The sequence below is a fragment of the Aminobacter sp. J41 genome (assembly GCF_000526635.1).
Lineage (GTDB): Bacteria > Pseudomonadota > Alphaproteobacteria > Rhizobiales > Rhizobiaceae > Aerobium.
Genome location: NZ_JAGL01000022.1, coordinates 1 through 55,113, shown reverse-complemented (window position 1 = coordinate 55,113; position 55,113 = coordinate 1). Strand labels below are relative to the sequence as shown.

General features: G+C 63.3%; 61 protein-coding genes (1 of these 61 only partly in view). 32 read left to right on the top strand and 29 right to left on the bottom strand.

All coding sequences use genetic code 11. The annotated features are described in order from the left end of the window. Positions 1–853 carry the 5' portion of a LysR family transcriptional regulator gene (locus L630_RS0114840; RefSeq protein WP_024849033.1) on the bottom strand. Its footprint begins 44 nt before the window's first position, so the window shows 853 of its 897 coding nt (coding positions 1–853); the start codon lies at positions 851–853; its stop codon lies off the left edge, out of view. Positions 854–885: 32 nt separating this feature from the next. After that, the gene (gene trxB / locus L630_RS0114835; protein WP_024849032.1) at positions 886–1,860 is read right to left on the bottom strand and encodes a thioredoxin-disulfide reductase; all 975 of its coding nucleotides are present in this window, start codon (positions 1,858–1,860) and stop codon (positions 886–888) included. A 252-nt stretch (positions 1,861–2,112) separates the two neighbouring features. On the opposite strand from trxB, the gene L630_RS0114830 reads away from it, so the two are divergent. Beyond that, complete coding sequence (locus tag L630_RS0114830; RefSeq protein WP_024849031.1) at positions 2,113–2,586, top strand: Lrp/AsnC family transcriptional regulator; 474 nt, start codon at positions 2,113–2,115, stop codon at positions 2,584–2,586. 12 nt (positions 2,587–2,598) lie between these two features. Here L630_RS0114830 and L630_RS0114825 read toward each other — a convergent pair whose 3' ends face one another. The 3 genes from L630_RS0114825 to L630_RS0114815 all read right to left on the bottom strand — a co-directional run bounded on the left by L630_RS0114825 (position 2,599) and on the right by L630_RS0114815 (position 4,703). Then, positions 2,599–3,681: a glycosyltransferase family 4 protein gene (locus tag L630_RS0114825; protein ID WP_024849030.1), complete on the bottom strand. Its 1,083-nt coding sequence runs from the start codon at positions 3,679–3,681 to the stop codon at positions 2,599–2,601. Between the two features lie 6 nt (positions 3,682–3,687). Then, positions 3,688–4,161: a transcription elongation factor GreA gene (gene greA, locus L630_RS0114820; RefSeq protein ID WP_024849029.1), complete on the bottom strand. Its 474-nt coding sequence runs from the start codon at positions 4,159–4,161 to the stop codon at positions 3,688–3,690. A gap of 191 nt (positions 4,162–4,352) precedes the next feature. Further along, positions 4,353–4,703: a DMT family protein gene (locus tag L630_RS0114815; protein ID WP_024849028.1), complete on the bottom strand. Its 351-nt coding sequence runs from the start codon at positions 4,701–4,703 to the stop codon at positions 4,353–4,355. A gap of 184 nt (positions 4,704–4,887) precedes the next feature. Here L630_RS0114815 and L630_RS0114805 point away from each other — a divergent pair, with 184 nt between their 5' ends. Next, a complete protein-coding gene (locus tag L630_RS0114805) occupies positions 4,888–5,580 on the top strand; it encodes an extensin family protein (protein WP_084466064.1) in 693 nt (230 codons plus the stop codon). 171 nt (positions 5,581–5,751) lie between these two features. Further along, the gene (locus L630_RS0114800; RefSeq protein WP_024849026.1) at positions 5,752–7,062 is read left to right on the top strand and encodes a hemolysin family protein; all 1,311 of its coding nucleotides are present in this window, start codon (positions 5,752–5,754) and stop codon (positions 7,060–7,062) included. A 76-nt stretch (positions 7,063–7,138) separates the two neighbouring features. On the opposite strand, the gene L630_RS0114795 is transcribed toward L630_RS0114800, so the two are convergent. Further along, complete coding sequence (locus L630_RS0114795; RefSeq protein WP_024849025.1) at positions 7,139–7,741, bottom strand: NAD(P)H-dependent oxidoreductase; 603 nt, start codon at positions 7,739–7,741, stop codon at positions 7,139–7,141. 89 nt (positions 7,742–7,830) lie between these two features. Between L630_RS0114795 and L630_RS0114790 the strand changes: the two genes are divergently transcribed. Beyond that, positions 7,831–8,193: a helix-turn-helix domain-containing protein gene (locus L630_RS0114790; RefSeq protein ID WP_024849024.1), complete on the top strand. Its 363-nt coding sequence runs from the start codon at positions 7,831–7,833 to the stop codon at positions 8,191–8,193. Positions 8,194–8,199: 6 nt separating this feature from the next. Here the strand turns inward: L630_RS0114790 and L630_RS0114785 are convergent, their stop codons facing one another. Beyond that, positions 8,200–8,592 carry an acyl-CoA thioesterase gene (locus L630_RS0114785; RefSeq protein ID WP_024849023.1) on the bottom strand — a complete coding sequence of 131 codons (393 nt, stop codon included), beginning with the start codon at positions 8,590–8,592 and terminating at the stop codon, positions 8,200–8,202. Between the two features lie 202 nt (positions 8,593–8,794). Between L630_RS0114785 and L630_RS0114780 the strand changes: the two genes are divergently transcribed. Then, positions 8,795–9,022 carry a hypothetical protein gene (locus tag L630_RS0114780; protein ID WP_024849022.1) on the top strand — a complete coding sequence of 76 codons (228 nt, stop codon included), beginning with the start codon at positions 8,795–8,797 and terminating at the stop codon, positions 9,020–9,022. A 3-nt stretch (positions 9,023–9,025) separates the two neighbouring features. Here L630_RS0114780 and L630_RS0114775 read toward each other — a convergent pair whose 3' ends face one another. The 4 genes from L630_RS0114775 to L630_RS0114760 all read right to left on the bottom strand — a co-directional run bounded on the left by L630_RS0114775 (position 9,026) and on the right by L630_RS0114760 (position 13,236). Beyond that, the gene (locus tag L630_RS0114775; protein ID WP_024849021.1) at positions 9,026–9,376 is read right to left on the bottom strand and encodes a DUF1428 family protein; all 351 of its coding nucleotides are present in this window, start codon (positions 9,374–9,376) and stop codon (positions 9,026–9,028) included. Between the two features lie 22 nt (positions 9,377–9,398). Then, complete coding sequence (locus tag L630_RS0114770) at positions 9,399–9,818, bottom strand: VOC family protein (RefSeq protein WP_024849020.1); 420 nt, start codon at positions 9,816–9,818, stop codon at positions 9,399–9,401. Between the two features lie 117 nt (positions 9,819–9,935). After that, complete coding sequence (gene uvrB / locus L630_RS0114765) at positions 9,936–12,863, bottom strand: excinuclease ABC subunit UvrB (RefSeq protein WP_024849019.1); 2,928 nt, start codon at positions 12,861–12,863, stop codon at positions 9,936–9,938. 160 nt (positions 12,864–13,023) lie between these two features. Beyond that, positions 13,024–13,236 (bottom strand): cold-shock protein, encoded by a 213-nt coding sequence (locus L630_RS0114760; protein ID WP_024849018.1) that lies wholly within the window; start codon positions 13,234–13,236, stop codon positions 13,024–13,026. A gap of 615 nt (positions 13,237–13,851) precedes the next feature. Between L630_RS0114760 and L630_RS0114755 the strand changes: the two genes are divergently transcribed. Beyond that, complete coding sequence (locus L630_RS0114755; protein ID WP_024849017.1) at positions 13,852–14,064, top strand: cold-shock protein; 213 nt, start codon at positions 13,852–13,854, stop codon at positions 14,062–14,064. A 110-nt stretch (positions 14,065–14,174) separates the two neighbouring features. Here L630_RS0114755 and L630_RS0114750 read toward each other — a convergent pair whose 3' ends face one another. The 3 genes from L630_RS0114750 to L630_RS0114740 all read right to left on the bottom strand — a co-directional run bounded on the left by L630_RS0114750 (position 14,175) and on the right by L630_RS0114740 (position 16,301). Further along, entirely contained in the window at positions 14,175–14,813 is a 639-nt protein-coding gene (locus tag L630_RS0114750; RefSeq protein ID WP_024849016.1) for an MBL fold metallo-hydrolase, read from the bottom strand. A 161-nt stretch (positions 14,814–14,974) separates the two neighbouring features. Beyond that, on the bottom strand, positions 14,975–15,259 hold the full coding sequence (locus L630_RS0114745) for a hypothetical protein (protein ID WP_024849015.1): 285 nt from the start codon (positions 15,257–15,259) through the stop codon (positions 14,975–14,977). 148 nt (positions 15,260–15,407) lie between these two features. Further along, the gene (locus tag L630_RS0114740; protein WP_024849014.1) at positions 15,408–16,301 is read right to left on the bottom strand and encodes a branched-chain amino acid aminotransferase; all 894 of its coding nucleotides are present in this window, start codon (positions 16,299–16,301) and stop codon (positions 15,408–15,410) included. A gap of 247 nt (positions 16,302–16,548) precedes the next feature. Here L630_RS0114740 and L630_RS0114735 point away from each other — a divergent pair, with 247 nt between their 5' ends. The 3 genes from L630_RS0114735 to L630_RS0114725 are packed head-to-tail and all read left to right on the top strand — an operon-like array spanning position 16,549 to position 19,289. Further along, the gene (locus L630_RS0114735; RefSeq protein ID WP_024849013.1) at positions 16,549–17,079 is read left to right on the top strand and encodes a MarR family transcriptional regulator; all 531 of its coding nucleotides are present in this window, start codon (positions 16,549–16,551) and stop codon (positions 17,077–17,079) included. Between the two features lie 56 nt (positions 17,080–17,135). After that, on the top strand, positions 17,136–17,840 hold the full coding sequence (locus L630_RS0114730; RefSeq protein WP_024849012.1) for a response regulator transcription factor: 705 nt from the start codon (positions 17,136–17,138) through the stop codon (positions 17,838–17,840). A 33-nt stretch (positions 17,841–17,873) separates the two neighbouring features. Next, positions 17,874–19,289: an ATP-binding protein gene (locus L630_RS0114725; protein WP_024849011.1), complete on the top strand. Its 1,416-nt coding sequence runs from the start codon at positions 17,874–17,876 to the stop codon at positions 19,287–19,289. Positions 19,290–19,313: 24 nt separating this feature from the next. Here L630_RS0114725 and L630_RS0114720 read toward each other — a convergent pair whose 3' ends face one another. From L630_RS0114720 to L630_RS0114710, 3 genes are all read right to left on the bottom strand, one after another. Then, entirely contained in the window at positions 19,314–19,673 is a 360-nt protein-coding gene (locus L630_RS0114720) for a tRNA-binding protein (protein WP_024849010.1), read from the bottom strand. A 4-nt stretch (positions 19,674–19,677) separates the two neighbouring features. Continuing rightward, positions 19,678–20,178: a YbjN domain-containing protein gene (locus L630_RS0114715; RefSeq protein WP_024849009.1), complete on the bottom strand. Its 501-nt coding sequence runs from the start codon at positions 20,176–20,178 to the stop codon at positions 19,678–19,680. A 341-nt stretch (positions 20,179–20,519) separates the two neighbouring features. Then, positions 20,520–20,828: an accessory factor UbiK family protein gene (locus L630_RS0114710; RefSeq protein ID WP_024849008.1), complete on the bottom strand. Its 309-nt coding sequence runs from the start codon at positions 20,826–20,828 to the stop codon at positions 20,520–20,522. 141 nt (positions 20,829–20,969) lie between these two features. On the opposite strand from L630_RS0114710, the gene lgt reads away from it, so the two are divergent. From lgt to L630_RS0114680, 6 genes are all read left to right on the top strand, one after another. Next, positions 20,970–21,809 (top strand): prolipoprotein diacylglyceryl transferase, encoded by an 840-nt coding sequence (gene lgt, locus L630_RS0114705; RefSeq protein ID WP_024849007.1) that lies wholly within the window; start codon positions 20,970–20,972, stop codon positions 21,807–21,809. Then, on the top strand, positions 21,806–22,894 hold the full coding sequence (locus L630_RS0114700) for a class I SAM-dependent methyltransferase (protein WP_024849006.1): 1,089 nt from the start codon (positions 21,806–21,808) through the stop codon (positions 22,892–22,894). Before lgt ends, L630_RS0114700 begins: the two co-directional genes overlap by 4 nt. A gap of 98 nt (positions 22,895–22,992) precedes the next feature. Then, a complete protein-coding gene (gene pgeF / locus L630_RS0114695; RefSeq protein WP_024849005.1) occupies positions 22,993–23,787 on the top strand; it encodes a peptidoglycan editing factor PgeF in 795 nt (264 codons plus the stop codon). Then, positions 23,787–24,938 (top strand): Xaa-Pro peptidase family protein, encoded by a 1,152-nt coding sequence (locus tag L630_RS0114690; protein WP_024849004.1) that lies wholly within the window; start codon positions 23,787–23,789, stop codon positions 24,936–24,938. Before pgeF ends, L630_RS0114690 begins: the two co-directional genes overlap by 1 nt. 67 nt (positions 24,939–25,005) lie before the next feature. Beyond that, the gene (locus tag L630_RS0114685) at positions 25,006–25,560 is read left to right on the top strand and encodes a hypothetical protein (RefSeq protein WP_024849003.1); all 555 of its coding nucleotides are present in this window, start codon (positions 25,006–25,008) and stop codon (positions 25,558–25,560) included. Positions 25,561–25,707: 147 nt separating this feature from the next. Continuing rightward, positions 25,708–26,640, top strand: a complete 933-nt coding sequence (locus L630_RS0114680) for a ribose-phosphate pyrophosphokinase (protein WP_024849002.1) — start codon at positions 25,708–25,710, stop codon at positions 26,638–26,640. On the opposite strand, the gene L630_RS0114675 is transcribed toward L630_RS0114680, so the two are convergent. Further along, a complete protein-coding gene (locus L630_RS0114675) occupies positions 26,637–27,482 on the bottom strand; it encodes a helix-turn-helix transcriptional regulator (protein ID WP_024849001.1) in 846 nt (281 codons plus the stop codon). The two genes, L630_RS0114680 and L630_RS0114675, sit on opposite strands and share 4 nt — an antisense overlap. Positions 27,483–27,584: 102 nt before the next feature. Between L630_RS0114675 and L630_RS0114670 the strand changes: the two genes are divergently transcribed. The 8 genes from L630_RS0114670 (at position 27,585) to L630_RS0114635 (ending at position 33,807) form a co-directional block, all read left to right on the top strand. After that, positions 27,585–28,805 (top strand): MFS transporter, encoded by a 1,221-nt coding sequence (locus L630_RS0114670; RefSeq protein ID WP_024849000.1) that lies wholly within the window; start codon positions 27,585–27,587, stop codon positions 28,803–28,805. Between the two features lie 158 nt (positions 28,806–28,963). Further along, positions 28,964–29,581: a 50S ribosomal protein L25/general stress protein Ctc gene (locus L630_RS0114665; RefSeq protein WP_024848999.1), complete on the top strand. Its 618-nt coding sequence runs from the start codon at positions 28,964–28,966 to the stop codon at positions 29,579–29,581. Between the two features lie 24 nt (positions 29,582–29,605). Beyond that, positions 29,606–30,325 carry an aminoacyl-tRNA hydrolase gene (gene pth, locus L630_RS0114660; RefSeq protein WP_024848998.1) on the top strand — a complete coding sequence of 240 codons (720 nt, stop codon included), beginning with the start codon at positions 29,606–29,608 and terminating at the stop codon, positions 30,323–30,325. 8 nt (positions 30,326–30,333) lie between these two features. Next, positions 30,334–30,870 (top strand): dihydrofolate reductase family protein, encoded by a 537-nt coding sequence (locus L630_RS0114655; protein ID WP_024848997.1) that lies wholly within the window; start codon positions 30,334–30,336, stop codon positions 30,868–30,870. A gap of 38 nt (positions 30,871–30,908) precedes the next feature. Then, positions 30,909–31,499: an exopolysaccharide biosynthesis protein gene (locus tag L630_RS0114650; RefSeq protein ID WP_024848996.1), complete on the top strand. Its 591-nt coding sequence runs from the start codon at positions 30,909–30,911 to the stop codon at positions 31,497–31,499. Between the two features lie 73 nt (positions 31,500–31,572). Next, entirely contained in the window at positions 31,573–32,676 is a 1,104-nt protein-coding gene (ychF, locus tag L630_RS0114645; RefSeq protein ID WP_024848995.1) for a redox-regulated ATPase YchF, read from the top strand. A gap of 208 nt (positions 32,677–32,884) precedes the next feature. Then, positions 32,885–33,346 (top strand): MaoC family dehydratase, encoded by a 462-nt coding sequence (locus L630_RS0114640; protein ID WP_024848994.1) that lies wholly within the window; start codon positions 32,885–32,887, stop codon positions 33,344–33,346. Further along, positions 33,343–33,807: a MaoC family dehydratase gene (locus L630_RS0114635; protein WP_024848993.1), complete on the top strand. Its 465-nt coding sequence runs from the start codon at positions 33,343–33,345 to the stop codon at positions 33,805–33,807. The genes L630_RS0114640 and L630_RS0114635 overlap by 4 nt, the downstream gene beginning before the upstream one ends. A gap of 28 nt (positions 33,808–33,835) precedes the next feature. Here the strand turns inward: L630_RS0114635 and L630_RS0114630 are convergent, their stop codons facing one another. The 7 genes from L630_RS0114630 to L630_RS0114600 all read right to left on the bottom strand — a co-directional run bounded on the left by L630_RS0114630 (position 33,836) and on the right by L630_RS0114600 (position 41,528). Further along, the gene (locus L630_RS0114630; RefSeq protein ID WP_024848992.1) at positions 33,836–34,381 is read right to left on the bottom strand and encodes an adenine phosphoribosyltransferase; all 546 of its coding nucleotides are present in this window, start codon (positions 34,379–34,381) and stop codon (positions 33,836–33,838) included. Between the two features lie 96 nt (positions 34,382–34,477). Further along, entirely contained in the window at positions 34,478–35,305 is an 828-nt protein-coding gene (locus tag L630_RS0114625) for a cytochrome c1 (RefSeq protein WP_024848991.1), read from the bottom strand. 29 nt (positions 35,306–35,334) lie between these two features. Continuing rightward, a complete protein-coding gene (locus tag L630_RS0114620; RefSeq protein WP_024848990.1) occupies positions 35,335–36,627 on the bottom strand; it encodes a cytochrome b N-terminal domain-containing protein in 1,293 nt (430 codons plus the stop codon). A gap of 22 nt (positions 36,628–36,649) precedes the next feature. Further along, complete coding sequence (gene petA, locus L630_RS0114615) at positions 36,650–37,213, bottom strand: ubiquinol-cytochrome c reductase iron-sulfur subunit (protein ID WP_024848989.1); 564 nt, start codon at positions 37,211–37,213, stop codon at positions 36,650–36,652. 218 nt (positions 37,214–37,431) lie between these two features. Next, a complete protein-coding gene (locus L630_RS0114610) occupies positions 37,432–37,758 on the bottom strand; it encodes a DUF6665 family protein (RefSeq protein ID WP_024848988.1) in 327 nt (108 codons plus the stop codon). 9 nt (positions 37,759–37,767) lie between these two features. Next, entirely contained in the window at positions 37,768–39,660 is a 1,893-nt protein-coding gene (locus tag L630_RS0114605) for an ABC transporter ATP-binding protein (RefSeq protein WP_024848987.1), read from the bottom strand. Then, positions 39,657–41,528 carry an ABC transporter ATP-binding protein gene (locus tag L630_RS0114600; RefSeq protein WP_024848986.1) on the bottom strand — a complete coding sequence of 624 codons (1,872 nt, stop codon included), beginning with the start codon at positions 41,526–41,528 and terminating at the stop codon, positions 39,657–39,659. The genes L630_RS0114605 and L630_RS0114600 overlap by 4 nt, the downstream gene beginning before the upstream one ends. Positions 41,529–42,165: 637 nt before the next feature. On the opposite strand from L630_RS0114600, the gene L630_RS0114590 reads away from it, so the two are divergent. Continuing rightward, the gene (locus L630_RS0114590) at positions 42,166–42,651 is read left to right on the top strand and encodes a tRNA (cytidine(34)-2'-O)-methyltransferase (RefSeq protein WP_024848985.1); all 486 of its coding nucleotides are present in this window, start codon (positions 42,166–42,168) and stop codon (positions 42,649–42,651) included. Here the strand turns inward: L630_RS0114590 and L630_RS22510 are convergent. Next, positions 42,620–42,877 carry a hypothetical protein gene (locus L630_RS22510; protein WP_084466061.1) on the bottom strand — a complete coding sequence of 86 codons (258 nt, stop codon included), beginning with the start codon at positions 42,875–42,877 and terminating at the stop codon, positions 42,620–42,622. The two genes, L630_RS0114590 and L630_RS22510, sit on opposite strands and share 32 nt — an antisense overlap. Positions 42,878–42,992: 115 nt before the next feature. Here L630_RS22510 and hemF point away from each other — a divergent pair, with 115 nt between their 5' ends. From hemF to L630_RS0114575, 3 genes are all read left to right on the top strand, one after another. Beyond that, positions 42,993–43,907 (top strand): oxygen-dependent coproporphyrinogen oxidase, encoded by a 915-nt coding sequence (hemF, locus tag L630_RS0114585; RefSeq protein WP_024848984.1) that lies wholly within the window; start codon positions 42,993–42,995, stop codon positions 43,905–43,907. A gap of 281 nt (positions 43,908–44,188) precedes the next feature. Then, on the top strand, positions 44,189–44,977 hold the full coding sequence (locus L630_RS0114580) for an alpha/beta hydrolase (protein WP_024848983.1): 789 nt from the start codon (positions 44,189–44,191) through the stop codon (positions 44,975–44,977). Between the two features lie 131 nt (positions 44,978–45,108). Next, on the top strand, positions 45,109–45,294 hold the full coding sequence (locus tag L630_RS0114575) for a DUF1059 domain-containing protein (RefSeq protein WP_024848982.1): 186 nt from the start codon (positions 45,109–45,111) through the stop codon (positions 45,292–45,294). On the opposite strand, the gene L630_RS0114570 is transcribed toward L630_RS0114575, so the two are convergent. Genes L630_RS0114570 through L630_RS0114560 form a run of 3 tightly spaced genes read right to left on the bottom strand, consistent with a single transcriptional unit; the run spans position 45,291 to position 47,814 of the window. Further along, entirely contained in the window at positions 45,291–46,559 is a 1,269-nt protein-coding gene (locus L630_RS0114570; protein ID WP_024848981.1) for a CCA tRNA nucleotidyltransferase, read from the bottom strand. The genes L630_RS0114575 and L630_RS0114570 overlap by 4 nt on opposite strands. Further along, positions 46,556–47,188 carry a CoA pyrophosphatase gene (locus L630_RS0114565; RefSeq protein WP_024848980.1) on the bottom strand — a complete coding sequence of 211 codons (633 nt, stop codon included), beginning with the start codon at positions 47,186–47,188 and terminating at the stop codon, positions 46,556–46,558. The genes L630_RS0114570 and L630_RS0114565 overlap by 4 nt, the downstream gene beginning before the upstream one ends. Next, entirely contained in the window at positions 47,185–47,814 is a 630-nt protein-coding gene (locus L630_RS0114560) for a DUF1285 domain-containing protein (RefSeq protein ID WP_245263753.1), read from the bottom strand. Before L630_RS0114560 ends, L630_RS0114565 begins: the two co-directional genes overlap by 4 nt. Before the next feature lie 119 nt (positions 47,815–47,933). On the opposite strand from L630_RS0114560, the gene L630_RS0114555 reads away from it, so the two are divergent. The 5 genes from L630_RS0114555 to L630_RS0114535 form a co-directional block, all read left to right on the top strand. Further along, complete coding sequence (locus L630_RS0114555; protein ID WP_024848978.1) at positions 47,934–48,944, top strand: MoxR family ATPase; 1,011 nt, start codon at positions 47,934–47,936, stop codon at positions 48,942–48,944. Beyond that, positions 48,944–49,852: a DUF58 domain-containing protein gene (locus L630_RS0114550; protein ID WP_024848977.1), complete on the top strand. Its 909-nt coding sequence runs from the start codon at positions 48,944–48,946 to the stop codon at positions 49,850–49,852. The genes L630_RS0114555 and L630_RS0114550 overlap by 1 nt, the downstream gene beginning before the upstream one ends. Continuing rightward, positions 49,852–52,656, top strand: coding sequence for a DUF4159 domain-containing protein (locus L630_RS0114545; protein WP_024848976.1), 2,805 nt, complete (start codon positions 49,852–49,854; stop codon positions 52,654–52,656). Before L630_RS0114550 ends, L630_RS0114545 begins: the two co-directional genes overlap by 1 nt. A gap of 15 nt (positions 52,657–52,671) precedes the next feature. Then, positions 52,672–54,741 carry a membrane protein gene (locus tag L630_RS0114540; protein ID WP_024848975.1) on the top strand — a complete coding sequence of 690 codons (2,070 nt, stop codon included), beginning with the start codon at positions 52,672–52,674 and terminating at the stop codon, positions 54,739–54,741. A 146-nt stretch (positions 54,742–54,887) separates the two neighbouring features. Beyond that, positions 54,888–55,113 (top strand): helix-turn-helix domain-containing protein (locus tag L630_RS0114535; protein WP_024848974.1); only part of this gene is annotated, 226 nt, incomplete at its 3' end.

Sequence of the window (55,113 nt, the reverse complement as noted above, 5' to 3'; positions counted from 1 at the left end):
AGACATGCAGTTTCACCTGATTCTTCATCGCGTCGGGGTAGCAGAAGTAGGTGTCGAACGACGGCACCTCCGTCTCCGGCATCAGCTGCAGCAGGCCCGAATCCTTGTCGACCATGTAGTCCGGCAGGATGGCAACGCCCGCACCGCGCTGAACCGCGATCTTCAGCGACATGATGTTGTTGATCTGCAGCGCCGCCGTTCGCTTCTGCCCTTCAGGCAGGCCAGCGGTCTCCAGCCAGTTCATGTCTGCCAGGTGAGTCGGCACCGGCTCGCCGAAGGTAACGATTCGGTGCTGATCGAGCTCCTCCATCGAACGCGGCTTGCCGAACTTATTGACGTACGAGGGCGCCGCGTAGACGTGGAAGTGCACGGTGAACAGCTTGCGCTGGATCAGGTCCGGCTGCTGCGGCTGACGCAGGCGAATGGCGCAGTCGGCCTGGCGCATGGTCAGATCGAGTTCCTCGTTGGCAAGAATTAGCTGCAGCTGAATCTCGGGATAGAGGTCGAGGAACTCCTGAACGCGCTCGGTAAGCCACCCCGAACCGAGGCCCACAGTCGTGGTCACGCGCAGCGGGCCGGACGGTCGGTCCTTGGCCTCCGTCAGGCGCATCCTGACGGTTTCCAGCTTCATTAGCACTTCATGCGCCGTCTGGTAGAGGATCTCGCCCTGCTCGGTCAGGACGAGACCACGCGCATGGCGGTGGAACAGCGGAACGCCGACATCCTGCTCCAGCGCGCTAACCTGGCGCGAGATTGCGGACTGCGACAGGCGCAGAGCCTCGGCAGCATGTGTGAATGACCCGGCTTCGGCGGCCGCGTGGAATACGCGCAGCTTGTCCCAGTCGAGTGCCATATCCGCTGTTCCCTTCCAAAACCCTCTGAGGCTTACTCTGCAGCCTCGCGGTGCATTTCGAGTTCAGCGACATAGCGTTCGGCCTCGAGTGCTGCCATGCAGCCCATGCCCGCCGCCGTGATCGCCTGACGGTACACGTCATCCGTCACGTCGCCCGCCGCAAAGACGCCAGGGACATCCGTTGCCGTGGAGTCCGGCGCGGTCCAGAGATAGCCGTTCGGCTTCAGCTTCAGCTTGCCCTTGAAGAGTTCGACTGCCGGCGCATGGCCGATCGCCACGAACAGGCCATCGGTGGACATCTCGGTGAGTTCGCCGGTCTGAACGTTGCGCAACCTGAGCCCCGTGACTGACGGCGGCAGCGGCGCCTTACGCACCTCTCCGAGGATCTCGTCGACCTCGTGGTCCCAGATGACCTTGACGTTTTCCTTCATCGCCAGGCGCTCGCGCAGGATCCGCTCGGCGCGGAACTCGTTGCGGCGGTGCACGACGGTGACGCTCTTTGCGATGTTGGCAAGGTACAGCGCCTCCTCGACGGCCGTGTTGCCGCCGCCGACGACAACCACATCCTTGCCGCGATAGAAGAAGCCGTCGCAGGTCGCGCAGGCCGAGACGCCGAAGCCCATGAAGGTCTGCTCAGACGGCAGGCCCAGCCACTTCGCCTGCGCACCGGTGGCAATGATCAGCGCGTCGCAGGTGTAGGTCGTGCCGGAATCGGTCGAAACGACGAACGGACGCACGTCGAGATTCACGTCGGTGACGAGGTCGGAAACGATCTTGGCGCCGACATGCTCGGCCTGCGCGCGCATCTGCTCCATGAGCCAGGGGCCCTGGATCGGCTCGGCAAAACCCGGATAGTTCTCGACGTCGGTGGTGATGGTGAGCTGGCCGCCCTGCTGCAGCCCTGCGATCAGCACCGGCTCGAGCATTGCGCGTGCTGCATAAATGGCGGCTGTATAGCCGGCCGGGCCGGAACCGATGATCAGAACGGGCGCGTGTGTCGCGGTCATGTCGTTACCCTACTCCCCGCCTTCGCATGCTCGGCGCGGCTACAAATTGGTATGCTGGATGATGCCTAATCTAGGTGTTGGTATGCACTGCTTGCAAGGCGGCGATTTGTTGCGTGCCGCAATCTCTGGGGATAGGTTTGCCTGTCTGCCAGCGGCGGTGCACAATGCCTTCAAATCCCCAAGGCGTGCGGCGATTCTGGCTAGCGTCAACCTCACTCGTCTGCACACCCCTCAGCCACCTCGGAACACGACATGCCCATCAAGGCCGACCTCGACAACATCGACTGGAAAATCCTGAAAGAGCTTCAGGAAGACGGCCGGATGACAAATGTCGAACTGTCGCGCCGGGTGGGGATATCGGCGCCGCCATGCCTTCGACGGGTAAAGCGACTGGAAGACGCCGGCATCATACGCCGCTACCGCGCCATCCTCGACACGTCGCAGCTCGGGTTCGATGTCGTAGCCTTCTGCTCCATCGGCCTCAACAATCAGTCCGAAACCGAACTGAAGAAATTCGCTGAGCTCACCCGCGCCTGGCCGATCGTACGGCAGGCCTGGATGGTATCGGGCGAATCCGACTTCATGCTGTACTGCGTGGCCAGCGATCTCGCGACGTTCCAGAACTTCGTGATCGAGGAACTTACCTCGGCGCCGAATGTCGGCACCGTGCGTACCGCGCTGACCATCAGGCCGGTCAAGGACGAAGGCGCGGTCGCAATCGGCTGACGGGACCGGCGCCTAGCGCCCCTGCCCCATCAACCCTTCATAGATGGCGATGAGCTTCTTCGCTTCGCCGATCAGCTGGAAATCCCGTTCGACATGCGCCCGCGCGGCGACGCCCTGCCGCTCTCGCAGCTCGTTGTCGGCCAGGTAGCGCTCGACTTCTCGGACCATCGCCTCGCCGTCCCCAGGCGGAATGATGACGCCGGCCTCTGAAGGCACCAGCTCGGAAAACGCGCCGACATCAGCTGCCACGACCGGCACACCGCTCGCCATTGCTTCCAGCGGCGTCAGTCCAAAACCTTCCCAGCGCTGCGGCGCGACATAGAGCGACAGCGCGCGGTACCAGCGGTCGATGTCGGTATGTTCGCCGACGAAGAGGATGCGGTCGGAAAGGCCAGCTTCAGCTACGCGGCGCTTGAGGCCATCCTCGAATTCCTGGTGCTGCGCAGTCGCCCGGCCTGCAACGATCGCCGACCATTCCGGATAACGGGGCAACAGTGCAATCATCGTGTCGACGAAGAGGTCCGTGCCCTTCTGGTGGCGCACACGACCGAAGCAGCCGGCATAGAGCCGGGTCGGATCGAGCCCTACTTCCTTCGCCGCTTCCGCCCTGTTCGCGGGCACGTGGAACCGCTCAGTGTCGATGCCGTGCATGATCACGGTATTCGGCACTTCCAGGTACGCCGCCGTCTTGTTGCTGGTCGCGATGACCGCATCCATCCGGTCGATCAGGAAGCGGGTAAGGCGCTTGTGGTGGCGCTGCGAGGCCGAGGTGAAGACGATCTTCATCGGCGCGCGAAAGATGTCGCGCAGGATCAGCCCGCCGATCATCTCGACATTGCGCCGCGCATGCCAGACACGCACGCCGCCGCCAACGGGGCGGCGCAGCAGAGCCGGCACCTGCCACCAGCGCAGCTTGGGCAGATGCGCAGGCAGGCCAGGCCCCAGCGCCGCAAGCCCAATCATCTTCACCTGCAGCGGAACGAGCTGGATGATCGTGCTCGTCACGCCGGACAGGCGCCGCTTGAAGTTGGGCACAATGACACGCACCCGCGCCGGGTCGACGCGGGTGGCCTCATGCGTTTTTTCGGAGGTCACCGGGGTCTAGACCCAGCGCAGCTCGACGATCTCGTAGCCGCGGGCGCCGCCGGGTGCGTTCACTTCGATCTCGTCGCCGACACCCTTGCCAATCAGCGCGCGCGCGATGGGCGAGGAAATGGAGATGCGGCCGGCCTTCACATCGGCTTCCTGGTCGCCGACGATCTGGTAGGTCTTCTCTTCCTCGGTCTCCTCGTCGACGAGGACGACCGTGGCGCCGAACTTGATGGTGTCGCCGGACAGCTTCGACACGTCGATGACATCGGCGCGCGCGATCAGGTCTTCAAGCTCGTTGATTCGACCCTCGTTCAGGCTCTGCGCCTCCTTCGCGGAGTGGTATTCCGCATTCTCGGACAGGTCGCCATGAGCCCGGGCTTCGGAGATGGCCTCGATAATGCGAGGACGCTCCTCCTGCTGACGCCAGCGCAGTTCTTCCTTCAGCGCCTCGAATCCGCGGACCGTCATCGGGACCTTGTTCATCTCAGTCGACCTTTCCTGCACATCCACCAACCCCCTTTCTCTCCGGGGTTGAGACAAAAATAAAACGGCTCGGCAGCCTTGGCCAACGAACCGTTCAACGCATGTTCAGGGCTAAATATAGCAAGTTTGAGTGAGTTTTCACGAACAATTTCGCGGGGCGCCGCCGCCAACCCACCGCTTCCACAAAAGCGTCAGGCGCGGAAGATGACGGCCGCCCCCGCCGCAATCAGCGCAAACCCCAGCACATGGTTCCACGTGATCGCCTCCTTCAGGTAGAAGACAGAGAAAACTACGAAGACGCACAGAGTAATGACCTCCTGGATCGTCTTGAGCTCGGCGGCAGAATACACGCCATGGCCGATTCGGTTCGCAGGCACCGCCAGCCAGTACTCGACCAGCGCAATCATCCAGCTGAACATCACGGCGGCATAAAGCGGTGCCGTCTTGAATTTCAGGTGTCCGTACCATGCAAACGTCATGAAGACGTTGGATGCCAGAAGAAGAAGTACCGGTAATACCTTGGGTGAGAGAAGCAGCGACATGACGATTCCCGAACAAGGGCTTTGACGATCCGTCTTTGCGCAGGTTCAGGGCAAATTGTCATCTGAAATCAGGTGCCGTGCGCGGCTCGGCCGCTGCCGCCCAAACAGAATCGCAACATGCCGTCACGCCATGTGATCGCGCCGGCGCTGGTCGCGATCGATTCCTGCGCCACCTTCCGGAGTCATGAGGATCTTCAACCGGCGCGCGTTCACCCTATTGATCATCCTGTCGGCCCTTCCCGCCTCCGGCGATGAGCTGCCGGAGACGATGTCACCGCCACCTCCCCGCCCGAAAGCCATCGCGAAGCCCGAAGCAAAGGCTGACAGCGGCGTCTCCAGATCGGAGCAGCAGTGCCACGCCGAATTGCGGAAGCTGGGCGTCGAGTTCAAAAGCTTGCCGGCCATCCGATCGGGCGGCTGCCGGGTATCGAGTCCGCTCGAGGTTTCCTCGCTCGGCGGCGGCGTGGACATTCGCCCTGCCCCGACGCTCTCCTGCCCGATGGCACTCGCGGCCGCCCGCTACGTCCGCGACACGGTGCGTCCGGCCGTGCGAAAGGAACTTGGCAGCGACCTGGTCGCGATCAACCAGGCATCCGGGTATGTCTGCCGTCCCCGCAACGGCACGAAGAAGCTGTCTGAACATGCGTTCGGCAATGCGCTCGATCTCTCGGCGCTGGTCCTGAAGGACGGCGACACATACGAGATCCGTGACTACGGCAAGTCGAGGCCCAATCACGCCCGGCTGCTGAAGCACTTGCGGGACAAGGCCTGCGGGCCGTTCAAGACGGTGCTGGGGCCCGGAAGCGATGCCGATCACGCCGACCACCTCCACTTCGATCTCGCGGAGCGGCGCAACGGCGGCACCTATTGCAAATAGCCGCCTGCCCTGCGGAGCTTGTCGCCGAGCTTTCACTTACGCCTGCCGCGTCATCCATTCGGTGAAGGTCTGGCCGCTTCCCTGTCTCTCGGGCGCCCGCCTGCCGCTGACAGGCGGGCCTCGCCCAAAATCCCTGTCGCTTAACGCTGCGACGGATGTTATCTCACGCAAATGCTATACCTTGAAATCGCTGTCGTCGTAGTTCTCATCTGCGTCAACGGACTTCTGGCCATGTCGGAGCTGGCCGTCGTCTCCTCCCGTCCATCCCGCCTTAGTGCGATGGCCGAGAAGGGAGATACCGGCGCTGCCGTCGCCAGCAAACTCGCGGCCGATCCGGGTCGCTTCCTGTCGACCGTTCAGATCGGCATCACCCTCGTTGGCGTCCTGTCGGGTGCCTTTTCGGGCGCAACGCTCGGTCAGCGCATGTCCGAATGGATGCTTTCGGTTGGCGTGCCGGCCAGCGTTGCCGGCACCCTTGGCGTTGGTCTCGTCGTCGCGCTTATCACCTATGGCTCGCTGATCATCGGCGAACTGGTTCCGAAGCAGATAGCCCTCCGCAATCCGGAGGCTGTCGCCTCGCGCGTTGCCGGCGGCATGCGCCTTCTGTCGATCGTTGCAGCGCCGCTCGTCTGGCTGCTCGACATTTCCGGCAAAACGGTCCTTCGCCTCCTGGGCCAGAATGAGGAAGGCGGCTCAAAGGTCACGGACGAGGAAATCGTCAACCTGATCGCCGAGGCAGAGAGCCACGGCGTCGTCGAGAGCGACGAGCGCAAGATGATCGCCGGTGTCATGCGCCTCGCGGATCGCAGCGTGCGCGCGCTGATGACGCCGCGTACCGAAGTCGACTGGATCGACCTCACCGACAGCAAGTCGACCCTGCGCAAGAAGCTGGTCGAGACCCCGCGCTCGCTGCTGCCTGTCGGCAACGGCAGCGTCGACGAGATGGTCGGCGTCGTGAAAGCGCGCGAGGTGCTGGCGATGCTGGTCGAGCGCAAGCCGTTCGAACTGTCCGAATTGATCCACCCGGCGCCGATCGTGCACGACACAGCCGACGCGCTCGACGTGCTGACGACGCTCAAGGAAGCCGCCACGCCGATGGCACTGGTCCATGACGAGTATGGCAATTTCGAAGGCGTCGTGACGCCTGCCGACATTCTCGAGACGATTGTCGGCGTCTTCAAGTCGGACCTCGACGAAGAGGAAGAGCCCGCAGCCGTCGAACGTCCGGACGGGTCATGGCTGCTGGCCGGCTACTTGCCGACCGACGAGATGGCCGACATTCTGCACATCGAACTGCCTGAGAAGCGGGACTACGAGACTCTGGCGGGCTTCGTGCTGTCCTACATGCACAAGCTGCCGGAAGTCGGCGAGTATGTTGATGCCCTCGGTTGGCGCTTTGAAGTGGTCGACCTTGACGGCCGCCGCATCGACAAGATCCTTGCAACCCGCCTCATCAAAACGCACCGGGGCGTGGTCGCTTGAGCAGTCCTTGCAATCTCTAAGAACAAAAAAGGCCGGAGCAATGCCGGCCTTTTTCTCTTGGTGACACGTGCGGCGATTATTCCGCCGCTTCCTGATGCTGGGCGCTCGCCTCGCGGGCGTTCTTCAGCGCGTTCACCCACCAGGCGAACTGGTTAAGCATGTCCTTGCCGCTCTGGACGAGGTGCGGCATGTCGGAGAACTTCTTCTCCCCGGAGGCGATCTGCGCGTAGTCGGCCCAGACGATATGAACGCCGGTGCGGATGGGCGCCATCTGCAGCTCGATCGCGATCAGGCGCAGCTGCTCGACAGCGCGCGCGCCGCCAACGCCGCCGTAACCAACGAAGGCGACCGGCTTGTTCTTCCACTCGTTGTAGGCATAGTCGAGCGCGTTCTTGAGAACGCCGCTGGGGCTGTGGTTGTACTCGGCGGCGGTCATGATGTAGCCGTCAAAGCTGGCGACCTTCTGCTGCCATGACCGCGCCACGTCCGACTTGGACGGAGCCCATGCCGGCGATGCCGGATCCTCGAAGAACGGCAGCGGGAAATCGCGAAGATCCACGATCTCGACATCGAACTCGCCCGTCTCCCTGGCCAGCTCCGCAATCCACTCTGCAGGTTTATCGCCGAAACGCCCCTCGCGGGTTGAACCGATGATCACTCCGATTTTGGGTTTGGCCATGGTAAAGTCCTTCTCGCGCCAAGTTGGTATCTAAATGATACTGACACTAGATATGAAACTATTGACGCAGCGGACAAGGAGGCACTTTGTTGACACTGAGTCACCGTGACGAAACCGCCTGCCGCGCCGTCAGCGACGTGCTCTCCCGGGTGGGCGACAAATGGACGGTCCTCGTGGTCGAGTTGCTGAGCGACGGGCCGATGCGTTTCAGCGAGTTACGGCGCCTGATCGGCAACATCTCGCAGAAGATGCTGACGACCACGCTGCGCGGGCTGGAGCGGGATGGGCTGGTGACGCGCACTGTCTATCCGACCATCCCGCCGCGCGTCGATTATGAACTCACCGAACTTGGCCGCGGCCTGCGCGAGCCGGTCAAGGCCTTGGGCGACTGGGCGCGGCAAAACATCGGCCACATCAATGAGGCGCGGCGGAAGTTCGACGACGAAGCGTAGTGAGGATCAGTCTTCCTGAGGCACCGGCGTCGGCACGCCGTCCTTGTCGACGGCAACCATGACGAAGTCGGCATGCGTCACCCGCTCCATCAGGTCCGACAGATAGCGCTGCGCCCAGGCCTCGACGCGAAGCGTCATCGAGGTGCGGCCGACCCTGGTGATGTCGATGTAGATGCAGAGCGTGTCGCCGACCTTCATCGGCTTAGCAAAAGACATTTCCTTTACCGCGGCGGTAACCACCCGGCCCTTCGCCCGCTCGGCGGCGCGGATACCGCAGGCAAGGTCCATCTGCGCCATCACCCAGCCGCCGAAGATGTCCCCGGCCGCGTTCGCGTCAGCCGGCATCGCGAGGGTGCGCAGGGTTAGCTCGCCGACCGGTTTGACGTCATGGCGATTCATGCAGATGCTCTCCTTTTGCTGGGCAACCAGAGGTAGCCGTGAGCGAAAGGATTAACAAGCGGCATGGAAGGCGCAACGGGTTACACCGAAAGCGGCATCTGAAAATGCTTCTTGATGATGTGCAAAACCGCGATACACTCATTTTGTGGCGGGGATAACAAGGCGAGCGACGCCCGAACATCGCTCCACCAGGGAGGATCAGATGCCCGCCAGGCACCACTCGGAGAACGTAACTTTACTCGGCCAAAAACTGTCGCCGGATGAACTGGCCCTGACGCAGCCAGTTATCGACGCCGTATGCTGGGAACTCGGCATAACAGCCCGGGAGATTGCGCGCAGAAGAGCCGTTTCAGAACGCGTCTATGCCGCATTCCGCTCCGGCCGTCTGCCGCTGAACATGGTCACTGCAGGTTTACAGGAGCTGCGTTAACCGTCAGCTCCCGACGATGACCTCAAAGCCGCCGTAAATCATTCTCTGGGTGTCGAAGATACCTTTCCAGTCGTCCATTTTCATGCGCGGGTCCTGCATCACCTGCGCATTGATTTCATCGCGCTTCTCCCGTGACGGGTAAGTGATCCACGCAAAGACAACTGTCTCATCCTCGCTAGCCTGAACCGCACGGGGGAAAGAAGTGATCTCGCCATACGGTACGTCGTCGGCGATGGCTTCAACGTAGGAAAGCGCGCCATGTTCAATCCATACGTTCTTTCCCAGTGTCGCCATCTCCTTGTAGCGCTCGATATTGGCTTTCGGCACCGCGATCACGAAACCGTCGACATACATCTGTTTCCTCCCAGGAATTTGCTTAGCTGACCGGCGCGTTCATCGCCCACGAAACGCCAAAGGGGTCGCGCAAGTTGCCCCAGCGGTCGCCCCAGAACATCACGTCCAGCGGCACCACCACCTCGCATCCGGCATCGACCGCCCGCTGCCACCAGCTGTCGATCTCGTCGGGTTTGAGGATCAGCTGCAGCGTGTAGCCCGCCGCCGGCTCATGCGGATGGCCATGCTCAGGGTAAGCGTCCGAAAGCATCAGCGAGGAATTGTTGACGTAAAGATGGACATGCAGCGTCCTCCCGTTTTCGTCTGGGGGAACGGCGAATGCCTGCTCGGCACCGAAGGCCTTCTTGTAGAACTCAGCGGCCTTCAGGGCGCCTTCGACTTCGAGATAGGGAACAAGGCCGCTCTTGGCAGGCGGCATAGGCGGGAACTGCTGGTCGGACATTCAACTTCCTCCAGTTGGCTTTATGCGCCACAGGACGAATGATGGAGGAACGAGCCGACAGCAGGAAATGAAAAAATTTGATGCGCCCATCAGCGAGATCGCCGGGGCGCACCAGGATCAGCGGCCGGGACGTCCGGTCTTGCGTGAACGCCGGCTTTCCTTGCGCACGTCAGCCGGGTCCTCATAGGATCCAATGCCGGTACGCTCGCGCTTGATCGGCTTTGGATCCTCGGGCTTCACCGGCAGCTTGCCCGGCACGGGCTTTTCCGTGCGACCGACGGTCATTTCATCGAGCGAGTTCTTGCGGAACAGGCTGCCGCGGCTCGCCGGAACCGCGTGGTCGCCGGAGGTACCCATCTCGTCGAGATCGGGCTTGCGGAAAAGGTTCGAGCGGGCAGCCTTCGCAGCCTCGCCGGCCTCCCTCGCCTCGCGGCGTTGCTGGATGCGCTCCTGTTCCTCGGCAGTGCGGTGCTTCGCGACGCCCTTGTTGTGCCGGCCCTTCTGCTGGCCGGAAACCGGGCTGACGAGATCGGCCTCGCGCGCCAGCGGATCGTCGGAGATCGCCAGCTCTGTCTCGCGCAGGCGCTTGATCTCGTCGCGCAGCCGCGCCGCCTTCTCGAAGTCGAGGTCGGCGGCCGCGTCGCGCATCTCTTTCTCGAGATATTCGAGATGGGCCTTGAGGTTGTTCCCGACCAGGTTGTCCTTGCCGCCCTTGGTGAATGCAGAAATGTCGGCGCGGACGTGGTCGCGCTCGTAGACCGAGTCGAGGATGTCGCCGATGTTCCGCTTCACGCTCTCCGGCGTAATGCCGTGCTCGGCGTTGTAGGCGAGCTGCTTTTCGCGGCGGCGGTTGGTCTCCGCCATCGCGCGTTCCATCGAGCCGGTGATCTGGTCGGCATAAAGGACAACCTTGCCGTCGACGTTACGCGCAGCACGGCCGATGGTCTGGATAAGCGAGGTCTCCGAACGCAGGAAACCTTCCTTGTCCGCATCAAGGATGGCGACGAGGCCGCACTCCGGAATATCGAGGCCCTCGCGCAGCAGGTTGATGCCAACGAGCACGTCGAACGCGCCGAGCCGCAGGTCGCGCAGGATCTCGATGCGCTCCAGCGTGTCGATGTCCGAGTGCATGTAGCGCACGCGAACTCCCTGCTCGTGCAGGTACTCGGTGAGGTCTTCGGCCATGCGCTTGGTGAGCACCGTGCACAGCGTGCGATAGCCCTTGGCGGTCGTCTCGCGGATCTCGCCGAGCACATCGTCGACCTGGCTCTTTGCCGGACGCACCTCGACCGGCGGGTCGATCAGGCCAGTCGGGCGGATCACCTGCTCGGCGAACACGCCGCCTGCCTGCTCCATCTCCCAGTTCCCCGGGGTTGCGGACACGCAGATGGTCTGGGGGCGCATTGCATCCCACTCCTCGAAGCGGAGCGGACGGTTGTCCATGCACGACGGCAAGCGGAAGCCATATTCGGCAAGCGTCGCCTTGCGCCTGAAGTCGCCACGATACATTGCGCCGATCTGCGGGACCGTGACGTGGCTCTCGTCGATGAAGACGATGGCGTTGTCCGGCACATATTCGAACAGCGTCGGCGGCGGATCGCCTGGCGCGCGCCCCGTGAGGTAGCGCGAATAATTTTCGATGCCCGCGCACGAGCCGGTCGCCTCGAGCATCTCCAGGTCGAAGCGGGTGCGCTGCTCAAGCCGCTGCGCCTCGAGCAGGCGCCCTGCCCGCTCGAGCTCGGCAAGCCGGTGCTTCAGCTCTTCCTTGATCGACTTGATCGCCTGCGTCAGCGTCGGCCGCGGGGTCACATAGTGCGAGTTCGCGTAGATCTTGACGCTCTTGAGGTCGCCGGTCTTCTGACCGGTGAGCGGATCGAACTCGGTGATCGCCTCGATCTCGTCACCCCAGAGCGAGATGCGCCAGGCGCGGTCCTCAAGGTGGGCCGGGAACAGTTCGATCGTATCGCCGCGCACGCGGAACGAACCGCGCGTGAAGTTGATGTCCTGGCGCTTGTACTGCTGCGCGACGAGGTCGGCGAGCAGCTGGCGCTGGTCGAGCCGGTCGCCAACCTCCATCTGAAAGGTCATCGCCGTATAGGTCTCGACTGAACCGATACCGTAAATGCACGACACGGAAGCAACGATGATGACGTCGTCTCGCTCAAGTAGCGATCGCGTCGCCGAGTGGCGCATCCGGTCGATCTGCTCGTTGATCGAGGATTCCTTCTCGATGTAGGTATCGGTGCGCGGAACGTAGGCTTCCGGTTGGTAGTAATCGTAGTACGAGACGAAGTACTCCACGGCATTGTTCGGGAAGAAGCTCTTGAACTCGCCGTAGAGCTGCGCCGCCAGCGTCTTGTTGGGTGCAAGGATCAGCGCCGGGCGCTGCGTCTCCTCGATCACCTTCGCCATGGTGAAGGTCTTGCCCGAGCCGGTGACGCCGAGCAGGACCTGTGTCCGTTCGCTGCTGTTTACGCCTTCGACGAGATCGCGGATCGCCGTCGGCTGGTCGCCTGACGGCTGGAACGGCGTCTCCATCTTCAGGCGAATGCCGCCCTCGGACTTCACCGGCCGAGCCGGGCGATGCGGCACCCACGCCTCCTTGCGCAGGTTCGGGTCACCGCCCTCGATCAGCTTCGTCAGCGCCGCAACGGTCGCGGTCACGCCGGAAGAGGAGATCGACTCCGCATCCTCAAGCGCGATGTCGAGTCCGGCAACGGGATTGAGACCGGCAGCCGCACGTTCGCGCGGGGAAGCAGCGCCACCCATCGACGTGCCGCGCGCCGAGCGCGTGGGTGCACTCGACCGTTCGGGCACTTTCTTGCGCGGTTTGCTGGTCTTCTTCTCCGCTTCTTCGGAGATCTGCCGCGCCCAGTCGGAGATAGATCCCGACAGCGGCGTTCCCTCAAGGTCGGCCTGCGGCGCCTCCCCGAACCCTTCGGGGTTCATCTGCTCCGAGGCATCCAGAAAATCTGTCAGTGGACCTTTGCGCTCGCGCGAGCCGGGGCGGGTCGCAGCGGACTTCTTGTCGGGAGACTTAGCCATGGCGGGAATATGGGCGGCGGCAGCGGAAATGGAAAGAGGCGCCGGGTCGCGCCATCGGTCAATTCACGTGATCCTGACAGCAGGTTGTCAGGAAGGCAGCGCTACGCATGCGAAAGGCGGCGCGATCGCTCGCGCCGCCCTTCAAAACTCGGTCGGATTCTTATGCAGCCGACAGGTTAACGGCCTTCGGGCCCTTACCCATACGATCCGGCTCCGTGTCGAAGGTGACCTTCTGGCCATCAACGAGGGTGCGCAGACCCGAAGCCTCGACAGCGGAAATGTGGACGAAAACGTCCTTCGCGCCACCATCAGGCGTGATGAAGCCGAAGCCTTTGGTTGCATTGAAGAATTTAACGGTGCCGGTCTGGGCCATAGGGGAAAGCTCCTGTTCCCTTTGGTAAGCTGCGTCTGCACGACGTGTGCAGGGTCGCGGGTGTCGAGAGTTCACGAAGTCGGGGAAAGGTCGTCCAAAACGGTCCAGTCTCCGGGTAGCAAATGCCCGAACGTCATCAGCATGGCATGATTTGGGGAGCGCCGCAAGCACGGAAAGCCGCCCTTGCGGCACGCAATTCTTGCGCCGCACCAAGAAAAATTTGACCCCGCACGCCCCCACTGGATCGGCATTCTCCATAACAATTCACCATTCCGGGTTGGACGGCTGGGAGTTTTCCGCAGGGCTGCCGCAGCTATATTGTTGTTTTTGTTATACTATGATTTCCGGCAAATCTTTTGCTTGCCCGTAACTGCAAAATCGAGGACAAATTCTTCCGTTCGGGCATTTGCCGGCCCGGAGACTGGAATAGGAAACACTGGTGCAGCCACCATTGCAGGACACGCAAAATTTGCAGAGCTTCACCAGTGACCGCGAAATGAGAGGGTTTCGGCTAGACCCCGGCGCGCGAATGCCTCTTCTTCTCCCCCAGGAATGCCCAGAACGCCGCGGGTGTCGCCCGCAGGGACTAAGTAGCGGGAGATAAGGAGCATCCCTATGCCTCAGAGTGGAACAGTAAAGTTTTTCAATCACGCCAAGGGCTTCGGCTTTATCACGCCTGAAGGCGGCGACAAGGATGTGTTCGTGCACATCTCTGCCGTCCAGGCGTCGGGGCTGCCGGGCCTTGAGGACGGACAGAAGGTCACCTTCGAGACCGAGCCGGACAAGCGCGGCAAGGGTCCGAAGGCGGTGAACCTCACGGTCCTCTAAGACTGCGAGCACACGCCGCGGACGGGCATTGATTGAAACACGCGCTACTGTATCTGGCGCGTGTTTCTTATTTTCAGGCAAGCCTCCGGCCGACCTTCCCTATCAAACAACTATCGCAGGAACGGGTTGGTCCGGCGCTCATCGCCGAAGCGGCTGCCGGGACCGTGGCCGCAGATGAAGCCGATCTCGTCACCGAGCGGCAGAAGCTTCTCATTGATCGAGCGGATCAGCGCCTCGTGGTCGCCGCCTGGCAGGTCGGTTCGGCCAACAGACCCCTGGAACAGCACGTCACCGACATGGGCGAATTTCGCGGCGCGATTGTAAAACACGACGTGGCCCGGCGCATGGCCCGGGCAGTGCAGCACCTCGAACTCATGGCCCGAAAAGGAGACCACCTCGCCTTCCGAGAGGAAGCGGTCCGGCGTGCAGTTGCGCATGCCGCCGATGCCGTAGTTCTTGGCGGAAAGTTCGATGTTGTCGAGGAGGATCTTGTCGGCCTCATGCGGGCCGATGATGTCGACGCCCAACTCTTCCTTGAGCTCCATAGCCCCGCCGGCATGGTCTAGGTGGCCATGGGTGATCCAGATGGCCTCGATGGTGATGCCGTTCTCGCGGATAGCCGCGACGATGTGCTCGACGTCGCCGCCCGGATCGACAACCACTCCCCGCTTCGTCTCGTCGTCGAACATGATGGTGCAGTTCTGCTGGAACGGCGTGACAGGGATGATCCCGGCGCGAAGTTGGCCCATGACTGTCTCCTCTTTTCTGCCCCGTCCTTAGAGCAATTCGGCAGTAAGTCGAAGCCGTTTTGCTGGGAACCCCGCGACGGTCGGGAAAGGCGCAACCTTCGGCAGCATGCGTAGGCAGGAAGGGGCAGCCGTGGCCGCCCCTCTTCTGTCAATCGGTTGCCTCAGGACTTCTTCATGATCGCGCCGACAATCGCCGTAAGGATCGCGCCACCGCCCGCACCGCCGACCAGGTCACCGAGGAGACCGCCCAGCGCGCCACCAGTCGCTGCGTCGGCACCGCCCCCAAGCAGCGCGCCAAGGATCTGGCCGCCAGCCACGCCGCCGATGGCGCCGCTTAGCAGCTTCGGCAGCTGGCTCATCGCTGCCTGCTTCATCGCAGCGCCGACGGCCTGACCTCCGACGACACCGGCAATGACCTGCACAATGATAGGTAGAAGAGCTTCCACTTTCGTTCCCTCCCTGAAAGACCGGCTCTTGTGCCCCCCATCAACGATGTGAATTCTTCTTGTGCCTGCTTGTCAAAGCGCACAAAGAAAATCCCCCGCAAAAAGCCGGGGATTACTACCTTCTCGACTCCAAAATCGGGCGAAAGACTTATTCCGCGGCCTGCGCACGCTTCGGCTGGACCTCGGCCTCATAGGCGTCGATCAGCCTCTTGGTCAGTGCGCCCGGCGTGAAGCTGTACGGTCCGACCTCGGAAACCGGGGTGACTTCAGCTGCAGTGCCGCAAAGGAAGCACTCCTCGAAGTCCGCCATCTCTTCCGGCATGATCGCCCGCTCGATGACATCGATGCAAAGGCCCTTGGCGAGTCCGATGACGGTTCGGCGGGTGATGCCGTCGAGGAAGCAGTCCGGGGTCGGCGTGTGCAGCTTGCCGTCCTTGACGAAGAAGATGTTCGCGCCAGTCGCCTCAGCGACCTGGCCGCGCCAGTCGAGCATCACCGCATCAGCGTAGCCCTTTGCCTCGGCGGCGTGCTTGGACATCGTGCAGATCATGTAGAGGCCGGCGGCCTTCGCCCGCGACGGCGCCGTACGTGGGTCGGGGCGGCGGTACTCGGCGATGTCGAGGCGGATGCCCTTCATCTTGGTCGCCGGGTCGAAGTAGCTCGGCCACTGCCAGATCGCGATCGCGACATTGATGCGGTTGTTCTGGGCCGAAACGCCCATCGATTCAGAACCGCGCCAGGCGATCGGGCGAACATAGGCGTCCGTAAAGCCCTGTTTCACCAGAAGATCACGGCAGGCCTGGTTGATCTGTTCTGCGGTATAGGGAATCTCAAAGCCAAGGATACGGCCGGATTCGATAAGGCGCTCGGTGTGCTCGTTGAGCTTGAAGATCTCGCCGCCATAGGCGCGCTCACCTTCGAAAACGGCGCTGGCGTAGTGGAGGCCGTGGGTCAGGACGTGGATTTTTGCGTCAGCCCATTTGACGAACTCGCCGTTCATCCAGATGTGACCGTCAAGCTGGTCGAAAGGAACGGATGCCATAATGTTCTCCCTAGGGGCCTTTGAGGCCTGTTTTTGTTAGACGCGGGCTGCGCGGTTCGCTAACCCGAAGCTTGAAAAATTCTAGTAGTATGCCTGACCGTGCAGCGCATTGAAGGAAGTTCCGAAAGCGGGTGCCCCGCTTTCAAATTCATTCGCCGCGGGCGTCGAACATTGACAAAAATTACCACCCGGACAAAAATATGTCAACATCACTGACATATTCGGACGGCAAGATGACTGAGGTGACATGACCAGCGAGCAAGCCACGGCGGCCTTTGCCGAATCCGAGACGGAGAAAACGGCGGCCGACATCGACTTCGCGATCATCGAGCAGCTCTTCTTCGCCTATCGCGACTTCACGTCGGACCCTGACAAACAGCTTGCGCAATATGGCTTCGGACGCGCCCATCACCGGATCGTCCACTTCGTCAATCGCCGGCCCGGCCTCACAGTGGCGGAGCTTCTGGAACTCTTGAAGATCACGAAGCAGAGTCTTGCGCGCGTTCTCAAGCAGCTGATCGACGGCGGTTATATTGTCCAGGTGCCGGGACCGCGCGATCGCAGGCAGCGTGAATTGCACCCGACGGAAAAAGGCCGCAAGCTGGCAATGGACCTGGCGATGCCGCAGTCACGCCGCATTGCACGGGCACTTGCTGAAACGTCCCCGCGTGACCGCGCGGTGATCGAGCGGTTTCTGTTGGATATGATGAACCCGGATTCGCGCGCCCAGATCGCGGCAGCTCCGAAAGACAGGGTATCTCGGACGGGTCAGGAGTAGACCATCAGGCGCAAGCGCATTCGGTGAGTATGAGTAAGGGCGAGGATGTACCTGCGATGACGCAAGATACTCAGATTCCGGGCGACGATGCCCCTCACCTCCTGGTGGTTGACGACGACACCCGCATCAGGACCCTGCTGAAGCAGTTTCTTACCGAAAACGGCTATCGCGTGACCATTGCGAGCAGCGCCGACGAGGCGCGCCGCAAGCTGGTCGGCCTCGACTTCGACCTGATTGTCCTCGACGTGATGATGCCTGGTGAAACCGGCGTCGAGCTGACGCAGGCGCTCCGCCAGGAAAAGAGCGTGCCGATCCTCATGCTCACCGCGCTGTCGGAGACCGACAACCGCGTCGAGGGGCTTGAGGCCGGCGCCGACGACTATCTCTCCAAGCCCTTCGACCCGCGCGAGCTGCTGCTGCGCATCAGCAACATCCTGCGCCGTGGCGGGCCGCAGCCGGTGCCGAAGCTCGAGCAGATCGTGTTCGGGCCTTACACATTCCAGATCGCCAAGCGCGAGCTGAAGAAAGGCGGCCAGCCGCTGAAACTCACCGATCGTGAGCAGGAAATCCTTGCAATCTTCGCCCAGCGCGCCGGCGAGACGATCCCGCGCCACGAGTTGGTCGGCTCGGATGCCGAGGTCGGCGAACGCACCATAGACGTCCAGATCAATCGCCTCAGGCGCAAGATCGAGCGTGATCCGTCCAATCCGGTGTGGCTCCAGACCGTGCGCGGTGTAGGATATCGCCTCAGCGTCGAGTAGCGACGCAGGCAACGAAGCGACAGAAAGGGCAGCATGGCACGTTCCGAAACCACGGATTCCCGCGGTGCCGGATTGCGTGCCGAGCGGGTCCGCTCCCGAATCTATCCCCTCCTCCGTGGCCTGCGGCGGCTGCTGCCGAATTTCCAGCGGTATCTGCCTAAGCGCCTCTATGCGCGCTCGCTGATCATCGTCATCGCGCCGATGATCCTGTTCCAGTCGCTGGTGGCCTTCGTCTTCATGGAGCGCCACTGGCAGACGGTGACGGTACGCCTGTCGACCGCGGTCGTGCGCGACATCGCGGCGGTCATCGACATGATCGAGACCTGGCCAACCACCGAGGACCAGACGGAAATCGTCCGCATCGCCCAGGAGCGGCTGCAGATGCGCATCGACATCCTGCCACCCGACCCGCTGCCGTCGCCGGGGCCAAAGCCGTTTTTCTCGATCCTCGACCAGACGCTCAGCGAGCAAATCACCCAGCAGATCAACCGGCCATTCTGGCTGGATACCGTCGGCAACTCCAGCATCGTCGAGATCCGCATCCGCCTTGAGGACAAGGTGCTGCGCGTATTTGCCCGCCGCAGCCATACCTACGCGTCGAACACGCACATCTTCCTGCTCTGGATGGCTGGCACGTCGGTGGTGCTGCTCGCCATCGCGGTGGCGTTTCTGCGAAACCAGATCCGCCCGATCCTGCAGCTCGCGGAGGCCGCCGAAAGCTTCGGCAAGGGCCGGCCGATGCCCGCCGATTTCCGCCCGCGTGGCGCGGAGGAGGTCCGGCGCGCCGGCGCCGCCTTCATCCAGATGCGCGAACGTATCGAGCGCCAGATCGAGCAGCGCACGGCGATGCTCACCGGCGTCAGCCACGACCTGCGCACCATCCTGACCCGGTTCAAGCTGCAACTTGCGCTTGGCGGCAACAGGCCAGACCGCGAGGCGCTGGACCAGGACATCAACGACATGCAGTCGATGCTGGAGGGCTACCTTGCCTTCGCGCGCGGCGAAGGCGGCGAGGATCCTGGGCCTTTCGATCTTGCGGCATTCCTCGAAAAGCTCGTCGAGGAGGCACGGCTGCGCAAGCGCACGCTGACGACGTCACTATCCGGCAGCCCGGAAATCCACGTACGTCCGAACGCCTTCTCGCGCCTGTTGTCCAACATCGTCGGCAACGCGATGCGCTATGCCAGGAACATCGAGGTGAAGGCCTCGCATGCGCGCGGCTCGTTGCTCATCGTCATCGATGACGACGGCCCGGGCATCCCGCCAGAGAAGCGCGAGGATGTCTTCAAGCCGTTCCTACGCCTCGACACGGCGCGCAACCTGGACGCCAGCGGCACCGGCCTCGGGCTTTCGATCGCGCGCGACATCGCCCGCAGCCACGGCGGCGACATCACGCTCGAGGACAGCCCTCTGGGCGGCCTCAGGGCGATCATCCGCATTCCGGCTTGATCAAAGTGTCGTGGAGGCAGGCTGCTAGTACAGCTTGCCGCCGTTCGGCACCTTCTTGTCGATGGCGGCCAGCACCACGTCGCCGTTCTCGTCCGAAAAGCCGAGCGTCAGCACTTCCGACATGAACCTGCCGATCTGGCGCGGCGGGAAATTCACCACCGCCATCACCTGACGGCCGACAAGCGTCTCGGGCGTGTAGTGCCTGGTGATCTGGGCCGACGTCTTCTTCACGCCGATCTGCGGCCCGAAGTCGATCTTCATCTTGTAGGCAGGCTTGCGGGCCTCCGGAAAAGTCTCGACCTCGATGATGGTACCGGCGCGAATGTCGACCCGGTCAAAGTCCGCATATTCGATCGGCGGACGAAGCTCACTCCCCCCGCTCATGGTGTCAGCAGGAACCCTTGGTCTCGAACAGGACGTTGGAGAGCGCGTCGCGCGCGGTCGAGCCGGACCAGACGACGAACTGGAACGCCTGGAAGTAGCACTCGCACGCCTCGAGCGCCGACGACAGCAGCACCTCGACCTGCTGGCTGGTGGGCTCCGCGCCGCCTGCGAGCAGCAGCGACTGGCGGAACATGATCGCGCCTGCCTGTTCCCACAGGTCGAAGTGGCCGAACAGCATCTGTTCGTTGATGAGCGACAGCAGGCGCATCACCTCGAGGGTCCGGTTCTCGGGCACCTTGAGATCGAAGGCACATGCCAGATGGAGAGCCTCGAAATCCTCCATCCAGGAAAAGGACACGTGATAGTCGGTCCAGTTTCCGATCACGGAAATCGAGATCTCATCGTCCCCGGTGCGTTCGAAGGACCAGTCGTTCATGTTGGCCACATGCTCGATGACGTCCACCGGATGCAGATCTCGAGCAAGGTCCAGTTCAAGCAGGCTCATGAAGAGTCTCTTCCCACAGGCAATAATAAGGGCACCGTATGCGTTCACATGGAGCGCATCCGCTATGAAACACCGGTACAGAAGGAAGGCCGGAGGCGAGCTACGCACACAATGCTCGTCCGGGCCAAGCCACCCGTTGCCTTCGAGGCGTCAAATCAGCGTCTCGAATCATGCAACAAATTCAGTCTATTGATGCAGAGTCGCGTGAACAGCCCCTTTTTTGGGGAACTGGCGAACCGGGTGTGGATAGAGATTCAGAACCTGATTCAAAGGCAGAGTCTAACCGACTCTGCCGTAACGCTTTTTTCACCTTACGGGATGTGGAAAAGAAACTGCCCGGATCAGGAAGATTTTTTCGTCCGCGAGCCCGACTTGGCAGTTTCGGCAGTACCTGACGCCGCCGCACCCAGTTGTGCCTCGAGTTCAGAGACTCGATTTGCAAGCTTTTCGTTGTCGGCGCGCAGCTTCAGGACCATGTCGCGAACCACCTCGAACTCCTCGCGCTGGACCACGTCCATGGAGTTCAGGATGCGCTCGGCCTGACTGCGGAACGCCGTCTCGACTTCCCGGCGCACGCCCTGAGCTGCACCCGCAGCATCCGTCATCAGCTTGGCAAATTCATCGAGAATGCGGTTCGGTCCGGTCGTCATGGCAAAAGCCTCGCTAGAGAATACAGGACGGAAGTAGTGCCCTGTGCCAGCGAATGCAAGGCGAATGGAAAGGCCCGCGCCTTGACCTGATCCGATCGCGCGATCATATGGGAACGAGCGCAACCGGCCGGGAATCCAGACTTGAGCGACTACCTTCTCCTGCCTCTCGCTGCCCTGCCCTTCCCCCAGATTGACCCGGTCATCCTCCAGCTCGGTCCGCTCGCGATCCACTGGTACGGGTTGGGTTATGTGGTCGGGTTGCTGTTCGGCTGGTGGTACGCCAAGCGCATCGTCACCAATCCGAAGCTTTGGGGTCCAAAGGGCTCGCCAATCACGGCAACGGACATCGATGACTTCCTGCTGTGGGCCGCGGCCGGCGTGGTTCTTGGCGGGCGCCTCGGCTACATCCTGTTCTACGACTTTGCCAAATACGCCGAGAACCCGGCCAGCATTTTCGCGGTCTGGGAAGGCGGCATGTCGTTCCACGGCGGCCTCACCGGCGTCACCGTCGCCATGATCGCCTTCGCGCTGAAGCGCGGTTTTAGCCCCTGGAGCCTGTTCGACGTGATTGCCGCAAGCGCTCCCGTCGGCTTTGGGCTGGTCCGCATTACCAATTTCATCAATTCCGAGCTCTGGGGCCGCCCGACCGACGTGCCGTGGGGCATCGTCTTCCCGAACGGCGGGCCGGAACCGCGCCATCCGAGCCAGCTCTACGAGGCCTTCCTCGAAGGCTTCGTGCTGTTCTTCCTGTTGCGCCTCCTCACCCATTCTGCGCTCAAGCTGAAGCAGCCCGGCTTCGTCGCCGGCGCGATGATCGCGGGCTATGGCTGCGCCCGCATCTTTGTCGAGTTCTTCCGCCAGCCGGACGCGCATATCGGCTATCTCGCCGGCAACTGGCTGACGATGGGCATGATCCTGTCGACCCCGATGGTGCTAATCGGCATCTGGGCGATGCTGCGCGCACGGTCGGTGCCCGCATGACGGCGCTGAAGGAACGACTGAAGCAGCTGATTGCCACCACCGGGCCGATTTCGGTCTCGGAATACATGGCAATGTGCCTGTTCGACCCGACAGACGGCTACTACACGACGCGCGAGCCGTTCGGCGTCTCCGGCGACTTCATCACCTCGCCGGAGATCAGCCAGATGTTCGGCGAGCTAGTCGGCGTCTGGGCCTATTCCGCATGGATCGCCGCTGGAAAGCCGGTGCCCTTCACCTTCGCCGAGATCGGCCCCGGCCGCGGCACGCTGATGATCGACATGCTGCGCACGATCGACCGGCTCGATCCCGGCTTCATCGCCACGGCGCGCATTGCGCTGATCGAGGCGAGCCCGCGGCTCACTGAAATCCAGCGCGAAAGGTTCGCGACTGCTGGCCGCGCCAAGCCGAGCTGGTACACGCAGGTTTCCGACCTGCCTGATGGTCCGCTCTTCGTCATCGCGAATGAGCTGTTCGACGCAATGCCGGTGCGCCAGTTCGTAAATACCGAACAGGGCTGGCGCGAACGCATGGTCGCGCTCGACGAGGCTGGCGAACTCTGCTTCTCCGCGGGTCTGGCCAGCATCGATCTGGCGCTGCTACCTACCGGCAAGGAGGCGGAGATCGGCGCGATCTTCGAGGCCGCGCCTGCCCGCTCGGCGCTGATGGCGGAGCTTTCGACGCGCATTGCGACGAACGGCGGCGCCGGGCTGTTCATCGACTACGGCCACCTCGAGCCCGGCTTCGCCGACACGCTGCAGGCGATGAAGGCTCATGCTTATGACGACGTCTTCGCCCATCCCGGCGAGGCGGACCTGACGACCCATGTAGACTTCGCCGCACTGGCCGCGGTGGCTCAAGCCAGTGGGCTCAGGCCACGGCTCTGCACGCAAGGCGATTTCCTCCTGCGCATGGGTCTGCTCGAACGCGCCGGCGCTCTCGGCAGCAAGGCTGGCGAAGACGTTCGCGAGCGGCTGCGCGGCGAAGTCGAACGCCTTGCCGGCCCGGTCCAGATGGGCAGCCTGTTCAAGGTGCTGGCAGTGTCGCCCGAAAACGTCGCGCTGCCGGGCTTCGATCCGGCGGATTGACTTTCACCCGCCCCCTGCCCCACGATCCGCGCCGCAAAACGCAGCCGGCAAGAAACGAAACCAGGCGCCACGGCGACTTGAAACGATAAGGACGGCACATGCTGGAAGCTGTTCGACCGGATCCGCTCCGGTCTCCCGAACTCGAACGGTTTGCCTCGAATGGGATCAGGCACGGCTTCTTCACCCGGGTCGGGGGCGTCTCCGAAGGAATCTATCGCGGGCTGAACGCCGGCGTCGGCTCGAATGACGCGCCGGAAAAGGTCGCGGAAAACCGCGCCCGCATCGCAAACTGGATGGGCGTGCCACCGACGCACCTCGTCACCCTCTATCAGGTCCACTCGGCCGACGCGCTCGTCGTGCGGGAACCGTTTTCGGGCGATCGCCCCAAAGCGGATGCAATGGTCACCGACACCCCCGGCATTGCGCTTGGTGTCCTGACCGCCGATTGCGGCCCGGTGCTGTTCGCCGATCCGCAGGCACAGGTGATCGGCGCGGCTCATGCCGGCTGGAAGGGCGCGTTCACTGGCGTTCTCGAGGCAACCATTGAGGCGATGGAGAAGCTGGGCGCTAACCGGGAGAACATCACGGCTGTGCTCGGCCCATCGATCAGCGTCGCGAACTACGAGGTCGGCCCCGAATTCGTCGCCCGCTTCGTCGATGCGGACCCGGCCAACGCGGTCTGGTTCAAGCCGTCGGCGAAGGATGGCCATTCCATGTTCGACCTCAACGGCTATACGGTCGATCGACTTTCGAAGGCTGGCGTCATTGCCAGCATGCTCAGCCGCTGCACTTACGCGGAAGAAGAGCTGTTTTTCTCCTACCGGCGCACCACGCACCGCGGGGAGCCCGATTACGGACGCCAGATTTCGGCAATTGCACTGGAGGCCAGCTGATGGCGCTGCATTTCGACAGGACTGAATTTGACGCGCGACGCGACCGGCTGGTCATCGAGATGGCGGATCGCAAGCTCGATGCCATGCTCATCTTCGCGCAGGAGAGCATGTACTGGCTGACAGGCTACGACACCTTCGGCTTCTGCTTCTTCCAGTGCCTCGTCGTGAAGGCCGATGGCTCCATGATCCTGATGACGCGCTCGGCGGACCTGCGCCAGGCGCGTCACACTTCCACGCTCGACAACATCGTCGTGTGGACGGACCGCGACGGCGCCAACCCCGCCGCGGACCTGCGCAACCTCCTCAACGACCTCGACCTCCTCGGCTGCCGCATCGGCATCGAGTACGACACGCACGGCCTGACCGCGAAGAACGGTCGCCTGCTCGATGAGGAGATGAAGACCTTCGCGACGACTGAGGATGCCTCCTCGATCATCCCGCGCCTGCGCCTCTACAAGAGCGAGGCCGAGATCGCGAAGGTGGAGAAGGCCGCGGCACTCGCCGACGACGCCCTCGATGCGGCACTTCCGCTGATCCGGCAAGGTGGCGACGAAGGTGCGATCCTCGCTGCCATGCAGGGCGCGATCTTTGCTGGTGGTGGCGACTATCCGGCCAATGAGTTCATCATCGGCTCGGGCGCCGACGCGCTGCTGTGCCGCTACAAGGCCGGCCGCCGCAAGCTCAACAAGAACGACCAGCTGACGCTGGAGTGGGCGGGCGTCTACCACCACTATCATGCGCCGATGATGCGCACGATCCTGACCGGCAAAGCGTCCAAACGGCATCAGGAGCTCTACGAGGCGGCCCATGCCGCCCTGCTCGCAGTCGAGAAGGTGATGACCCCCGGCAAGACGTTCGGCGACGTCTTCGACGCGCATGCAAAGGTCATGGAAGCAGCTGGCCTCACCCGCCACCGGCTAAATGCTTGCGGCTATTCGGTCGGCGCGCGCTTTACGCCGTCCTGGATGGACATGCCGATGTTCTATGCGGGCAATCCCGAGCCGATCATGCCGGGCATGACGCTTTTCGCGCACATGATCATCATGGATTCGGACACAGAGACTGCCATGACGCTCGGGCGTACCTATCTCACCACCGAGGGCGAGCCCCGGGCACTCTCGCGGCATGGCCTCGACTTGATCGTTCAATAATTTCATAATACTCGGCTCACGAAGGGCCGAGGCCTCGCAACGAGGCGACAGTCTCCGGAGGAAGCAGGTGGCAAGGATACCGCCCCTTTCGATCGTGATTTGCGCCGCAGCGCTGCTTTCCGCGTGCACCAGTTCGAAGGACGTTCTCGAGCCTTCCGCGCTGCTCGGCACGGGCGGCGGCTCGGCTGAGAGCCCGGCGCAGTTCCCGATCAACGACCAGACCCAACAGCAGGCAGCGCCGCAGACTGCGGCGGTGGCTTCGAATGCGCGTATCCAGATCGAGCCAATCATCGGCGCGACGGAAGCCGCCTCGAGGCCACTCGCATCCCGTCTGTCCAGCCAGGCCAGTACCCGCGGCCTGAAGCTCGTCAGCGACTCCTCGGCAACGCACATCCTCAAGGGCTACTTTTCGGCCATCACCGAGAACGGCGAGACGACGGTCATCTACGTGTGGGACGTGGTCGACCCGAGCGGCACGCGCGTCCACCGCATCCAGGGCAAGAGCAAGAACGTGGCGCAGGGCGGCGAAGGCTGGGCCTCGGTACAGGTGCCGACGATGGAGGCAATCGCCGACCAGACCCTCGACGAGCTCGCTGCGTGGCTCGCCGCGCGCCCGAGCTGATGCCGCATGCGGCAGCGGCACACTGACGCGCTTACGCAACGGTTCCCCCGGGAATCTGATCAAAAGCGGAAGAAGATCACCCTCAACTCTTGCATTACCCGCCCGCGGCGTTAAAAGCCGCCCCATATCCTTCCCCGGGGAAAATCTATGAAACTCTTCGCTGGCAACTCAAATCGGGTCCTGGCTGAAGCCGTCGCCCGTTATCTCAACATACCTATGGGCAAGGCGAGCGTCCGCCGGTTCGCCGATCAGGAGATCTTCGTCGAGATCCAGGAAAACGTGCGCGGCGAAGACGTCTTCGTTCTTCAGTCAACCTCGTATCCGGCAAACGATCACCTGATGGAATTGCTCATCATGATCGATGCGTTCCGCCGGTCTTCCGCCCGCCGCATCACCGCCGTGATCCCCTACTTCGGCTATGCCCGTCAGGATCGCCGCGCTTCGGGCCGAACCCCGATCTCCGCAAAGCTCGTCGCCAACCTCATCACGCAGGCCGGCGCTGACCGCGTTCTCACCCTCGACCTTCATGCCGGCCAGATCCAGGGTTTCTTCGACATCCCGACCGACAACCTCTTCGCCGTGCCGGTCCTCGCCCGCGACGTGAAGCGCAACTACGAGCTGCCGAACGTCATGGTCGTCTCGCCGGACGTCGGCGGCGTGGTCCGCGCCCGCTCGCTGGCCAAGCGCCTCGATGCCCTGCTCGCCATCGTCGACAAGCGCCGCGAGAAGCCGGGCGAGTCCGAGGTCATGAACATCATCGGCGACGTCCGCGGCAAGGACTGCCTCCTGATCGACGACATCGTCGACTCCGGCGGCACGCTCTGCAACGCGGCTGACGCGCTGCTGGCCAACGGCGCAACCAGCGTTACGGCCTACATCACCCACGGCGTGCTGTCGGGCGGCGCGGTTGCCCGCATCACCTCCTCCGCGCTCAAGGAGCTGGTCATCACCGACTCGATCCAGCCGACTTCGGCTGTCGAGGCAGCGCACAACATCCGCATCGTCACGATTGCCGACCTGATCGGCGAGGCGATCTCGCGTACTGCCAGCGAGCAGTCCGTCTCCAGCCTGTTCGACTAAGGCTGCGTATTCCGGCCGTCCCCGCTCTGGCGACGCAGATAGTCGCGCGGGGACGCCCCTAGCATCCGGCGAAACATCGTCGTGAATGCCGGCGCGCTGTCATACCCAAGATCCAGCGCCAGCTCGGTAACCGAAACTCCCTCCGCGAGCCGCGGCAAGGCCGCAAACAGCGTTGCCTGCTGCCTCCAGACGGAAAGGCTTAGCCCCGTCTCCGTCACAAATGCGCGCGTAAAGCTGCGGCGGCTCATACCGGCCTGCCGCGCCCAGTCATCGATCGTCGCGCGTGGCGATGGCGACGCGATGAACGCGCGGCACAGCTTTGCAAGCCTAGGATCTGCCGGAAACGGCAATCCAAATGGCCTCTTCGGAAACCGCGGGATTTCGTGCAGGATCAGCTCCATGACCGCACTGCCGCGCCGGTCGTCGGGCTCCGCCTTGCCGATCTCGACCGCCTCGATGATGAGGCTGCGCATCAAGTCCGTCATCGCAAGGACGCATACGCTGTCAGGCAGGCCATCGAGCGTGCCAGGTGCGACATAGGCCGAGCGCATGCGAACGAACCCGAGAGTCTCGACGGAATGCTCGATCCCTGCGGGGATCCACATCGCATGGTCGGGCGGAACCATCCATCGCCCCTGCGCCGTCGAGACCATCACGACACCCGTCAGCGCGTGCAGGAGCTGCGCGCGGCCGTGCTTGTGGCTCTTGACCCTGAATCCGTCGGGATAGTCGCTGGCAATCGCCAGCACCGCGCCCTCGGCCGTGTCGATCCAGTCGAGATGGTTCTGCAGTCGCGTTCTCGCGGCCGCTTGTGTCACTGCCTCGTCCTGACTGGTGGTCATGCTGCGGTGGCCCACTTGCGTAAGAAATCGACCAAACCACGAAGGACGTACGCATGCAATGCTCGTAGACGTTAGGGCAAGAAGCTGCGAGGAGCTCCGATCTTGACCGACATTGCCGCTGGCGCCCGCGCGCCCCGCGCCGAGAGTACCGTCTATCCCGTTCTGCTAGCGGTCTGCCTCTGCCACTTCATCAACGACGTGATGCAGTCGCTGCTGTCGGCCATCTATCCGATGCTCAAGGCAGACTACGGCCTCGACTTCTGGCAGATCGGCCTGCTCACCTTCACCTTCCAGTTCACCGCATCGCTTCTGCAGCCGATGATCGGCCTCTACACCGACAAGAAGCCGATGCCTCAGTCGCTGCCTGTCAGCAGTGCCTCGACCTGCTGCGGCTTGCTGCTGCTCGCCTTTTCGACGACCTATCCGATGCTGATCCTCGGCGCCGGCCTCATTGGCATCGGCTCCGCGATCTTCCATCCCGAGGCTTCGCGCGTTGCGCGTATGGCGTCCGGCGGACGCTACGGCCTCGCGCAGTCGGTGTTCCAGGTCGGCGGCAATACTGGTACGGCGCTGGGCCCGCTCCTCGCGGCCTTCATTGTCGTGCCGCGCGGGCAGACCAGTGTTGCCTGGTTCATTGTCCTTGCGCTGATCTCGATGGTCGTTCTGCGCCAGGTCGGCAACTGGTACGGACGCTACCAGAAGGCCAACGGCAAGAAGGCCGCGGCGAGCAAAACACTGCCGGTGTCGAAGAAGCGCGTGGTCCAGACGCTGGTGATCCTGACGCTGCTCGTCTTCAGCAAGAACGTCTATCTCGCGAGCATCAGCAGCTATTACACCTTCTTCCTGATAGAGAAGTTTTCGCTCGATGTGCAGCAGGCGCAGATGATGCTGTTCCTGTTCCTCGGCGCGGTTGCGGTCGGCACCATCCTCGGCGGCCCGATCGGCGACCGCATCGGCGCCAAGAACGTCATCTGGGTCTCGATCCTTGGCGTGCTGCCCTTCACGCTTGCCCTGCCCTATGCTGACCTGTTCTGGAGCGGCGTGCTGACGATGATCGTCGGCCTGGTGCTGGCATCCGCCTTCCCGGCGATCGTGGTCTTTGCGCAGGAATTGCTGCCGGGCCGAGTCGGCCTTGTCGGCGGCATCTTCTTCGGCCTGTCCTTCGGCATGGGTGGCTTGGGCGCAGCCGCGCTCGGCGTCCTGGCGGACGTCAGGGGCATCGAGTGGGTTTATTCGGTCTGCTCGTTCCTGCCGATGATCGGCCTGCTAACGGTATTCCTGCCGTCGATGAAGGAACTGCGTTCCGGCCGGGTTGATGCCTGACTCAGGTTGCACCGGCGAGCCGCTTCGGTTATAGCACCGCCACCCGTGCAGACACCCTTGGAGGCAGCACGGGGCGGATCGGCTGTGCCCAACACGGCCGGTTTGGCGTTTTCGGGCCAGCCCGGGAACACTCCAGTTTTGAAACGAAAGGAAATGCCATGAGCCAGACCTACGAGCTCAAGGCCGAGACGCGCGATACGGTCGGTAAGGGGTCCGCCCGTGCACTGCGTCGCAACGGCAAAGTCCCCGCCGTCATCTACGGCGACAAGCAGGCTCCGCTCTCGATCGCGCTGAGCTACAAGGACGTCTACTACAAGATTCACGGCGGCGGGTTCATGACCACGATCGCCACGATCGACGTCGACGGTCAGAAGATTCAGGTCCTCCCCAAGGCCTACCAGCTTGATCCGGTTCGCGACTTCCCGATCCACGTCGACTTCCTGCGCGTCAGCAAGAACACCACCGTCACGGTGCAGATCCCGGTGCGCTTCATCAATGAAGAGCAGTCGGCCGGCATCAAGCGCGGCGGCGTGCTGAACATCGTCCGTCACGAGATCGAAGCTCACGTCCCCGCCAACAAGATCCCGGACTTCATCGAGGTTGATCTGGCCGGTACCGATCTCGGCGACTCGATCCACATCTCCGCGGTCAAGCTTCCGGAAGGCGTTCAGCCGACCATCACCGACCGCGACTTCACCATCGCGACGATTGCAGCCCCGGCCGGCCTCAAGTCTGAGGAAGGCGAGGAAGCTGCTGCCGCCGAAGGCGAAGAGTAAGGCTCCCGGGCTGGGAGAACCGTCATGCTGCTCATTGCAGGCCTCGGCAATCCCGGCTCGAAATACGAGAACAACCGGCACAATGTCGGCTTCATGGCGGTGGACGCGATTGCCCACCGCCATTCGTTTTCTCCCTGGTCGAAGAAGTTCCAGGGGCTTGTCGCCGAAGGGCGCATCGGCGGCGAGAAGGTGTTGCTGCTCAAGCCGCAGACTTTCATGAACCTGTCCGGCCAGTCGGTCGGCGAAGCCATGCGCTTCCACAAGATCGAACCGTCGCAGCTGATCGTCCTTTACGACGAACTCGACCTGCCGCCCGGCAAGGTCCGCGTGAAGACGGGCGGCGGCGCAGGCGGCCATAACGGCATCCGCTCCATCGACGCGCATTGCGGCAAGGAATACCGCCGCGTTCGCATCGGCATCGGCCATCCGGGCATCAAGGAAATGGTGACGCACCATGTCCTCGGAGACTTCGCCAAGGCCGACCACGAATGGCTGGATCCCCTGCTCGAGGCGATCGCCGCCGAGATCGACAAGCTGGTCGCCGGTGACGACAACGGCTTCATGAGCAAGCTGGCCATCGCCCTGCGCGGCTCGGAGCCATCACCGGCAAAGCCGGAGAAAAAGCCTGAGCCGAAGGGACAGAGCCACATCCGCCAGGCACGCCCGCAAAAGCCGGCGATGAACATTCCTGACAAAGGCCCGATGGCCGAGATGCTAAGGAAGCTCTTTGGCAACAAGGAGTGATTCCTGCCATGAGCAACGATGTCATCTACATGTTCGCAATGAGCCTCGATGGCTTCATCGCGAGACCCGACGGGGCGTTTGACTGGCTTGATAATTATCCGGCCGACGCGGACTACGACTTCGACAGCTTTCTCGACTCGCTAAGCGGTATCGTCATGGGCCGCGGCTCCTACGAGGCTGCGCGCGGCGGCGGCAGATGGGACTACGGCCGCTGGCCCGTCACCGTCGCCACCAGCCGTGCAATTGAGGATGCGCCGGAGGGCGTCCAGGCGTTATCCGGCTCGCCTGCCGATCTGCTCGCGAACCTTCGTGAACGCGGAGCGGCTGGGCGCATCTGGCTGTTTGGCGGCGGCGACCTCGTCCAACAGTTCCTGCGCGACGGTCTCCTCGACACGATCGAGATCGGCACCATCCCGGTGATCCTCGGCAAGGGCCTTCCGGCCTTCGGACATCCAGGGCGCGACGTCTGGCTCGACCTCGACTTCGCCAAGCCGCTTGCAAACGGGGCAATCCATTCGCGCTACAGGGTCAAGCGAGACGCCTGACCGCTGGAACCTTGTGCGCCTCGGAGCCTTTCTGCGGCATGGAGAACAACAGCAGTCCTGAATCGGTCGTCGAGGTGCTCGACTGCGTCGAAGACGCGGCAAAAGGCGCCGACCGGGTTTCCCTCGCCGATGTGGTCGACCGCATCGGCGATGGCGCGTTCCCGCCGCTGATCCTCCTGCCTGCCCTCATCATGATCTCGCCGCTGACGGCAATCTTCGGCGTGGCGACCATCTGTGCGGTCGCGATTGCCCTCACCGCCGTCCAGATGATGATTGCGCGTGAGAAACTGTGGCTGCCCGACTTCATCCTGCGCGCCACCCTGCCCAGCAGCCGGATCGATCAGATTGTTTCCTGGCTCAACCGCCCCGCGAGGGTTGTCGATGGCGTCATCGACCGCCGCCTCTCGGCTCTGGTCGTCGCGCCGTTCGATCGCCTCTGGGCGCTGCTGTGCTTTACCCTTGCTTTGATGGTCCCGGCGCTTGAGCTGGTGCCGATGTCGGCGACGATCATCGCCGCTGCCATTGCCCTGTTTGCACTGGCGATGCTGGCACGTGACGGGCTGCTCGCCTTGCTGGGACTCGTCGTTCTGGGCGGCGCGATTTGGCTGCTCTGGAGCCTTGCGACCTGACGAGGGGTTGACGATCCGCCCCCCTATCGCCCATAGCCTGTCTCAATTTTCCATCACCTGACAGGACCAGATCATGGGCTTCAAATGCGGCATCGTCGGGCTGCCCAATGTCGGCAAGTCGACGCTGTTCAACGCGCTGACACGCACGGCGGCAGCGCAGGCGGCGAACTATCCCTTCTGCACCATTGAGCCGAACACCGGTGAGGTTGCGGTTCCCGATCTGCGCATGCAGCAGATCGCCAAGGTCGCCGGCTCCAAGGAAATCATTCCAACCCGCATCTCCTTCGTCGACATCGCCGGCCTCGTGCGCGGAGCATCGAAGGGCGAAGGCCTCGGCAACCAGTTCCTCGCCAACATCCGCGAGGTGGACGCCATCGTCCACGTGCTGCGCTGCTTCGAGGACGACGACATCACCCACGTCGAGGGCCGCATCGATCCGGTCGCGGACGCCGAGACCGTCGAGACCGAGCTGATGCTCGCCGACCTCGACAGCCTCGAGCGCCGCATCGTCCAGATCCGCAAGCGCGCAACCGGCAAGGACAAGGAAGCGCTGACCATCCTGCCGGTCATGGAACAGGCGCTGGAGTTGCTGCAGAACGGCAAGCCGGTCCGCATGATGCTCAAAGGCATCTCGTCGGAGGAGCTTGCGATCCTCAAGACCCTGAACCTCCTCACCTCCAAGCCGGTCCTCTATGTCTGCAACGTCGCAGAGGCGGAAGCCGCTACCGGCAACGAGCACACCAGGAAGGTTGCCGAAATGGCCGCCGAGCAGGGCGCACGCACCGTCATCATCTCGGCCGCGATCGAGGCCGAGGTTGCCCAGCTGCCGGACGAGGAAGCGAAGGAATTCCTGACCGAAATGGGTCTCGAGGAACCGGGCCTCGACCGCCTGATCCGCGCTGGCTACGAACTGCTCGACCTCATCACCTACTTCACGGCAGGCCCCAAGGAGACGCGCGCCTGGACGATCGTGAAGGGTACCAAGGCGCCGCAGGCTGCCGGCGTGATCCACACCGATTTCGAGCGCGGTTTCATCCGCGCCCAGACGATCGCCTACAACGACTATGTCACCCTTGGCGGCGAAGCCGGCGCCAAGGAGGCCGGCAAGGCCCGGGACGAAGGCAAGGAATATGTCGTGCAGGACGGCGACGTCCTGCTCTTCAAGTTCAACGTCTGACGGCGAACCAAGGCGGCCTGCGGGCCGCCTTTTCCGTTTAGGGACCAAAGCCCAAGCAAGAACGCTCCGTAGCTCCAGCGCCTGGCCGCGGACCTTCCCTGCCCCTTCCTGTCACACGCCCTGCCAGATAGAGTGCACGGCCTTCGCCGGTTGCAATGCATTACCGCATCCGGCAAACTGATTGTTCAAGCTTGAACAGGATTTGCAGATGACCACGAAGAAGTGGGCGTTCGAGAATTTTCAGGAGGGCATGACCCTCGACCTCGGCGAGAAGCACGTCACCGCGGAGGAGATCATCGAATTCGCCTCCGAGTTCGACGCCCAGCCGATGCATCTCGACGAGCAAGCCGGCAAGGCCTCCATCCTGGGCGGCCTCGCCGCCTCCGGCTGGCACAGCTGCGCGATGCTGATGCGCCTGATGTGCGACGCTTTCCTGCTCGACTCGACCTCCCAGGGCGCACCCGGCATCGACTATGTGCGCTGGATGCGCCCGGTGCTAGCCGGTGACACCCTCCGCGGCACGATGACGGTGCTGGCGACACGGCTTTCGAATTCGCGCCCTGACCTCGGCTTCGTCACCGTGCGCCATGACCTGACGAACCAGAACGGCGACGTGGTCATGCAGTGCAAGCATACCGGAATGTTCCTCAAGCGGGAGGCAGCAGCATGACTTTCGACGAGCGCCTCCGCATCGGTGAGGCCGTCACTCTCGGCACGCACACCTTCACCGCCGAGGAGATCAAGGCTTTCGCCAAGAAATTTGACCCGCAGCCATTCCACAGCGACGAGGACGCGGCGCGTGGCACGGTATTCGGCTCGCTGTGCGCCTCGGGCTGGCACACCTGCGCAAACTGGATGAAGTACAATCTCCTGCAACAGGAAGAAGAGCGACGGAACGGCCTATGGACGGCTGACTGGCCGGTATTCGGCCCCTCCCCCGGCTTCGAGAACCTGAAGTGGCTGCGGCCCGTCTACGCCGGCGAGACGATCACCTTTACCCGCAAGGCCGTCTCGCATCGGTCACTTGCCTCCCGGCCCGGCTGGCGCCTGCTGACACTTGAAGGCGAAGCCTACAACGAGGACGGCACCAAGGTTCTCAGCTTCGAGAACGTCGTCCTGGTCCAGGAATAAGAAAGGCGGCTCAAGGCCGCCTTTTTCGTCAGTCGCCGTCGAAGGCAATCAACGTTCGCACCGGAACGCCCAGCGCCTCGAGCTTCTTGCGCCCACCAAGGTCCGGCAGGTCGATCACGAAGCAAGCGGCAACGATATCCGCCCCGATCTGGCGCAGCAGTTTCACGGCGGCCTCCGCGGTGCCGCCGGTGGCGATCAGATCGTCGACGATGATCACCTTCTCGCCGGGCTCGAGCGCGTCGCGGTGCATCTCCATCTCGTCGATGCCGTACTCCAGGCTGTAGGCCACGCGCACGGTCTCGAACGGCAGCTTGCCCTTCTTGCGGATCGGCACGAAGCCGCATGATAGCTGGTGAGCCATCGCGCCGCCGAGGATGAAACCGCGCGCCTCAATGCCCGCAATCTTTTCGATATCTGCCCCGGAATAGGGCTTTACGAGCTCATCAACTGCCAGCCGGAACGCGGCCGGATCACCCAGCAGGGTCGTAATATCGCGGAACTGAACTCCCGGCTTCGGATAGTCGGAGATCGTGCGAATGGCGGAAAGGAGAGTTTCCTCGACGGAGTTGGACATCGGCGCTTCCCTGATTGCCGGACATGATTGCCCTGATCGGCGGCAAAAGAAAAGGGCGGCAGGTGCCGCCCTGTTCTTCCGAATGTTTCGAACGGCTTAGTGCTCGACGTTCGACCAGACCTTACGCTTCGTGAGGTAGATCAGGCCTGCGAACATCAGCAGGAACACCATCACGTTGAAGCCGGTCTTCTTGCGGGCCTCGAGGTGCGGCTCGGCCGCCCACATCAGGAACGCAGAGATATCGCGAGAGTACTGATCCAGCGTCTCCGGCGAGCCGTCGTCGTAGGTGACCTGACCCTCGGTAATCGGCTGCGGCATCGCAAGCGCCGAGCTCGCGATGAAGTGCGGGTTGTAATAGGTGCCCGGCTGGACCGGATGGTCTTCCGGAGCATCCTCGTAACCCGTCAGCAGTGCGTAGATGTAGTCCGGACCGCCCTCGGCATACTGGGTGAAGATGTCGAAGACGAAGGTCGGGAAGCCACGGGTCACTGCGCGCGCCTTGGCGATCAGCGACAGGTCCGGAGGAGCAGCACCGTTGTTAGCGGCAGCGGCGGCCTCGGCGTTCGCGAACGGGTTCGGGAACGTGTCGGACGGGATACCCGGGCGGGTGAACATCTCACCCGAGGAGTCCGGACCGTCAGTGATCTCGTACTCCGCGGCAATCGCGCGGACCTGCTCTTCCGAATAGCCGAGGTCAGCCAGGTTGCGGAAGGCGACGCGCTCAAGGCCGTGGCAGGACGCGCAGACCTCGCGGTAGATCTTCAGGCCGCGCTGCAGCTGGCCCTTGTCATAGGTGCCGAACGGGCCTGCGAAGGACCATTCCTGTTCGACCGGCTTCTTGAGCGGATAATCGGCAGCCTGGGCGGCGCCTGCCGCCCCGAACGCAATGCCAGCTACCGTCAGTGCCTTAAGGAAAGTTTTCATGGTTGATGTTCCTGTCTGCACCGGATCGATCAGCTCGTGGCCTCAGTGGAAACCGTGGGATGCGACGCAGCCGACTTGTTCTTCTCGAGCACGGCTTCGGTGATCGAGTTCGGCAGGCGGCGCGGCTTCTCAAGCAGGCCAAGCACCGGCATGATGATGAGGAAGAATGCGAAGTAGAACACCGTCGCGGCCTGCATCAGCGGAATGTAGATGCCTTCCGCCGGCTTCGAGCCCAGCCAGCCGAGGAACACGGCGTTGATGGCAAAGAGCCAGAAGAACAGCTTGTACCACGGACGGTAGACAGCCGAGCGGACCTTCGAGGTGTCGAGCCACGGCACGAAGAACAGCACCGCGATCGCGCCGAACATTGCTAGGACGCCGCCCAGCTTCGAGTCGATCGGCCCGATGTTGAAGGTGATCGCACGCAGGATCGCGTAGAACGGCAGGAAGTACCACTCCGGAACAATGTGCGCAGGCGTCTTCAGCGGATCAGCCGGGATGTAGTTGTCCGGGTGACCGAGGTAGTTCGGGATGTAGAAGACGAAGTAGGCGAACAGGATCAGGAACAGGACCATGCCGAATGCGTCCTTGATGGTCGCATAGGGCGTGAACGGCAGGGTGTCAGTCTTCGACTTGACCTCGATGCCGGTCGGGTTGGTCTGGCCGGTAACGTGCAGCGCCCAGACGTGCAGGATCACAACGCCTGCAATCATGAACGGCAGCAGGTAGTGCAGCGAGAAGAAGCGGTTCAGCGTCGGGTTGTCGACGGCGAAGCCGCCCAGCAGCAGCTGCTGGATCCACTCACCGACCAGCGGAATGGCGGTGAAGAAGCCGGTGATAACGGTTGCACCCCAGAACGACATCTGGCCCCAGGGCAGCACGTAGCCCATGAACGCCGTTGCCATCATGAGGAGGTAGATGATGACGCCGAGGATCCACAGCAGCTCACGCGGAGCCTTATAGGAACCGTAGTAGAGACCACGGAAGATGTGGATGTAGACGGCGATGAAGAACATCGACGCGCCGTTGGCGTGCAGGTAGCGCAGCAGCCAGCCCGAGTTCACGTCGCGCATGATCTGCTCGACGGAGTTGAAGGCCTGGCCCGTGTAGGCGGCATAGTGCATCGCCAGGACGATACCGGTGACGATCTGGACCGCCAGCATCAGCGAGAGAATGCCGCCGAAGGTGTAGGCGTAGTTCAGATTGCGCGGAACCGGATAGGAAACGAAGGAATCGTGGATGAGCCGCGGCAGCGGCATACGGGCGTCGATCCAGCGTTCGATACCGGTCTTGGGCGAATAGGTCGAGTGTCCACCGCTCATGGTCTATTGCTCTCTTAAAAACTCAACCGATCCGGATGACCGTGTCGGAAATGAATTGGAAGGTCGGAACCGCCAGGTTCTGCGGAGCCGGCCCGACGCGGATACGACCAGCGGTGTCATAGTGCGAGCCGTGGCACGGGCAGAACCAGCCGCCGAAATCGCCAGACTGGCCGAGCGGCACGCAGCCCAGATGGGTGCACGAGCCGATCATGACGAGCCAGTTTTCCTTGCCCTCGCCTGCGGAGCGGGCCTGGTCGGTTGCCTCGGCGCTCGGGTCAAGATTCGCGTTGCGAGCAACCGGATCCTTGAGTTCCGCCAGCGGCACGGCACGGGCAGCCTCGATCTCCTCCGGCGTACGATTGCGGATGAAGATCGGCTTACCACGCCACTTGGCGGTCACCGACATGCCTGGCTCAATGCCCGACACATCGACGTCGATGGTAGCCAAAGCCAGAGTAGAAGCATCGGGGCGCATCTGGTCGATAAACGGCCAGGCGGCGCCGCCGACGGCCACCACGCCAGCCATGCCGGTAGCGATGTAGAGAAAATCGCGGCGGTTATGATCGGTCGCTTCGTTCGCGCTCACGGGCACAGGGTCCTTTCGCCTTATTCCTGCCAGAAGGAACCCCATGCGCCACCCTGACGCACGTTTTGCCCGCCATCTCCAGATACCCCTTGCTTGGGTAGCTGGCAGTGGCTGGCGGATTCCCCCTTGCATTTGGCGAAGGTTTCTATGCGCCTGCCGGGCAATTGTCCAGTATCAGCGCCCTCAATGGGCAGATTGTCGCGGCTGTATGCAGGTGGTTACGACGCGCCCAGCCGGACCAGCACTTCCGCGGGAATTCCATACTCTCGGATGACATCCTGATGACGACGCATGCCGCACAATTCCCTTTGGATAAAATAGGCATAGACCGCTTCAGCCGCCTCCTTGAGCAAGACGGGTCTTTGCGGTGAGTCGGGCGCCTCGGCAGCAAGCCGCTTCAGCGCCTTCTCGACCCGATCCCCTGCCCGGCCGAGCGTCGCCGCCTTCTCGCCGAGGATCTCGTGATCCAGCGACTGAACCGCGCCTCCGGTGCCGGAAGTTCCGAGCGCGTTCATCTGGTATTGTGATGGCGGTCTAAGTGCCATGTACGATCCTTATTCGGCGGCAAGGCTTGAGGCGAGGAAGCCGCCCGACTGGCGCTTCCACAGCTGGGCGTAGAGCCCGTCTCGCTGGATCAATGCCTCGTGGGTGCCCTCTTCGACAATATGTCCCTCATCGATGACGACCAGCCGGTCGAGCGCGGCGATGGTGGAGAGCCGGTGGGCGACAGCGATCACGGTCTTCCCCTCCATCAGATGATAGAGGTTCTCCTGGATCGCCGCCTCGATCTCGGAATCGAGCGCTGACGTAGCCTCATCGAGGATCAGGATCGGCGCGTTCTTCAACATCATGCGGGCAATGGCGATGCGCTGCCGCTGTCCGCCCGACAGCTTGACGCCACGCTCCCCCACATGGGCGTCGTAGCCGGTGCGGCCCTTCGGATCGCTGACGCCGACGATAAAGTGATGCGCGGCGGCCCTTTTCGCCGCTTCGATGACCTCCTCGTCCGTTGCACCCGGCTTGCCGTAGGCGATGTTGTCGCGGATCGAGCGATGCATCAGCATCGGATCCTGCGCCACCACGCCGAATTGCGCCCTGAGCGACACCTGCGTGACATCGCGGATGTCGATGCCGTCGAGCAGGATGCGCCCGCCTTCGACATCGAACAGCCGCAGCGCAAGATTGACCAGCGTCGTCTTGCCGGCACCTGACGGCCCCACCAGCGCCACGCGCTCGCCGGGCCGGATATGCAGGTTGAGGTTCTCGATGACGCCGCCGCCCTTGCCGTAGTGGAACGAGACGTTCTCGAAGATCAGCTCGCCCTTCGAGCGCGGCATCTCGATCGCAGTGGGCTTGTCGGTGATCGTCGGCTTGACGGAGATAGTGCCGGTGGCATCTTGCACCGTGGCAAAAGACCTGATCAAGCCATTGAGATTGAACATCATATGGCCCGACATTTGGTTGAGCCGGAACACCAGCCCCATCGCCGCGGCTATCTCGCCGGTGGTCGCGCTACCGCCCATCCAGCCGCGCAGGGCGAACAGGAAGACAGCGGCCATCATGATGCCGTTGAGGATCGCAACGGCAGAGCGCACACGAGTGATCGCCCGCGTCAGATCGCGGACTGCGCCGAGGTAGCCTTCCATGCTGTCGCGAACGAAATCGTTCTCACGCCTTCCGCTGTCGAACAGTTTTACCGCCATGATGTTGGTGAAGGCGTCGACCAGGCGCCCGTTCATGATCGACCGCTCGTCGGCGCTGCGGCGGCCCGCGGCGCGCAGCGGCGGCAGCAGCTTCCATGCGGTGAAGCCGTAGGCAACCGCCCACACGAGCAGCACCAGCCCCAGCAGCGGATCGAGCAGCATCAGGATCGTCGTCGTCAGGACGACGAAGGACAGGAAGCTCCACAGCGACTGCAGCGACGAGACGATGAAGTCGCCCGTCGCTTCGCCACCTTGTAGAATCTTCGTCGCAATTCTTCCGGCGAAGTCATTCTGATAAAAGGAGTATGGCTGCTCGATCACACGCCGGAACGACTGCCAGCGCACCAGCTGGTAGAAGGACGGGACAATGATCTGCTGCTCGACCACGGTGTTGGCGATCATCACCAACGCACGCACGATCAGCACCAGCAGCAGGAAGCCTGCCAGCGGCAGCCAGTGGTCTGCGAGCAGCTGGGCAGGCGACGAATGCTCGAGCAGGTCGATGATCCAGCCGATCGCCCAGTACATTGACGCCTCGACGGCGCCGTTCAGGCCGCCGACGATCAGCAGCAGGATGAACGGCCCCTTCGCCTGGCGGGCGAAGGACAGGATGAACTGCCACGCATCGCGCGGCAGCACATCCCGCTCAGTATCCACGAAGGGCTCGATGATGCCCTCCGCCCGGCGCCATATGCGCTCGGCGAAGCCGTCGTCCTTGCGATCGTCGGTCTGGGGCTGACTCACTCGGCAGCGATCTCCTTCTGCTCGGTCTCTTCAGGCGCCTCTTCATGCAGCAGGAAGCCGCCGGACTGTCTCTGCCATAACTGGGCATAGAGACCGCCCTTGGCAATGAGCTGATCGTGGGTCCCCTCCTCGATCACCTCGCCCTTGTCCAGGATGATCAGGCGGTCCATCGCCGCGATGGTCGACAGCCGGTGCGCGATCGCAATCACCGTTTTGCCCTCCATCAGGCGATAGAGATTCTGCTGGATCGCCTCCTCGACCTCGGAGTCGAGCGCCGAGGTGGCCTCGTCGAGGATCAGGATCGGTGCGTCCTTCAGCATGACCCGGGCAATGGCGATGCGCTGCCGCTGGCCGCCCGAGAGCTTCACGCCGCGCTCGCCGACATGCGCGTCGAGACCTTTGCGGTTGTTCGGGTCAGACAGGCCGGCAATGAAGTCGATCGCCTCCGCCTTGCGGGCGGCCTCCAGCACCATCTCGTCGGTGGCATCGGGCCGGCCGTAGCGGATGTTGTCGCGCACCGATCGGTGCAGCAGCGAGGTGTCCTGCGTCACCACACCGATATGCGCACGCAGAGAGTCCTGCGTCACCTCCGTGATGTCCTGGCCGTCGAGCGTCACCCGGCCGCCCTCGATGTCGTAGAAGCGCAGCAGGATGTTGACCAGCGTCGACTTCCCGGCGCCGGAGCGCCCGACGATGCCGACCTTCTCGCCGGGCTTGATGGTGAGCGACAGGCCGTTGAGCACGCTTTTCTTCTTGCCGTATTGGAAGCGGACGTCGTCGAACACGATCTCGCCTCGCGTGACGACAAGCTCCTTCGCGTTAGGCTTGTCATCGACCAGGCGCGGCAGAGAAATCGACCGGATGCCGTCCTGGACCGTGCCTACATTCTCGAACAGGGCCGAGACCTCCCACATGATCCATTGCGACATGCCCCACAGGCGCAGCACGAGGCTGATGGCGATCGCGACGCCACCCACCGACACCACCCCCGCCAGCCACAACTGGATCGAGATCGCCCCGACGACGAACAGCAGGATCGAGTTTGACAGGATCAGCAGGGTGTAGAGGTTGGTCACCAGCCGCATCATCTGATGCACGGTGACGAGGAAGTCTTCCATGCCCTCGCGGGCATAGGAGGCCTCGCGCTTCGCGTGGCTAAACAGCTTAACCGTCTGGATGTTGGCGTAGCTGTCGACCACGCGCCCGGTCATCATCGACCGTGCATCGGCCTGCTCCTGCGAGACCTTGCCAAGGCGCGGCACGTAGTAGCGCAGCAGCAGTACGTAGCACGCGAGCCAGAGGCAGAGCGGCGCAGCCAGCCGCCAGTCTGCGGAGGCCACCAGCCACAGCATGCCGAGGAAGTAGACCAGCACGTAGTTGAGGACGTCGATCAGCTTGACCACGCATTCGCGCACCGCGAGTGCCGTCTGCATCAGCTTGGTCGAGATGCGCCCGGCGAACTCGTCCTGGTAGTACGTCATCGACTGCTTGAGCAGGTAACGGTGCACCTGCCAGCGGATGCGCATTGGAAAATTGCCGAACAGCGCCTGGTGCTCGGTCAGCGAGTTGAACAGGGTGAGGCCCGGAAGCACCACCAGCACGATGAACGCCATGCCGGCGAGCTTCCAGCCCTCGTTCTGCAAGAATGTTTCCCGGCTCTGCACCGACAGCCAGTCGACGATGTTGCCGAGGAAGCCGAAAAGCCACACCTCGGCAAGCGCGATCGCCGCCGTCATGATCGCCGAGACGATGATGATCGGCCACGCCCCTTTCGTGTAGTGCAGGCAGAAGGCGACCAGCGTGCGCGGCGGCTCCACCGGTTCTTCCGGCGGGAATGGATTGAGCAGGTTTTCGAACCAGCGATACATCGAAAAATCTCGTCTACTTGTGCCCGCTGCGAGGGCCGACATGCGTGCTGCGTGGCGCGCCTTTCGGATCCGCAGAAGGTTTTTCTGTCTTCGCCCGCTTCGCGATCTCTTGCGCCGTCGTCAATGCCGGAGCAGGAAGATGAGCATTGCGGCCTCTGGAGCCAAGGACGTTGCGGAAGGCTGGTGACAGACTGGTGTCAGCAGCATTGTCCGCAACGGGAGCGGGCGGAATTGCGGCGGAAAGGGCGGACGGCGCATTGAGCCCGTGCTTCTTGATACCGGATGGCATGGTCAGATTCCTTGATCGAACGGGATGAAACGTCCGGCGGAATCGCGACCGTGCCTGTGCTCAGAAGCTGGGGAGAGGTCGAACCGATACCGCCGTCAGGCGATGCGCGCGCTGCGCAGGCGCCCAGCGATGACGAAGCTGAAACCGTAGTCCATCCCCGCCTCCATGCGGTTCGAGTTCAGAAGGCGCCTCATATACACCCATTTTGACCAGATGGCCATGCCGGATGACGTAACGTCCGCTCGTCACTGCCGCAATGACTGGATTTACAAGGTTTTGGCAGCCAGGACTTGCGGCAAAGCTTTGCCGCTGCCATTCGGACAGCCTGTTTTGGACCAGAATGTTCAGATGACCACACCGCCGCTTCGCATCGCGCTCTACCAGCCCGACATTCCCGGCAACACCGGCACGATCCTGCGCATGGCCGCATGCCTTGGCCTTGCCGTCGACATCATCGAGCCGGCCGGCTTCGACATGTCGGACCGGGCATTGAAGCGCGCCGGCATGGACTATCTGGAAATGGCGGCGCTGACGCGGCACGTCTCGTGGGACGCGTTTCGGGAGTGGCAGATGGCTGAAGGCCGCCGGCTGCTGCTGTTCACGACGAAGTCCAGCACGCCCTACACGAGCTTTGCCTTCCGCGAGGGTGACATCCTTCTGTTCGGCCGCGAGTCGGCTGGCGTGCCGGACATCGTGCATCAGGTCGTCGACGCCCAACTCAACATCACCATGCGGCCTGGCGCGCGCAGCCTGAACCTCGCCATCTGCACCGCGATGGCGGCCGGCGAAGCGCTGCGCCAGGTCAGTCCGCAGTGGGCAATCGGCGGATCGTGAACTGGATGACGTCGTCGGGACGCTCGCACCAGCTCTCGATCTCGGTCCAGTAGGCCTGTTTCGGCCAGCGGTTGAACCACTCGCGCGCCTTTTCGCGTGCCGCCAGTCGCGGAAGAGTGAAGGTCTCGCGGACGAAGCCGTCCTTGGGCCGTCGGCCTGTCTCGCCGCGGCCTCGTTCAAGGCTGCGTCTGAGGCCGTCAAGTGGAGGTCTTGGAGGTACTCTCACTGGTATCTCCCGAAATTACCTTGACCCTTTCCGACAACAGATTAGGGATCGGGCTTGAGTTTTGCGAGTCAAATTCGCCAACCGGCATGACCGGCAATGGCGCAGGAGAGCGTTGATGCAGCGTCCAGAGTTGCCGCCAGGGCTGCCCGAGGGGATCGAGGAAAAGAAGGCAATCGCCAAGGCGTGGTTCGAGGAGTTGCGTGACCGCATTTGCGATTGCTTCGAGAAGATCGAGGACGACCTGACAGGCCCGCTTTCGAGCTGGGCGCCTGGCCGTTTCGAGCGCACCCCTTGGGAGCGCGATGGCGGCAAGGGCGGCGGCGGCGTCATGTCGATGATGTACGGCCGCGTCTTCGAAAAAGTTGGCGTCCACTGCTCGACTGTCTGGGGTGAGTTCTCGCCAGAGTTCCGCAAGCAGATCCCCGGTGCCGAGGAAGACCCGCGTTTCTGGGCTTCGGGCATCTCGCTGATCGCCCATCCGCAGAATCCGAACGTGCCTGCGGTGCACATGAACACGCGCATGGTGGTGACCACACGTCAGTGGTTCGGCGGCGGCGCGGACCTGACGCCGGTGCTCGACCGCCGGCGTACGCAGGAGGATCCGGACACCGTTGCCTTCCACAAGGCGATGAAGTTCGTCTGCGACAAGCACCCGAACGTCGCCGACTACCCGCGCTTCAAGCAGTGGTGCGACGAGTACTTCTTCCTGCCGCACCGCAACGAGCCCCGCGGCATTGGCGGCATCTTTTATGACTGGCTGAAGACGCCCGAGGAAAAGGGCGGCTGGGAAGCCGATTTCCGCTTCACGCAGGACGTCGGCCGCACCTTCCAGATCGTCTACAACCACCTCGTCCGCAAGAACTTCAACGAGAACTGGACTGAGGCCGACCGCGAGGAGCAGCTGGTCCGCCGCGGCCGCTATGTAGAGTTCAACCTGCTCTACGACCGCGGCACGATTTTCGGGCTGAAAACCGGCGGCAATGTCAACTCGATCCTGTCGAGCCTCCCGCCAGAGGTGAAGTGGCCGTAACGGCACCAACATCAAAGTTTCCGGGTGATGCCGGCAAGCAACACCATCTGCTATGCTGCGGAAACCAAACAAAAATATGCTGAAGAATAGGCCCGGCGACGGGCCTTTTTCTTTTGCCGGCGCTTTGCGTGCCATTCACGCCGCGTGACAAACTGAAACATCAGGAATAGAGCGTTTTTCGGGCTTGGGAAGACGGCCGATTGAGGGCGGCCGTTCCTTCGCGTCCATGCCCTCAGTCGGTGCCCGATCACGTTTTGGTTTGGTAACCGGATGGTAAAGAATTGAGCATCAGGATCGCGATCATGCCGTCCCTACCCTCACTCTTTTTCAGCACCGCCCTTCTTCTGACCGCAACGCTTCCTACGTTCGCGGCAAACGATCTCGTCACGGAGACGAAGAAGGTGTCGGCCCCGGCTGAATCCGTTACTCGCGAAGCTACCTTCGCTTACAAGCTCATCAAGCCGCAGAACGCGAGCGGCCGCGTCATGATCCTCATGCACGGCTCGGGCGGCGACGAGTCGACCTTGGTCGACCTCGCCTCGCGCATCGCGCCGGATGCCACGCTGATCGGCGTGCGGGGCCGCGTCGTGCAGAACGGCGTGAAGCGTTGGTACAAGCGGTTGACCCCGACCGAGTTCGACCAGCAGGACGTGCGCGCGGAAGCCACGGCCTTCGTCGAGTTCATGCGCAGCAAGGCGCAGGAGCTGAAGCTGGACCTGTCATCGGCAACCTTCCTCGGCTACTCCAACGGCGCCAACCTGATCGCGGCGATGACGCAGCTCTATCCTGGCATCGTCACGAAGGCCGTGCTGCTGCGGCCGATGCCGGTGCTGGCTGATGCCCCGAAGGTCGACCTCAGCAACTCGAAGTTCCTGACCATCGCCGGCGAGAACGACAAGCTCTACTACCCCTTCGCGGATCGCTTGCAAAAGATGCTCGCATCCTGCGGGGCGAAGGTGGATGCAAGGGTGATCGGCACCGGGCACAACCTTGGCGATGAGGACGTTCGCATCGTTGCGGAATGGCTCGGGGCGACTCCCGTGCGCGAGGCGCCGCGTCCCCTGCCCTGACGATCACAAAGCTTCTTCCAGCCTACTCATCGGTGCCCAAGGCGCTATATTAAGCGGACCGGAGCCGATGCCCGGATGGCGACCTTCGCCATCCAGTCCTTCTGTATCGGCACAACACAGGGAGAAGACCAATGAAGGAATTTCATTGCGGTTCGCTCGTCCCCGGTTGCGAATGGCACACCAGGCATGAAGAAGAAGCGGAAGTGATGCGCCGGGCAGTCGAGCACATGCGCGAAACCCACGGCGAAACCGTGATCCGCGAAACCATGATCGAGGCGATCCGCTCGCGGATCGTGCCGGAAAACACGGTAGCCTAGGACGCGGCGATCAATTCTGCGGCGCGCGCAAGCAGCGCGTCGCGTTCCATGCGAAAGCCGCTGTCCATCCACTCCTTTTCGAGCGCCTTCAGGCTCTCACCCATCGCCTTCCCCGGCGCTGCACCCAGTTTTAGCAGGTCGCCGCCGTTGATCGGGAATGCGGGCTTCGTCCACCCGTCCAGGAATTTCAGCTGCCTGGAATAGCCGCCGGCCTCGACCAGCGCGGCATCTTCCTGCTGAGCACGTGCCCGCGCTGCAGCGAGCGCCAGCTTGAGGCGATAAGCGGTGCCGCAAACGTCCCCTAGGTAGAGCTGCTTGGACAAGGCCAGTTCGCTGGTCGTGTGGCTGGCCGATCCGGCTGCGGCCCAGCTGGTCAGTTTGGCAGCTTCTGCCTTCGACATCCGCAGCCGCTCCGCCATCGCCTCCAGCTTCTCCTGGACAGGCGGAAGAAGCGAGGCCAGCCGCAGCATCGGGTCAACCTGCCAGCCGAGGTCTTTTTCTGTCGCGATGAGCCCGTGGATCGCGTCGATCCCCCATTTCTCGCTCTCGGGCAGAATCTGCGTCAGCACGCCGGCTTGGCGCATCCATAGCAGCGCTCGTGACGGGTCTGGCGCCGACAGAAGCTTCTTGAGTTCCGACCAGATCCGCTCGGCCGAGAGCCGCGCCAGACCGTCCTTCAAACGCGCCGAGGCACGCAAACCGTCCGCATCCGGGCGCCCCTTGCCGTACCAGGCAAAGAACCGGAAGAAGCGCAAGATACGCAGGTAATCCTCGCGAATGCGCGCGTCGGCATCGCCGATGAAGCGCAGTGTACGGGTCTCGAGATCAGGCAGTCCGCCGACCAGATCGACCACCTCGCCGTTGGCTCGCGCATAGAGCGCGTTGATCGTGAAGTCGCGGCGCTCGGCATCGCGCTTCCAGTCCTTGCCGAAGGCTACCCGGGCATGTCGGCCGTCGGTCTCGACATCGGCGCGCAGCGTCGTCACCTCATAGCCGCGCCCGTCGGCGATCACGGTGATGGTGCCGTGCTCCTTGCCGGTCGGCACGGTACGAAAGCCGGCGTCCTGCGCCCGCTGCTCAGTCTCATCTGGCGTGGTGGTCGTTGCGATGTCGATGTCGGACACCGGCTCGCCAAGCAGCGTGTTGCGCACCGCGCCGCCAGCAATGCGCGCCTCCTCGCCGTCCGCTGACAGCGCCGCAAGCAGCCGCTGCAAATTGGCGTCGGCCAGCCACTCGGCCCGGGCCGCAATCGAAACTCCGCTCACGCATAAAGCCTTTCGTAAACCACCCGGATGATGCCGGCGGTAACACCCCAGATGTTCCGCTCGCCAAAGGGCATCCGGTAGAAGAACCGCTCCCGGTTGTTCCAGATGCGGCTGCCGCGAACGTGATTTGCCGGGTCCATCAGGAAGGACAGCGGCACCTCAAAGGCATCCGCCACCTCGTCCTCGTTGATGGTCAGCATGAAGTCGGGCTTCACTACCGACAGCACCGGCACGATGCGGAAGCCAGAGCCGGTGACATAGTCCGGCAGCCGCCCCACCACTTCGATGAAGTCCGAGTTGAGGCCGATTTCTTCTTCGGTCTCCCGCAGCGCCGCGTATTCCGGCGTTGGATCAGTCGGGTCGAGCCGCCCGCCTGGGAATGCGATCTCGCCTGAGTGCGAGCGCAGCTTCGCCGCGCGCTGGGTCAGGATCACGCTCGCTTCGCCCGCGCGGTCGACGACCGGAACGAGCACCGCCGCATCGCGCAGCTGGTCGTGCACGAACAGCGACGCGAGATCGGGGTTCAGCCGGTGATCGCCGTAAACGTTCTGCTCGCGCGGCAGCTGATGAACGGCGGCGCGGCGGCGAAAATCCGCTGCAGTGAAGCGTGGGAGGGTATCGATCGTCATGAGCCGGCGCTAAGTGCCTCCAGCTTCTCCATCGACATCATCGGAAACACCGCACCTTTGGAGCGCACCGCGAACATTGCCATGCCGTCGATTTCGACCTCTTCGCCGTAGGTGACGAGCTCGTACATCACCGCGCGCGAAACCAGTGCCTCGAGCCGCCCGCGAACCAGAAGATACGGTTTCATGCCGCCGGTCTCGTCCTCGTCGACGAAGCGGATCGGATTGTCCGGTCCTGCCTCGACCACGTCGCCGACATTGGTGCGGAAGGTGAGCACTTGGTCAGGCCCGAGATTGCTGAGGTTCACCTCGACGGCAATGAAATGCGCGTCCTCGACGCGGATGCCGACCTTTTCGACCGGCGTGACGAGATAGGTCTTGCCGTCTTCGTCCTTGCGCAACACCGAGGAGAACAACTGCATCAGCGCCGGGCGGCCAATGGGCGTTCCCATGTAGAACCAGGTGCCATCGCGCCTGATCTCCATGTCGATGTCGCCGCAAAATTCGGGGTTCCAGCGATCGACGGGCGGCAGCCCCTTGCCAGCGCGGGCCGCGCGTGAAATGAGCGCCTCCAGCCCCGCCGCATCCGCAGCCTTGCCCAGTCCGCCGTGTTCATTATCTGTGCGCATCGCCATCGTCACGAAATAGTCACTGTTGTTGCGCTTGTCAGCCTAATTGCGTGTTTTAAGTTGAACCTGCCTGGATCGCCAGCGCGCGGCCATGTCGAAACTGACGAGGAACTGTTTCCATGAACGCTACCCCCCAGCCGGAAACTGCGCCTACCGAGAAGGATCTGGTTGCTCAGGCCGAGGCAGCGCTGGCCGACATCTCGCGGGTTCGCGAGGCGGTCGGACAGGTGATCTTTGGCCAGCACGACGTGATCGAGCGCACGCTGGTGGCGATTCTTGCCGGCGGCCATGCGCTGCTCGTCGGCGTGCCGGGCCTCGCCAAGACCAAGCTCGTTGAAACCCTCGGCATCGTCCTCGGCCTCGACGGCCGCCGCATCCAGTTCACGCCTGACCTGATGCCGTCGGACATCCTCGGCTCCGAAGTGATGGAGCAGGATGCGTCGGGCCGCCGCTCGTTCCGCTTCATCAAGGGGCCGATCTTCGCCCAGCTGCTGATGGCCGACGAGATCAACCGTGCCTCGCCCCGCACGCAGTCGGCGCTGCTGCAGTCGATGCAGGAATATCACGTGACCGTGGCCGGCGAGCGGCACGACCTGCCCTCCCCCTTCCACGTGCTGGCAACCCAGAACCCGCTCGAACAGGAAGGCACTTATCCTCTCCCCGAGGCGCAGCTCGACCGCTTCCTGATGCAGGTCGACATCCTCTATCCGGACATCGACGCCGAGCGCCGTATCCTGCTGGAGACCACCGGTGTCGCCGATGCGCGCGCCGTCAACGTTCTCAACGCCGAACGCCTCAAGGAAATCCAGTCGCTCATCCGCCGCATGCCGGTGCCGGACAGCGTGGTCGAGGCGATTCTCAGGCTGGTTCGCTCCGCGCGTCCGGGCCAGGGCAATCCCGAAACCGACCGCCGCGTCGCCTGGGGTCCCGGCCCGCGCGCGAGCCAGGCGCTGACGCTCTGCGCCCGTGCCCGTGCGCTCTATGACGGGCGGCTTGCGCCGTCGATCGATGACGTGAAGGCTCTGGCCGAACCCGTGCTCCAGCATCGCATGGCGCTGACTTTCGCGGCGCGTGCCGAAGGCATCAGCGTCCGCAACGTGATCGCGCAACTGGTGAAAGCGGCAGGGTAATGGCACGGATCGGCGAGGCGTCTGCACCGGTCGCGACCCGCGACGCGCTCGCCCGCGCCCGACAGCGTGCATCGCTCATCCCAGACCTTCTGGTCGAGGCGCAGCGCGTCACCAACACTGTCATCTCCGGCTGGCACGGCCGCCGCCGCCGGGGCATCGGCGAGAATTTCTGGCAGTTCCGTCCCTATGTCGACGGCGAGTCGATGTCGCGCATCGACTGGCGCCGCTCCGCCCGTGACGACCATGTCTATGTCCGCGACAAGGAGTGGGAGGCCGCGCACACCATCTGGCTGTGGGCGGACCCGTCGCCGTCGATGCTCTACAAGTCACGCGGTGCAACCGTTTCCAAGGAAGCGCGCGCGCTGGTGCTGATCTTCGCCCTTGCCGAGCTTCTGTCCCGCAGCGGCGAGCGCATCGGCTGGCCGGGGCTCACCGACCCGATCAGCTCGCGCAACGGCGCCGAGCGGCTTGCCGCGCGCCTCATCCACGCGCCCGAGCTTCCATCCCGCCCGGAGCTTTCGCAGCTGCGCCGGTTCAGCGACATCATCATCGCCAGCGACTTCCTCGATCCGGTCGAAGAAACACAGGAATGGCTTGATGCGCTGGCGCGCCGCGGCGTGCGCGCCCACCTAATCGAAATTTCCGATCCGGCCGAAGAAACCTTCCCCTATTCCGGGCGCACCGAGTTCCGCGATCCCGAGAGCGGCGAGAAGCTGACCGCCGGCCGTGCCGAGACCATCGCCGAGGACTACCGCCGCGTCTACACTGCGCGGCGCGAGGAGCTGTCCTCCTGGTGCCGCAAGCTCGGCTGGAGCTACACGGTCAACCACACTGACCGGCTAGCGTCGGAAGCACTGGTCAGCGTGCACATGGCCCTTACCACAGACGTCGGTTACGGAGGCACCTGATGGGCTTCCTGCCGCTTTCCTTCGGCGCACCGGCCATCCTGCTGGGTCTCCTCGCCCTTCCGGCGATCTGGTGGCTGCTGCGGCTGACTCCGCCGCGCCCGCAGGAAGAAATCTTTCCCCCGCTGCGCATTCTCGCACGCGTGCTTCGCAAGGAAGAAACGCCACACCAGAGCCCGTGGTGGCTGACTCTCCTGCGCCTGCTGATGGCCGCGCTGGTCATCTTCGCGCTGGCGCAGCCGGTTCTCAATCCGCGCGAGGCGACTGCTGTGGGCGGCAACTCGCTGGCGCTCGTCATCGACAACGGCTGGGCCAGCGCTCCGGACTGGGATGTCCGCGTCGCGACCGCAGAGCGGCTGATCGATGACGCGGCAGGGCAGCCGATCCTCCTCGCTCTCACCGCCGAGCAGCCCAACGCCGAGATCGGCCCGTTCGACGTGGCGACCGCACGCGAGCGCCTTGCCGCCGCCGAGCCGCGCCCGGTCCCGGTCGACCGGCAGGCGGTCTTTGGCCGCGTCGCCGACGCGCTTGGCACGCTGCCCGGCGCGACGGTCGCCGTTCTAACCGATGGCCTCGAAGCGCCGGGAGACGAGCAGGCATTTCAGACGCTCCTGTCCGAGAACGCTGGCAGCCTGATCTGGATCGGGCCGAACCGGCTCGACATGGTCGGCATCAGCGCCAACACCAACAGCGCCGAGAGCTTCACCTTCACAGCTATCCGCCCCTCGACCGACACGCTGCCGCGACAGGTCGTTGCCGGCGCGCTGGACGACCGGGGTCGCCGCATCGCCGAGACGACCGTTGCCTTCGCCGCGAACGAGACGACCGCTACTGGCGAGTTCCGGGTGCCGTTCGAGCTGCGCAACGATTTCGTCGCAATCACCGTCGACGGCCAGCCGCATGCAGCGGGCATCCGTCTGCTCGACGAGAACTCGCGTCGCCGTCGCGTTGGCCTGATCTCGCAGGCCGAGGCTGACCAAGCGCAGCCGCTGCTGTCGCCGCTCTATTACATCCGCCGCGCGCTGGAGCCGTTCGCCGATCTCGTCCAGCCGCAGAGCACTGATCTTGCCGAGGCCATCCCGCAGCTTCTCGAACAACGTCCGGCTATGATCGTCATGGCCGATGTCGGCACGCTGCCGGACAGCGCGCGGGCGCAGCTGATCGAGTGGCTGCAAGACGGCGGCACGCTTGTGCGCTTTGCGGGCTCGCGGCTTGCCGCCGCCGGCAACGACGAGGAACTGCTTCCCGTTCGCCTGCGTATCGGTGAGCGCGCGATGGGCGGTGCCTTGTCCTGGACCGAGCCGCAGCCGGTTGCAGAATTCCCGCAGGGCAGCCCGTTCGCCGACCTGCCGCCGCCGGAAGAGGTCACCGTCACCCGGCAGGTGCTGGCAGAGCCCACCTCCGACATCGTTGAGCGCACCTGGGCGAGCCTCGCCGACGGTACGCCCCTGGTCACCGGCGCCACGCGCGGCCAGGGCACGCTCGTCCTGTTCCACACGACACCGTCGGCAACGTGGTCGAACCTGCCGATCTCCGGCACCTTCGTCGAAATGCTGCGCCGGATCGTCCAGCTGTCGCGCAACCAGGGCCGCATCGACGCCAGCGCCGGCGGCGTCCCGGCATCGTTGCCGCCGTTCCGCATCGTGAGCGCCGACGGCGAGCTCGTGCCTCCGGGTCCTGATGCCCGGCCGCTTCAGCCAACTGCCAACGCTGCTGTCACCATCGAAAACCCGCCCGGCTTCTATGGCAGCGACGAAGGCGTCGTCGCGCACAACCTGCTCGGGAGCGACGCTACGTTCCTGCCGATCACCCGGCCGTCGGTAACAATCCCGGTTTCGGAAGCTTCCTATGCCTTCGACCAGTCGGTCGACCTGCGCGGTCCGCTGTTTGCAGCAGCCGTTCTCCTGATGCTCCTCGACACGCTCGCGGTGTTCTGGATCGGCGGCTACCTCGCACGCCGGCCGGTCAGGAAGGCCCCGGCCGCAACAGCAGCGTTCCTCGTACTCGGCCTCATCGCCGGCGTGCCATCGCCCTCCGAGGCACAGGACCAGATCGATGACGAGTCGGCGATCTCGGCCATCACCGACACCCGCATCGCCTATGTCATCACCGGCAACAGTTCGATCGATGCCGTCAGCCGCGCCGGTCTCACAGGCCTGTCGCAATACCTGATCGAGAAGACGGCGCTGGAACCCGGCGAGCCAGCCGGTGTCGACATTGAGACCGATGAACTTTCGTTCTATCCGCTGATCTACTGGCCGATCGACGACAGCGCGCCGCTGCCGTCGGAAGCAGCCCTTGCGCGCGTCGACGCCTACATGCGTGAAGGCGGCACGGTGCTGTTCGATACCCGCGACCAGTATTCGACCGGCATCGACTCCGCTTCCGCCAGCCCCGCAACCCAGCGCCTGCGCGACATCCTCGCATCCATGAACGTGCCGCCGCTCGAGCCGGTGCCGGCCGATCATGTGCTGACCAAGACCTTCTTCATCATGCCCGAGTTTCCGGGTCGCTTCTCCGGCAGCCCGCTTTGGGTCGAAGCCTCGCTCGACGCCTCCAATGCCGAGAACCGGCCCGTGCGCACCGGCGACGGCGTCACACCAATCATGATCACCGCCAACGATCTTGCCGGCGCGTGGGCAATCGATGACGCCGGCGCGCCGCTCTACCCGACCGTGCCGAACGATCCGATGCAACGGATCTATGCCTTCCGCGGCGGCGTCAACATCATGATGTACATGCTGACCGGCAACTACAAATCCGACCAGGTGCACGTCCCTGCCCTGCTCGAACGGCTGGGGCAGTAGCATGGAGAGTCGGACATGAACTGGTCGCTCTCCTTCGAGCCGCTACTGTCATGGATCTGGATCGCCGCCATCATGGTGCCGGTGGCGCTGCTGGTGTTCGCTTCACTGTTCCTGCGAATGCGCGGCTCGTTCCTGCGTGTTGCCGCGCTGGCCGCGCTCGGCATCGCCCTCGCGAATCCGGTGCTTCTCGATGAGGAGCGCGAGCCGCTGCAGAGCGTCGTTGCGCTGGTGGTCGACCGCAGCCAGAGCCAGGACATCGGCGACCGCATGGCAACGACCGACGCCGCGGTTGAGGAACTTCGCGCTCGGCTGTCGCGCTTCCCGCAGTTCGACGTGCGCGTGGTCGAGGCCGGTCGTGCGGACGCTGCTGACGACCGTACACAGACCCGCCTCTTCCACGAGATCGATTCCGCCTTCCGCGACGTGCCGCCCTCCCGCGTTGCCGGTGCGATCATGGTGACTGACGGCCAGGTGCACGACGTGCCTGCCGATCCCGGCAGCATCAGCGCACCGCTGCATGTGCTTGTGACCGGCGAGGAAGGCGAGTTCGACCGCCGCATCCGCTTCGAGCGCGCGCCGCGCTTCGGCATCGTCGGCAAACCTGTCGAGATGACTTATCGCGTCATCTCCAACGACGGCCAGACCGGCACGGTGCCGGTCGAGGTGCGGATCAACGGCAACTTCGTCGTCAACCGCGAGGCGCGCATCGGGCAGCCGATGACGATGAACATCGTCGTGCCGAACGCCGGCAAGAACATTGTCGAGCTGACGATCCCCACTGCGCCGGGCGAGCTGACGGGCACCAACAACCGCACCATCGCCGTGCTCGACGGCATCCGCGAGAACCTGCGCGTGCTGCTCGTTTCCGGCGAGCCGCATGCCGGCGAGCGCACCTGGCGCAACCTGCTGAAGTCCGACGCTTCGGTCGATCTCGTCCACTTCACCATTCTGCGCCCACCTGAAAAGCAGGACGGCACGCCGATCCATGAGCTGTCGTTGATCGCCTTCCCGACGCGCGAGCTGTTCGTTGAGCGGGTGAACGACTTCGACCTGATCATTTTCGACCGCTACCAGCACCGCGACGTGCTGCCGATCCTCTACTACGACTACATCGCCGAGTACGTGGAGAATGGCGGCGCGCTGCTGATTGCGGCGGGCCCTGAATATGCCGGCAACCAGTCGATCGCGCGCACGCCCCTGATCTCGGCGCTGCCGGCCCTGCCGACCGGCACGGTCATCGAGGAAGGGTTCTATCCGCGCCTGACCGAAGACGGCGAGCGTCATCCGGTGACGCGCGGTCTTGAGGGTTCGGCGTCGGAGCCGCCGCAGTGGAGCCGCTGGTTCCGGCTGATCGATATCCAGCAACCCGAGGGCCATGTCGTGCTGCAGGGCGCGGACCGGCCGCTGCTGGTGCTCGACCGCAAGGGTGACGGCCGCGTCGGCATGCTCCTGTCGGACCAGGGCTGGCTGTGGGCGCGCGGTTTTGAAGGCGGCGGGCCGCACGTCTCGCTCTACCGCCGCATCGCCCACTGGCTGATGAAGGAACCGGAACTCGAGGAAGAGCGCCTGACCGCCTCCGGCCGTGGCATGACGCTCGACATCATCCGCCAGACGATGAGCGATGATCCTGGCCCGGCATCGGTGCTGACGCCGTCCGGCCGGCGCATCGACGTGAACCTGGCATCATCGGAGCCCGGCCTGTTCACCGGATCGCTGGAAGTCGACGAAATCGGTCTCTACCAGATCGCCAACGGCGACCTGACGGCGCTTGCCCATGTCGGTCCCGTCAACGCGCCCGAGTTTCAGGACACGGTCTCGACGACCGAAGTGCTTCAGCCTGCCGCCGACGCATCCGGCGGCAGCGTGCGCCGGCTCGGCCAAACGCTCACCGGCAATGTCAGCGTTCCCGGGATCGTGCCGGTTCGTACCGGTGCGGTTGCGTCGGGCCGCGACTGGATCGGCCTTCGCACCACCAATGACAGCGTGCTGAAGTCGGTCAGCCGTGTGCCGCTGTTTGCGGGCTTCTTCGGCCTCGCAGCACTTCTGCTGGCGTTCGGCGCGATGTGGTACCGCGAAGGCAGGTAATAAGAAGATTAGCGACGAGGGAGTGAGGGCTGAATGGCTCTACTCCGCAGCTAGAGCATCTTTTATGAACACAGAGTCGGTTTGAGGATTCACGGGATCAGTTTAGTCTGATTCACTGCTCTTGGTGATTTGCCAGGAGGGTGGTGATGACGAGGAGCTTGAGCGGGGACCTTCGCGGTCGAGTTATTGCGGCGATTGAAGATGGGGTTTCGACGCGGGAGGCGGCACGACGCTTCCGTATCGGGATCTCAACGGCCGGGGCCTGGTATCGGCGCTATCGCGAGACAGGCGAAACGGAAGCGCGCAAGCAGGGCCAACCGTCACGATCGAAGCTCGATGCGCACGAGGCCTTCATTCTGGGCCTGATAGAGA

Bases quoted from the DNA above. Each gene is read 5' to 3' on its own strand.
- L630_RS0114700 (WP_024849006.1), top strand. From the start codon at position 21,806: ATGACGGCGCTGAAGGAACGACTGAAGCAGCTGATTGCCACCACCGGG.
- L630_RS0114690 (WP_024849004.1), top strand. From the start codon at position 23,787: ATGGCGCTGCATTTCGACAGGACTGAATTTGACGCGCGACGCGACCGG.
- L630_RS0114600 (WP_024848986.1), bottom strand. From the start codon at position 41,528: ATGTATCGCTGGTTCGAAAACCTGCTCAATCCATTCCCGCCGGAAGAA.
- L630_RS0114575 (WP_024848982.1), top strand. From the start codon at position 45,109: ATGAAGGAATTTCATTGCGGTTCGCTCGTCCCCGGTTGCGAATGGCAC.
- L630_RS0114815 (WP_024849028.1), bottom strand. From the start codon at position 4,703: ATGTCGCTGCTTCTCTCACCCAAGGTATTACCGGTACTTCTTCTTCTG.
- L630_RS0114830 (WP_024849031.1), top strand. From the start codon at position 2,113: ATGCCCATCAAGGCCGACCTCGACAACATCGACTGGAAAATCCTGAAA.
- L630_RS0114725 (WP_024849011.1), top strand. From the start codon at position 17,874: ATGGCACGTTCCGAAACCACGGATTCCCGCGGTGCCGGATTGCGTGCC.
- L630_RS0114775 (WP_024849021.1), bottom strand. From the start codon at position 9,376: ATGTATGTCGACGGTTTCGTGATCGCGGTGCCGAAAGCCAATATCGAG.
- L630_RS0114800 (WP_024849026.1), top strand. From the start codon at position 5,752: ATGCTATACCTTGAAATCGCTGTCGTCGTAGTTCTCATCTGCGTCAAC.
- L630_RS0114540 (WP_024848975.1), top strand. From the start codon at position 52,672: ATGAACTGGTCGCTCTCCTTCGAGCCGCTACTGTCATGGATCTGGATC.
- L630_RS0114780 (WP_024849022.1), top strand. From the start codon at position 8,795: ATGCCCGCCAGGCACCACTCGGAGAACGTAACTTTACTCGGCCAAAAA.
- L630_RS0114735 (WP_024849013.1), top strand. From the start codon at position 16,549: ATGACCAGCGAGCAAGCCACGGCGGCCTTTGCCGAATCCGAGACGGAG.
- L630_RS0114655 (WP_024848997.1), top strand. From the start codon at position 30,334: ATGAGCAACGATGTCATCTACATGTTCGCAATGAGCCTCGATGGCTTC.
- L630_RS0114770 (WP_024849020.1), bottom strand. From the start codon at position 9,818: ATGTCCGACCAGCAGTTCCCGCCTATGCCGCCTGCCAAGAGCGGCCTT.
- hemF (WP_024848984.1), top strand. From the start codon at position 42,993: ATGCAGCGTCCAGAGTTGCCGCCAGGGCTGCCCGAGGGGATCGAGGAA.
- L630_RS0114635 (WP_024848993.1), top strand. From the start codon at position 33,343: ATGACTTTCGACGAGCGCCTCCGCATCGGTGAGGCCGTCACTCTCGGC.
- L630_RS0114590 (WP_024848985.1), top strand. From the start codon at position 42,166: ATGACCACACCGCCGCTTCGCATCGCGCTCTACCAGCCCGACATTCCC.
- L630_RS0114565 (WP_024848980.1), bottom strand. From the start codon at position 47,188: ATGACGATCGATACCCTCCCACGCTTCACTGCAGCGGATTTTCGCCGC.
- L630_RS0114755 (WP_024849017.1), top strand. From the start codon at position 13,852: ATGCCTCAGAGTGGAACAGTAAAGTTTTTCAATCACGCCAAGGGCTTC.
- pth (WP_024848998.1), top strand. From the start codon at position 29,606: ATGCTGCTCATTGCAGGCCTCGGCAATCCCGGCTCGAAATACGAGAAC.
- L630_RS0114795 (WP_024849025.1), bottom strand. From the start codon at position 7,741: ATGGCCAAACCCAAAATCGGAGTGATCATCGGTTCAACCCGCGAGGGG.
- L630_RS0114625 (WP_024848991.1), bottom strand. From the start codon at position 35,305: ATGAAAACTTTCCTTAAGGCACTGACGGTAGCTGGCATTGCGTTCGGG.
- L630_RS0114805 (WP_084466064.1), top strand. From the start codon at position 4,888: ATGAGGATCTTCAACCGGCGCGCGTTCACCCTATTGATCATCCTGTCG.
- ychF (WP_024848995.1), top strand. From the start codon at position 31,573: ATGGGCTTCAAATGCGGCATCGTCGGGCTGCCCAATGTCGGCAAGTCG.
- L630_RS0114550 (WP_024848977.1), top strand. From the start codon at position 48,944: ATGGCACGGATCGGCGAGGCGTCTGCACCGGTCGCGACCCGCGACGCG.
- L630_RS0114760 (WP_024849018.1), bottom strand. From the start codon at position 13,236: ATGGCCCAGACCGGCACCGTTAAATTCTTCAATGCAACCAAAGGCTTC.
- L630_RS0114750 (WP_024849016.1), bottom strand. From the start codon at position 14,813: ATGGGCCAACTTCGCGCCGGGATCATCCCTGTCACGCCGTTCCAGCAG.
- L630_RS0114610 (WP_024848988.1), bottom strand. From the start codon at position 37,758: ATGGCACTTAGACCGCCATCACAATACCAGATGAACGCGCTCGGAACT.
- L630_RS0114545 (WP_024848976.1), top strand. From the start codon at position 49,852: ATGGGCTTCCTGCCGCTTTCCTTCGGCGCACCGGCCATCCTGCTGGGT.
- pgeF (WP_024849005.1), top strand. From the start codon at position 22,993: ATGCTGGAAGCTGTTCGACCGGATCCGCTCCGGTCTCCCGAACTCGAA.
- L630_RS0114620 (WP_024848990.1), bottom strand. From the start codon at position 36,627: ATGAGCGGTGGACACTCGACCTATTCGCCCAAGACCGGTATCGAACGC.
- L630_RS0114560 (WP_245263753.1), bottom strand. From the start codon at position 47,814: ATGCGCACAGATAATGAACACGGCGGACTGGGCAAGGCTGCGGATGCG.
- L630_RS0114730 (WP_024849012.1), top strand. From the start codon at position 17,136: ATGACGCAAGATACTCAGATTCCGGGCGACGATGCCCCTCACCTCCTG.
- L630_RS0114720 (WP_024849010.1), bottom strand. From the start codon at position 19,673: ATGAGCGGGGGGAGTGAGCTTCGTCCGCCGATCGAATATGCGGACTTT.
- L630_RS0114785 (WP_024849023.1), bottom strand. From the start codon at position 8,592: ATGAATCGCCATGACGTCAAACCGGTCGGCGAGCTAACCCTGCGCACC.
- greA (WP_024849029.1), bottom strand. From the start codon at position 4,161: ATGAACAAGGTCCCGATGACGGTCCGCGGATTCGAGGCGCTGAAGGAA.
- L630_RS0114715 (WP_024849009.1), bottom strand. From the start codon at position 20,178: ATGAGCCTGCTTGAACTGGACCTTGCTCGAGATCTGCATCCGGTGGAC.
- L630_RS0114680 (WP_024849002.1), top strand. From the start codon at position 25,708: ATGAAACTCTTCGCTGGCAACTCAAATCGGGTCCTGGCTGAAGCCGTC.
- L630_RS0114650 (WP_024848996.1), top strand. From the start codon at position 30,909: ATGGAGAACAACAGCAGTCCTGAATCGGTCGTCGAGGTGCTCGACTGC.
- L630_RS0114640 (WP_024848994.1), top strand. From the start codon at position 32,885: ATGACCACGAAGAAGTGGGCGTTCGAGAATTTTCAGGAGGGCATGACC.
- L630_RS0114710 (WP_024849008.1), bottom strand. From the start codon at position 20,828: ATGACGACCGGACCGAACCGCATTCTCGATGAATTTGCCAAGCTGATG.
- L630_RS0114665 (WP_024848999.1), top strand. From the start codon at position 28,964: ATGAGCCAGACCTACGAGCTCAAGGCCGAGACGCGCGATACGGTCGGT.
- L630_RS0114675 (WP_024849001.1), bottom strand. From the start codon at position 27,482: ATGACCACCAGTCAGGACGAGGCAGTGACACAAGCGGCCGCGAGAACG.
- uvrB (WP_024849019.1), bottom strand. From the start codon at position 12,863: ATGGCTAAGTCTCCCGACAAGAAGTCCGCTGCGACCCGCCCCGGCTCG.
- trxB (WP_024849032.1), bottom strand. From the start codon at position 1,860: ATGACCGCGACACACGCGCCCGTTCTGATCATCGGTTCCGGCCCGGCC.
- L630_RS0114555 (WP_024848978.1), top strand. From the start codon at position 47,934: ATGAACGCTACCCCCCAGCCGGAAACTGCGCCTACCGAGAAGGATCTG.
- L630_RS0114630 (WP_024848992.1), bottom strand. From the start codon at position 34,381: ATGTCCAACTCCGTCGAGGAAACTCTCCTTTCCGCCATTCGCACGATC.
- L630_RS0114740 (WP_024849014.1), bottom strand. From the start codon at position 16,301: ATGGCATCCGTTCCTTTCGACCAGCTTGACGGTCACATCTGGATGAAC.